Raw genomic sequence first — 56850 nt, 5'->3', positions numbered from 1 at the left:
ACCATGCGACCGAGCAGCGCGCCTCGAATACGCGACGGGAATGGGGTTGGTGCTCCGCGAGTGAACCTCGGCGCATATTCGCGTGATCCGGGGTATCTTTGGGTCATCACGAACCTTTACCAGACATGCTATCCGCCGCGGCCGGTTGCAGGAAGCGGTCGAACCAGGCCACCATGCGTTCAAAGACGTCGCGCAGGTTGGCGGGCGACTGGTGCAGGCTGTGTCCTTCGCCGCCATAGCGGACCAGTTCGGCCGTCCGCCCGCGTGCGTAAGGCCTTGGAAGAACAGCTCAGACTGTGTCGGCGCGCCGCGGATGTCGAATCCGCCGTGGAGCAGCAGCAGCGGCGTCTCTACCTTGTTCACGAAGCTGAGCGGCGAGTTGTGTTGGTAGCCGGCCGGGTCTGCCCAGGGTGGAGCGTGGAGGCCAAACTGCCCGACGATGCCCGTGTTTGCACTCTTCTCATGCTCGATGTCCGGGTAGCCACGCGCGGTGGGGTCAAACTGGCCATTCATCGACACCAACTCGCTGATCCCAGCGATCGCCACTCCCGCGCGGAAGCGCTTCGTCTGCGCCAGCAGGCCCATGACGCTGTATCCGCCATAGCTTTGGCCGAATACGCCCACGCGCTCCGGATCGGCGATGCCCAGCGCGACCACCTTGTCTCTCGGCTCAGCACGTCAGTGATCGACAGCAGTCGCCCGCCCGAGCTGTCGGGTACCGGTGCGGCACCTGCCAACGTCAGTAACGAGGTTAAGCCGAACGCCAGGACACGAGGAAATCCTCGGGTTGTCCAGGATTGGGAGTGATCGACCATAGCCCGATCTTCAAGGATCTCGGCCGTAGTTTCAAACAGTCCGCACGTTCTGCATCGGATAGGAACGTCGTTTCGCCCAATCTCCTCATCAGAGGCAGCGTAGTGGAGGCTGAGACTTTATTAAGTGCATGAATGAATGTCGGTTGTCGGGGAGGCGCCGACGCCCCTTGAGCGTCCGCGACTGGGCCCACCTGCCGCCGGCCGTGGTCAGCAACAGGTGGACGCCTTGCGTATCGTGTCAGCCGCCGGCGATCCGCGTCGCGGTCTCACGGTAGCTGTGTAGCGGACGGCCCAGCAGCGAGGTCAGGCGTTCGACATCGCCGGCCTGGGGGATCATGCCGTCGCTGACGTACCGCTGGGCCATCAGCCGCATCTCGTACGCGGTCCATTTGGGCATGAAGGTCGCCATGTTGGCCTCGAAGCCGCTCGGATCGTCGCCGCCATAGACGATCGACCGACCGAGCACCTCCGACCAAATGGCCGCCACCCCCTCGCCGGTCAGCGTGTCCGGCCCGACGATGTTGATCGTCTCGATCGGCAGTGCGGCTTCGGCGGTATCGCGGCGCATCAGCTCGATCGCGGCCACCTCGGCGATGTCGCGGGCGTCGACCATCGCGAGGCCCTTGTTACCGATCGGCATGGGGTACACGCCGTGGTTGAGGATCACGTCCTTCACCATGACCTCGTTGTCGATGAAGTAGGTCGGTCGCAGGATGGTGGCGCCAAAGCCCATCGCCTCCAGCATCCGCTCGGCCCCATGCTTCACGGCGAAGTGGGGCACATTGACCGCGCGATCGGCGTCGAAGACCGACAGGTAGACCACGCGGTCGATCCCCGCCTCGCGCGCCAGATTGAGTGTGACGATCGCCTGGGTGAACTCGTCGCCCGTGACGGCATTGAGGAGGAACAGCGTGCGCACGCCGGCGAGTGCGGACCGGACGGCATCGATGTCGAGCAACTCGCCCTGCGCAACCTCGACACTCGCAGGAAAGAACGCCTTGGCGGGACCGCGGGTGAGCACGCGCACGGCGGCGCCGCGCCGGACGAGTTGGTCGACGACGTGGCGCCCGACACGGCCGGTGGCGCCGATCACAAGAATGGTCATGGCATTTGCTCCTTCGTTAGGTCTTGCTGACGAAGCGAAGATGCGTGATCCATAGTCGTGCAAATAGACGCGCAATCTGGACGCGGTGTCTCACTGGTGGAACGCATGGACCTGCTAGCGCTCGCGGATTTCACGCTGGTCGCTCGCCACGGCGGCTTCGGCAAGGCGGGGCGCGCGGCCCGGCGGCCGAAGGCTACCTTGTCGCGCCGCGTGTCCGAGCTCGAAGCAGCGCTCGACCTGCGCCTCTTCGAGCGGGGGCGACGCGACCTTAAACTGACGGAGGAAGGCCGTGCGCTTTTCGAGCGCGCCGGCGCGCTACTGAGCGAGCTGGAAGAGACCGCCGCGGCAATCGCGTCTGGCGGAGGGCGGGTGCGGGGACGGCTGCGGATCAGCGTGCCGCTGCTGTTCGGACAAGTCGCGATGGGGCGGCTCGCGGCCGAGTTCGTGCGGCAGCATCCGGAGGTGCGGCTGGAGGTCACGACCGACGATCGGACGGTGGACATGATTGAGGAGGGCTATGATCTCGTGATCCGCGTCGATCCCGCAGCCGACGAAGCGCTGATCGGTCGCCCGTTCCTGCATGACCGGCTGGTGGTGGTGGCGGCGCCGGACCTGCCGCGGCGAACCGACGAGACCGTGCCGGTCGTAATCCGCGATGGCGATGCGGCGGAGGCCTGGACGCTGAGCACATCAAGCGGCCCGGCGGCGTTCAAGGTCAGCCCGATCATGCGCCTGTCGTCGATGGTGATGGTTCGCGACGCGGTTCGCGCCGGGGGCGGGGCAGCGCGCCTTCCGCTGTCGCTCGTCGGCCGTGACATCGCCGATGGTCGGCTCGCGCGCTGGGGTGACGTGGCGGGCTCCGACATCGCGCTATGGGCCCTTTATCCGAGCCGAAGGCTGCTCAACGCAAGGGTCGCGGCGTTCCTCGAGTTCCTGCGTCAGTCATTCCCAACGGGAGTACCGGAAGAGCTTGCAGCCTATGTCGAACCATGAAGGCTCCCTCGGTGAAACCAAGGCCTTGCTCGCGTAGATCAACGAGGGGCGAATGTCGGATTGTCGAACATAGACCGCTATGTCGTTTCATGGATCGACACCGAAATTCTTCTGTGCAGGCATCCTCCCGTCAAGCGACGATTACGCTTCGACCGAGGCCGGCCCCTTCAAGCCTGGCGGTGGTGCAACCTCGACGTCAGGGTCGCGTCCCTGCCGGCGATCGAGCGAACGCATGATCGGGGTGACTGTCAGACCGTGGAGCAGGATCGAAAAAAGCACCACTAGGCCAGCAAGTCCCCACAGGCGCTCGGCATCGGCAAACTCCATGTGATTGATGCCGTAAGCGAGATAATAGATGGTGCCCACGCCGCGAATGCCGAAAAAGGACAGCGTGAGCTTCTCGCCACGGTCTGCCCGATATCCAATCAACCCGATCCACCCGGCAATGGGGCGAACCACGAACAGGATCACAAGCGCCACAAGGGCTTCGATCCAGGTCACAGGCACGAGCAAGCCGCTGACCAGCGCCCCGCCGAAAAGGATCAGCAGCACCATCATCACGATCCGCTCCACCTGCTCGGTCAGGGCGTGCATTTCGAGTTGGAAGTCGTGGTCGCGGTGGCAGTGGCGGAAGGTGAGTGCCGTCACGAACACAGCCAGGAACCCGTAGACATGGACGATCTCGGTGACGCCATAGGACACGAGCGTGGCGGACAGGGCGATCAGTCCGTCGCCCGTCTTCGCGAGCTTGGTTTCTGCTGGGACATGGAAGGTCAGCCAGCCGAACAGTCGACCCACCAGCCAGCCTCCGAAGATGCCGCCTCCGATCTCCCATGCCACACGATAGCCCAGCCATTCTGCGAGCCAGGGTTCACCGGTCGCCGCACTGGCAGCAAGCATGATCGCCAGGTGCACGAATGGGAACGCTGCGCCGTCATTCAGCCCCGCTTCGGAGGTCAATCCAAAGCGGACTTCGTCCTCTTCGCCTGTCTTCGGCGGCCCCACCTGCACATCCGAAGCAAGCACCGGGTCAGTCGGCGCCAGACTCGCAGCCAGTAGCAGCGCAACAGCAAGCGGTAGGCCCAACGCCCAGCTCGCCAGCCCAGTGATCGCCAGGATTGACAGCGGCATGGTGATGGCGATGAGACGCCAAGTGACGCTCCAGCTTCGCCAGCCGACAACGCGGTCGATCTTCAGCCCAGCGCCCATCAGCGCGATGATCACCACGAATTCGCTGAAGCGCTCGGTGACCTCCGGATAGCGAACTGGCAGAGGCCTGAGCGACACCTGAGGCAGAAGAAAAATCAAGGCCCCGAGAACGATGCAGACGATCGGCAGGGACAGCGGCAGGCGCTTCAGCGCCAGCGGAAGCCAAGCGACCAGCGCAATCAGGAGTCCGGCTCCGGTCAGAAGCAGGATATACGGGTCGGGCGCCAGACTGTCATGCATGGTCCCTAAACCATTGAAACACCGGATCGCTCAAAGGCCCGTTACTCTGGCCCTCCCTGTGTCCGCAGCAATGGAAGAACATGGCTCACTTCGACTGTGATTGGGGCCAGCGAACCCCTTGAGCTGATGAGCAAGCGGCCGATGCGGAGAGAGGGAAGTTCAGCGTGAGTGTCCGGACCTGGATTATCGCTGACGCTCCGACCCCGCCTTGATGTGGGCCGTCATCCCGCTGACCAGTGCGTCGAAGACCAGCCGCATGCGCCTTGTCGAGCGCAGGTCCTCATGCATGGCGATCCAGACGGACATACGGGCCTGAAAGTCTTCCGGCAGGACCGAGACCAGGGCCGGGTCACGGTGAGCTATTGGATCCTGCATCACACCGATCCCGCAGCCAGCGCGAATGAGCGCGAGCTGGGCCAACTGGTTGTCGGTGCGCAGCGCAAAACAGGGCAGGTCGGGCCAAGCTGCCTCGATCGACCGGATCGATGCCGCATCCTGGTCGAAGCCGATAATCGCGTGCCGCTCCAAGTCAGCGGCGCTGCCGATCGATCCCGCGCGGGAGAGATAATCGCGGTGTGCGTAGAAGCCGAGGCGGATGCGGCCCACTGACTTGATCAGCAGCGCCTGCTGCCTCGGCTCGGTCATCCGAATCGCAAGATCGGCGTCGCGTCGCAGGAGGTCGGACGAGGCGTTGGTGAGTAGCAGCTCGATTATCAGGCCGGGATGCTGCGCGCGTAGGGCGGCGAGGATAGGCGGCAGCACCTCGGCGCCGATGACCTCGCTCACACTGATCCGGACAACGCCGGTCATCGCATCGGCGGGAGCGGATGCCGTTCGCACGAGCGCTGCGGCGGCGGCAGCCATTGCCTCGGATTCCGACGCGAGCGCCAGCGCGGTCTCGGTCGGCTGTAGCCCGCGCGCCGAGCGCGTGAATAGCGCGCCGGCGCCAAGCGCCGCCTCAAGTTCCGCGATATGTCGCCCGGCGGTCGGCTGGGTCAGACCGAGCATGCGCGCCGCACCCGAAAGGCTACCCGCGCGCATGACGGCGCCAAAGGTGCGCCACAACTCCCATCCGGGCCCGCTGTCCATACGATTCTGTATAGCTGCTCTGCGTATTGTCGCAATTTCAGTTGGTCTGGATGGGGTGCATCTCTGCCTCCGCAACGAGGAGGCGACGATGAACAAGGACACGAACACGGCGCTGGTAATCGGCGCGACCGGCGGCATCGGCGGGGAGTTGGCGCGGGCGTTGCTCGCCCGTGGCTGGGCCGTCAGAGCTCTCCATCGCGACCCGTCGCGGGCCCGGGTGAGCAACCCGGCGCTAGAATGGGTGAAGGGCGACGCCATGGACAAGGCGTCCGTCACCGCCGCTGCCGAACGCATGTCGGTGATCGTGCACGGCGCCAACCCACCCGGCTATCGCAACTGGGGAGGGCTGGTACTGCCAATGCTCGACAGCACGATCGCAGCGGCAACCGCGACCGGCGCGCGCGTGCTGCTGCCAGGCACGGTCTACAATTACGGGCCGGCTGCGGGTGAATTTGTAGACGAGGATGCCCCGCAGAACCCGGTAACTCGAAAGGGCGCGATCCGCGTGGAGATGGAGCGTCGCCTGCGCGAAGCGAGCCGCAAAGATGCCAAGGCGCTGGTTGTCCGCGCGGGCGACTTCTTCGGTCCGCGCAGCGGGAATAGCTGGCTGGCGCAGGGCATGGTGCCGACGCTTGGGCCCGTGAAGCGCGTGTTCAATCCCGCGCGCGCGGGTACCGGCCATGCGTGGGCCTATCTGCCCGACCTCGCCGAGACGATGGTGCGCCTACTCGAACGTCGCGACGCGCTGCCGGCTTTCGACAGCTTCCAGTTTGGCGGCACATGGGTGGACGACAATCGAGCGTTTGCCGAGTCGATCCGCCAGGCGGCAGGCAAGCCAAACGCGCCGATTTATCCGTTTCCCTGGCCGGTTGTGCAAGCGATGGCGCCGTTCCACGAAACTGCACGCGAGATGCGCGAGATGATCTATCTCTGGCGAACGCCGCTCCGGCTGAAAGACGACAAGCTGCGCCGCTTCCTTGGCGAGGTGCCGGCAACGCCGCTCGTCGAAGCGCTGCGGACAACGCTGCAGGGTTTGGAACGGCTGTAGAGGTCCAACTTTGCATCCTCGCCAGCTGGATGTGGCCCTCAAAGACAGAGCTGCATCACGGCGAGTCGCGTCCGCTTTAAACTGACAGCTCCGCCACTCCTCGAGGAATATGGGTCACTTATCTCGGCCTGTTATTGGCGTTGAACCGCAAGCCGGATGCGGATGCCAGGCGTTCAATTGAGCGTCGCGATCTGACAGCATCGATAGCTGCCCGCTCCTGATTCATCGCCTGTCGGCCGAACACAAGTCGTCAGCGTTGTTGAAGCTTGAACGCCTGGCTTTGGCCGACACGCCGCCCCGACGCAGTATATGGTCTTGAATTGTGTTTCATGCGCGCTCGAGGGTGGATGCTCGTTCACCCATGCCGTTCGATCCGACCGGATTGGCTCGTCTGCACCGCCGCCCATCGCGATCTTACTGGAAAGGCTTCATCTCCAAGCTTCCACGGCCCGCACACCGAAGATGCTTTCGTGCGGCAGATCGAAGATGAAATATGGATTGGGCCGGGGCGGATTTCCTGCCGCGTCGAGCCGCGCGCGCTGTTGCGATGTCAGCACGATGTCCAGTGATCCTGCGTTCTCCTGTACCTGCTCCGGGCGACTTGCGCCCATGAGAACCGAGGACACGCCCGGTCGGCCCGTTACCCAGGACAGTGCCACCTGTGCCATCGGCCGGCCCACCTCGCCGGCGACCTCGCGCAGTTCATCGACGATGCGGAAGTTCGCCTCAGTGAACAGCATGCCACCATAAGGATTGTCGCCGTTGAGGCGGCCGTCACTGCCGCCGATGTGCTCGCCCGCCTTGTTCGGGACGCTGCCCGCTGGCCCCGCCTCGGCAAGTTTTTCGCGCCCGTACTTGCCCGTCAGCATCCCGAAGCCGAGCGGGCTCCATGCGACCAGTCCAAGGCCGAGCGCTCGGCCCGCGGGCACCACGTCGAGCTCGACCCCGCGGTCGATGAGCGAGTAGCTGTATTGGAGGCCGATGGGTTCGGGCAAACCATGCGCGCGTGCCAGGGTCGCGATCTGTGCGGCATACCAGGCCGGCGCGTTGGAAAAGCCATAATAGAGGATATCGCCACGTCGCACGGCGTCGGTCAGCGCGCGCAGCACTTCCTCAGGCGGGGTCGTGCGATCCCAGACATGCGTCCAGTACAGGTCGATATGACTGCTGCCGAGCCGCCGGAGCGATCCTTCCAGTCCATCACGGATGTTGCGCGCCGAATTGCCGCCTGCCAGGGGATTGCCCGCACCGCGGGCAAAGCCGGATTTGGTGGCGATCACCATCCGATCGCGGCCGCCGCTCTCGCGCAGGAAGCGACCAATCATCGCCTCGCTCTCGCCACCCGAATAGACGTCGGCGGTATCGATGAAATTGCCGCCGGTATCCGCATAGGCATCGAAGATGGCGCGCGACCCCGCCTCGTCTGCGCCCCAGCGCCCCGCGCCGAACGTCATCGTGCCGAGCGCGAGCGGGCTCACCGTCAGGCCCGAGCGACCCAGCGTGCGATAGTCGGTCATATTCATGGCTCGTCACTCCTGTTTCGGGGACCGGGATAGCGCAGGGCCGATCGCCGGATTAGCCGTTGCGGGCCGCAAGGGCTTGTGAGCATGGTGCAACAATGCGGCGCGGCGACCTTGATGATCTTGCAGCGTTCGCCAGCGTCGCCCGGCATCGCAGCTTCACGCGCGCCGCCGCCGAGCTCGGCCTTTCGCCTTCGGCGCTCAGCCACGGGATGAAGGCGCTGGAGGCGCGGCTGGGCGTCCGGTTGCTTGCGCGTACCACCCGGTCCGTGGCGCCGACCGAAGCAGGAAAGCAACTTCTCCGATCGCTCGATCCCGCTCTGGCGCAGGTGATGGGGGGGCTTGCATCGCTCGCCGACTGGCGGGGTGCGCCGTCGGGCACGGTCCGGCTGGCGACGTTCGGCTATGCGGCGCGCACCATCCTGGCACCTCGGCTCCCGAAGTTCCTTCTCGACCATCCCGACGTGTCGGTCGAAGTGATCGTCGAAGACCGGCTGATCGACCTGGTGGCGGGCGGGTTCGATGCAGGCATTCGATTGGGCGAGGCGGTCGAGCGCGACATGGTGACCGTGCCGGTCGGTCCGGATCTGCGCACCGTCGTAGTCGGCACGCCCGGCTATTTCGCGCGCCACGCGGTGCCGGAGACGCCCGCGGCGCTCGACGCCCATGTCTGCGTCAACTACCGCCTGCTTGGCGGTGGTGGACTGTTGCCTTGGGAGTTTGAGGAAGGCGGACGGGAAATCCGGCTCAAGGTGCCGGGACAGCTCATCGTCAACGACGAAGTGCTGGCGGCAGCTGCAGTGCGCGCGGGGGCCGGCCTCGGCTATATGATGGAGCATGACGTTGCCGACGAAATCTCGGACGGGCGGCTTGTTCAGGTCCTTGCTGACTATTGCCCGGTCTATCCCGGGTGCCGCCTCTATTACCCCGACCGCCGCGTCACCCCAGCATTGCGGGCGTTGATCGATGCATTTCGCCGATGACACGATCTTCGCTGTTCGCGCTATCTTTACAGGCACCAAGCGCTGCGGCGATCCCGCCACGAGTTGATCAGATGCGACGAGCATCGCTGCCGTCCGCGCATCCGCATCGAGATTGTCTTCCTCAAGGATTGGCGCTGCGTCGCTAACCGATGCGGTCGCAATCCGATCGCCTTCCTTCCCAGCCGTCACGCTCGCCGCAACCGGCATCATCTGGCTCTGCACAACGAGTTTTGGCCCGAGTCGGCCGGGCTCGGGAGTTGCGGGGCATCAGCCACGGTCAGCTGCTGCCTCGTTCGTCTGACGGCGCCGGTGAGCCTCAAGCCTGATCGCAGCGTTTCGGTCGCTGCCGGCGGCTCGTTCGCCTGCAGCCGGCAACACGCCAAGGCCGGCCAGCAGCGCCGCATGGCCATCGGCTTCGAATCTGGCGGCGATCGAGCGAAAGGCGCCGATCGCAGCGGGTCCGGGCGGGACGGCACGCCCCTCGCGCTGAAGCGTCACATTATGCGCTTCGAAGGCGTCGGTTAGATACAGAGCCTGTTCGTCGGGGGTCTCCATGCCCGCCAGGATCGCCAGTATCACCAGCTGGTGCTCCTGCGGCGCCGCCTTGCCACCGCCCAGCACCGGTGAAGCCAGCACCTGAATGTCGGCCGAGGCCAATGCTTGCTGGCACAAGTGAAGGTTGAGCGCGTTGCAACGCTTGCGAAGCAAGGGCGTCGCCGCGCGGGCCGGCTGGGCGATGCCCAAACCCGTCAGCATCATCAGCGCGCTCAGCAGCTCGCGGATGTCGAAGCGCGAGAGCGATGGCGCTTTCCCGATCTCCGCCACCGTCTTGGCGCGATAGCTGTCCTCGGCCAGGAAGGCGACGACGGGGCGATAGATGCGCTCATCCAGGGTCAGCTCGCCCTGGGGCGTGGGATGCCGATAGCCGATCGTCGCTTCGGGCAGGACGAGGGCGAAGGCGGTTTCCTGCCAGCTGCGCTGCGCATCGACACTGCCAAGCGGGCGCGCGCCCCTGACGAAGATATCCATGCGGAACTTCTGGTTGACCAGAAAGTCGCGCACGCTTTCGCGCATCACCGGATGGGCAATGGAACCGAGCATCTGCGCCTCGCTAGGCCGGAGCGCATAATCGGGGAGATGGTCGAGCAGGCGGGCCGAGGCGGCGTAGGTCAGCTTCGCCGTACCGAGCGCATTACTGACGTCCGAGAAATAATCGACCTGCCAGTGAGCGTTGAAATATTCATGTGCCAGATAATGTCGGTTGCTGCCCGACAGCTGCGCCAGCCAGGGTTCGGCACCCGGATTCTCCACGAAATAGCGCCCTCCGGCGGCGGCCAACTCGCGTGCGAAGGTGATCGCCTTGTCGATCCGCGTCGGCATGTCGGTCGACCGGGTCGCAGCAAACTCGACATGCCGCGCCATCAGGTGGCGCAGCGGCATAGGCCCTGCCCAGCCGGGCTGGCAGTTGTAGCTGACAAAAACGATGCCGCCCGGCTTCAGCCGGCGGTCGATGATGTCGAGGATGGCAGCGCGGTTCGCGGCCGAGATCCAGCTCCAGACACCGTGCAGGACGATGATGTCGAACGCGGGCAGATCGCTACGCGCCGTAAAACTGGCGAAGCTGTCGTCGGATAGCGCCGCATCCGCTTCCGAGATCGCGGCAAGCGTTCGCGCGTGAAGCGCATGGGCGGGGTTGAAATCGATCCCCCAGAAGCGGCCCGGCGCGGCGGCCGCGTGCATGTTGATCGACACCCCCTGACCGAAACCCAGCTCCAGATAGGTGCAGTCGTCGATAGCCGGGGGCTGGACGTTCGCCGCCAGACAGGCGAGCCGAAGCATCGCCGGATTGAGCTCGCGATAATAGCCATAGGTATAGTCCAGATCGGTGACATAGCCGTCCGACCACCCGGCGTGCGTGGGTCCGCTAATCAAAATACGCTCCAGTCCTGATGGTGATCGCGCTGGGATCGTCGAGCGGGCGCCGTTCTCAGGCCATCGGGCCGAGGTTGCTGGCGCCCGGCCCCTTCAGGAAGGGCAGGCTGTTCGTCGGCCGGCCGGTCAACGCCAGCAGTGCGTTGGCGACCGCGGGCGCGATCGGCGGCACGCCGGGTTCGCCTACGCCCGTCGGCGGGGCGGTCGATGGCAGAATATAAGTCTCGACCGCGGGCATCTCGTTCAGCCGCAGCATCGGCTGGGTATCGAAATTGGTCTGCTGCACGATCCCTTTGTCCAGCGTCGTCGCGCCGTAGAGCGCGGCGGACAGGCCGAAGCCGATCCCGCCCTCGATTTGCGCCGCTATCTGGTCGGGCGAGACGGCGATGCCACAATCGACGATGGCGACCACGCGGCGCACGATCGGGCGGTTTCCGTCCAGTCGCACCTCTGCCATCTGGCCGACGACGCTGCCCATCGCCTCGTGCACGGCAAGACCGCGCGCAAAACCGACATCGACCGCACATCCCCAGTCGGCCCGGCGGCACAACTCGTCCAGCACCTTCAGGTGCCGCGCCGCGCGCGCTTTGCGATAGAGCGTCCGGCGATAGGCTGCCGGATCCTGCCCGGCGCGGCGTGCGAGCTGATCGATCAGATGCTCCATCATCATCGCGGTGTACGAGTGGCCGACCGATCGCCAGAACGACACCGGTACGGGAAAGCGCGGGCTGTAGAGCTTGCCGTCGACGCTCGTCGCGCTGGCCAGATAGGGCGAGTTGCCCATCCCCTCGACCGCCTGTTCGTTGGACCCGAACGGAAGGAGCGGCTGGCACACGCTGCGCAGGCGCCAGCGTGCCGGCAGGCCGTCGGCGCCGACCTGCACCGCGATCCGGTGATGCGACATCGGCCGATAATAGCCGCCGGTCATCTCGTCCTCGCGTGTCCACATCAGCTTGACCGGGCGTCTGGCGGTGTGCCGGGCGATGCGCACCGCCTCGATCACATAGTCCGATGCCGCGAGGCCGCGGCGCCCGAACGATCCGCCGGCGGGCACCACCTCGACATCCACCTTGCCGGGGATCGTCAGCGCGACGCGCGCGGCCTGGACCTGGTCTACGGTCGGCAGATGGGCGCCCGACGTGATCGCGACGTTCCAGCCATCGACCGACGCCACGCAATCGAGCGGCTCCATCGGCGCATGGACCAGATACGGAAAGTCGAAGGTGAATTCGGCGACGTCGCCGGTCAGCGGCGCGTCGGCATCCTGGCCCTTCGTCGCGAAGTCGCTGGGGGACAGGTCGGTGCGACCGGCGGCGATGTCGTGATAGTCGCGCACGATCTGCGCGGTCGAGCGCATCTCGGCCGCGCGATCGTCCCACTCGATGCGCAGCGCGTCGCGGCCCCGCCGCGCGGCCCAGCTCGTCTCCGCCACCACGGCCACGCCGGTGTCGATCGCGAAAGCGTCGACCACGCCCTTCACCTTGAGCGCATCGGTGGAGTCGAACCGGGCCAGCCGCCCGCCGAAGCGGGGGCTGTGCGCGACCATCGCGACCAGCATGCCCGGCTTGGCCACATCCTGCGTATAGATGGGGGCGCCGGTGATCTTGGGCGCCACATCCTTGCGCCGGACGCGATCGGTGCCGATCAGGCGATAGTCGTTCGCCTGCTTGAGCGCGGGCGATTGCGGCGGCGTGCGCCGGGCGGCGTCTGCCAGCAGCTCGGCGAACGGCGCGCTGCGGCGCGAGGCGGGGTGGGCGACGACGCCGTCGCGTACGGTGATCTGCGCGCGCGGGACCTGCCAGCGCAGCGCCGCCGCCTCCACGAACATCGCCCGTGCGGCAGCACCTGCGATCCGCATCGGTTCCCAGTTCGACGCTATCGAGCGCGAGCCGGCGGTGATCTGCGGCCCGTAAGCGCGAAAATTGCTGTGCGCATCGACCACGCGCACCCGATCCCAGTTGGCATCGAGTTCCTCTGCGATCAGCGCGGCCAACCCCGCATGGATGCCCTGGCCCAGTTCCTGCTGACGGTTGACCACCGTCACCCAGCCGTCGGGGGCGATGCGGATGAACGAGCCAAAGGCGCTGGGTTCGGGATCGGTGCCGCCCCCGCTCAGCAGCGCGCCGCCGACCGCCATCGGGTGGGTGACGCCGTAGCCGACGAGCAGCGCGCCGCCGGCCAACGCGCCGCCCAGGATCATGCGCCGGCGCGTCAGCGCAAGGCGCGCGGTGCGGGGAGCTTCGATCATGCGCATCTCCATTCGTCGGGGTGGATCAGGCGGGGCATTGCGCGCCGGTCGACAACCAGGCGTCGATGAGCGCGCCGAACTGTGCTTGGGTACCGGGCGCGGGCGTCCGCTCGCCGCCGGGATGCCAGGCCCAGCCGACCAGGTCGTCCGTGGCCATGTGATCGAGCAGTTCGGCGCGCGTCATGTGCGAGCGGGCCGGGTCGATAAGCTGGCGGCAAATGTCACCCAGCGACTGGCCCTGCCAGGCCATTTCGGACGGGGCGAGTTGCCACCCTGGGTTGCCGGGCACGCCGGCCGCCTCGACGTTGCGATCGTGGTGACACGTGGCGCAGGGCAGCACCGCCTCTCCCGCGCCGCGCGAGACCCATGGCATGTGCGGGCGCATCGCATCGGTCTGGGTCGGCCGATCGGTGCGCGGGTGACAGTTCAGGCAGCGCGGGTGCTGGATGACGCGCCCCGCCTCGCGAAACAAAGCGATTGAGCGGGCGCGCGGATCGGCGATCGCCATGAACGAGGCGGGGGAGCGCAACGCTGTGCGCGGAGCCGCAGCGGGCGCTCCGACGGCAAGCGCGGTCGGCTGGGGCAAGCTGCGCGGGCGCAGCAAGACCGCCAGTGCGAGCAGCAGCGCCGCGCCGACGATCGCTATCAGGGACAGGCAGCCGATCCGAGGCCGGCGCCGGCGACGCGTGCTCATGCCGGGGTCGATCCTGCGCGCGCGGCATCGTGAATCGCGGCGCGGATGCGGTTGTACGTGGCGCAACGACACAAATTGCCGCTCATCGCCAGGTCGATGTCGGCATCGCTGGGTATGGGGATCGTGCGCAACAGCGCGACCGCGCTCATCACCTGCCCCGACTGGCAGAAGCCGCATTGCGGCACATCGCGCGCGGTCCAAGCGGCGCGGACCGCTTCCACCTCGGGCCCGGCCACTCCCTCGATCGTGGTGATCGCCGCGCTCTCCACCACGCCGACGGGCAGCGTGCAGGACCGCACCGGCTGGCCATCGACATGAACGGTGCACGCGCCGCACTGCGCAATTCCGCAGCCATATCGCGTGCCCCTTAGCCCCAGCGTGTCGCGCAGGACCCACAGCAGCGGCGTCTCCGCATCGTCATCGACCCGCCGGGTCCGTCCGTTGACACTCAGGTCGATGGGCATGGCAATATCCCTGGTTGCTGCGGGCGACGGCGATGGTGTCAGTCGGTGGCCGGGCGGTGAACGCCCGATCCTTCGGAAGACTTGCCCAATGCTCGCAGTCCCGGGCGCTAGAGCGGCGCGGCAAGCCGCCCGATCAGATAAGGCACCGACCCCACCACCACAGACAGCGCGGCGCGAGCTGCCGCATGTGCGCGCACATCGCGCCGGTGAAGCAGTGCGCGGGCGTCGCCCGGTTCCTCGACCAGCATCATCGCGACCCCGGCCGCCCCCGCGCCGCCCAAATAGGCGGCAAAGCCGACGCTGCTGCTGCCCAGCAGTAACGCGGGCACCGCAGCGGCCAGCAGGTTGGCAGTCCACAGGTCGGGCAGCCCGGCATTCACGCCGCAACCCGCGATGCGGTGGGCTCGAGCCGTCGCCGCAAGCGGTAGACCGTCGCCGGCGGCAGATTCCGCCACGTCCGACCACGACGATCCGCGACGAGGCTGAGCCGGTCGAGGATCACGTCGGGAACCGAGCATCGCCGACCATAGGTAAACAGATACATTGCAGCCCCCGGCGCCATCCGGGCAAACACGGCGAGCAGGATCGCTTCGAGCGCCTCCGCGCGCAGGTTGAGCAGCCCGAGGCCGCAGACCGCCGCTGCAAATGGCGGGGCGAGGTCGCCGGCCGGGATCGCCGCCGCGTCGCAGGCCAGCACGGTGGCACCCGGATAGCGTATGGCAAGCCGCCGGGCGAGGCAGGCGTCGCGCTCGACCAGCACCAGGTCGGCCTCCCGCAAGCCGCGCGCCAGCAGCGCCGGAACGAAGGCGCCTGTCCCGCTGCCCAGTTCGAGCACCGGTGCAGAGCCCTCGCCGATGTCGCGCGTGATGAGCTCGGCGAGCGCCTGACCCGATGGCGCTATCGACGCCATCCCCGCCGGGTCCCGAAGCCACCGGCCGAAGAATATCAGACCGTCCGTCAGCTTCCGTCCGAAGGCGCCGAACTGGCAAACGCCTGGCGCGAGAGACTGGATCGCCATGTCAGCCCTTTCCACGCGATACAGGCACATCGGGAAAAGCGAGGCGCAGATCCTCGATGGTCCAGCCTGCGAGAAGCACGGCTGTGAGCAAGTCGTGTCGGATCGCCGACGCACCCCGAGCCAGCGAAGCGCTGATCGCGCGCACCACCTCGAGCTGCGGATCGGCGAGCGGCCGGCGTGACCGCGTCCCGGCGAGCCACGCAATGAGCGACACGCGCTGCATGGCGGGCAAGATTTTCGGCGGCTCGCCCGGCATCCGCCCGATGGCGATGGCGATGGCGATGGCGGCAGCGATCAGGGGGCGGGGCAGGACGATCATGATCGTTCCTTCAGAAGCGATGGGAGAGGGTGTGGCCGCCCAGCGGTTGCCCGCGTCCGTCACCGGGTTGTCCGCCGTGTCGCCGACCAGATCGTTGGCGCTCAGCCACCCGATCACCCCCGGTTGTGTGGGGGGCGACGCTGGAGCGGTGCGATACCGCTTGCGTTGGAAATCGAGCCTATTCGATGCAGGCCGACCTATTCGGCGGCGTCACTCGTAGAAAGCGGCGCCGCGCGGTCGCTCAAAAATATACTAGGTACGCTCTTGATCTCTTCCGCTTCCCACTCGCTTTGCGGCCGAAAAAATCGGTCTTGCGATGAAAGTGAGGTGTTATCAAATAATGGAGACAATAGAAAGAAGCTCGGATAAACGAATATCAGTCGCCACGGAGCAATTTTTCCGCCCATAGTGTTTCTTGGAATCTGCATTTCGCCGATTCTTTGTTCGCTTGACGGCGACAGATTGTCTGTCATATCTTCAACACCTGGCTTGTTCTGGCATGCTCAAGCTAGAAGGATCGGTTGATGATCAGAATGCCGAATACCGCGGAAATCTTGCCCTTTCCTCCAAGGCATTTGGAAGGCCGCGGGGCGACGCCGCTGGCGCTGATGGGCGCGGTCATGGAGTTGATCGAGGCGCGGGGCGGTGGGCAGGGGCGGTTCGAGACCGGGATGACGGGCGTGAACCTTGTCCGGTCGTTTCAGACGATCATGCCCATCCCCAACATGTACCGTCCGTCGCTGTGCGTGGTGCTGAAGGGCGCAAAGGAGATTCTGTTCGGCGAGACGTCGTTGCACTACACCGAGATGGAGTGCCTGGTGGTCAGCGTCGAAGTTCCCGCGATCGGCCGCATGGTCGGCGCGACGCCCGAGGACCCGTATTTGGGCATCACAATCGAATTCGACACCGCGATCCTGCGCGAGGTGCTTCAGCAGCTGCCGACCCCGCCCATGCCCGGGGTGCAGTCGAGCGCCTGCGTTTTCGTTGGCAAGGTCGACGAGCCGCTGGCCGAATGCCTGGTCCGCCTCGTCCGCCTGATGAGCAACGTCGCTGCAGTCCCGGTGCTGTACCCGACGATCATGCGCGAGCTCTACTATTGGCTCCTCACGGGTCCATATGGCGGTGAACTGGCCAAGCTGGCGGTGCCGGACACCCACGCCGAACGGGTTGCCCGCGCGATCACCTATGTCCGCGATAATTACAGCCAGCCGCTGCGCGTCGAGCAGCTGGCCGAGATCGCGCGGATGAGCCCGTCGTCGTTCCATGCACATTTCAAGACGATGACGTCGATGACGCCGGTCCAGTATCAGAAACAGCTGCGGCTGCTGGAAGCGCGGCGGCTGATGCTGTCCGATGCGGCCAACGTGTCAGAGGCGGCCTATCAGGTGGGTTATGAAAGCGCGTCCCAGTTCAGCCGCGAATATACGCGATCGTTCGGCGTAGCGCCAAAGCGCGACGTCATGAACTTCAAGGCGTTGCTGGCGCAGGCCGTGCCGCGCTGAGGCTCCGCTTTGATAGGATCGGGCAAGGAAGTTCCCGGTTCCGGCATGGTGCTCCGACGCCCGTCGCGTAGCTTTGTCGAACAGGCCGAACAGGCTTTTTCGACGAAGGAGACGCTATCATGGCACGCTGGACAACGGCCGACATGCCCGATCTTGCCGGCCGCGTCGCCGTGGTCACGGGCACCGGCGGGATCGGCTTGGAGGATGCGCTGGCGCTCGCCCGCGCAGGGGCCACCACGATCGTCGCCGGTCGCAACCCGGCCAAGGGCGCACAGGCCGTCGATCGCATCCTGCGCGCGGCCGGCGGCGCAAAGGTAGGTTTCGAACTGCTCGACCTTGCCGATCTCGGCTCGGTCGCTGCCGGGGCGGAGCGGCTGGCTCAGCGGCTCGGCAGGATCGACATCCTCATCAACAATGCCGCGGTGATGGTCCCGCCGGCGCGGCAGGTGACGGCGGACGGTTTCGAGCTTCAGTTCGCGACGAACTATCTTGGCCATTTCGCGCTGACGGGGCATTTGCTGCCGCTGTTGCGCGCCACCCCCGGAGCGCGCGTGGTGTCGCTGTCGAGCGTGGCGGCGCCGCGCGGCGCGATCCGGCTCGACGATCTCCAGTTCGAGCGCGGGTATCAACCGATGCCGGCCTATGCCCAATCGAAGCTCGCCTGCCTGATGTTCGCCCTCGAGTTTCAGCGCCGCAGTGACGCGATGGCGTGGGGCGTCACCAGCATCGCCGCGCATCCCGGCGTGTCGCGGACCGACCTGATCCACAACGGCGCCGGCCGGCGCAGCCTGCCCGGCATGGTGCGTTCGGTGCTGCCATTTCTGTTCCAGCCGGCCGCGCAGGGTGCTTTGCCGACCCTTTTTGCCGCGACCGCGCCTGGCGCACGGGGCGGCGCCTATTACGGACCGGACGGGATGGGCGGCCTGCGCGGCTATCCCACGCTGTCGGCGGTGCCGCCCCGAGCGCTCGACGAAGAGATCGCTGCGCGGCTTTGGGAGGCGTCCGAGCGGCTGTGCGGGGTTCGGTTCGGCGCCGCCGCGGCGCAGCCCGAAACCAGTGCCGCGGCCTGACCGGCGGCGCACGCCACCTTATCTTTCGAGGAAGGACGAACCATGCCCCTGATGACCACGGCCCTGATAATGCTCTCTGCCGCGCCTGCGCCGGCGGCTATCCTGCCCGCTGCCGCTCAGGCGGGGGCGCCCCCCTCGATTGCCGGGGTGTGGGAGGCGGAGGATGGGCGGATGAAGATCGAGATGTTCGAGGCCGGTGGCAGCTATTCCGGTCGCCTGCTCTGGGGCCGGCGCGCGGTCGAGGCAGACGGCCGGACGTTCAAGCGCGACGTGCACAACCCCGATCCCACACTGCGCGGCCGCTCGCTGGAGCGGATCACGATCCTTCAGAACCTGAAATGGGATGCGAAGGATGCGCGATGGGAGGGCGGCAGCCTGTATGACGGGACGTCGGGTCGGTCGCTTTCGGCGCATATGCGGCTGGTTCAGGGCAAGCTGGAGATGCGCGGCTATATGGGGTCGCCGATGCTGGGGCGGACGCTCGTCTTCCGGCGGGTGCCGGGCTGAGCGGAGCGGACCGGTCGTTGGGGGATGTGCGAATGCCGAGTGACGATCCGTCCACTGTGACTCCATCGACCGCCGCGCCGTTCCTTCGGGGGCGGCGGGCGGCGCTGCTGCTGGGGTCGCTGTTCCTGGTCAGCGTGTTCGCGCAGGTCGATCGCATTCTGCCCTTCATCCTGGCCGAGGCGATCAAGGCCGAACTGGCCCTGAGCGACACGCAGATCGGGCTGGTGACGGGGCTTGCGTTCGCCGCTTGCTATGCGCTGTTGTCCTTGCCGATGGCGCGACTGTGCGACCACGGGTCGCCGCGCCTTGTCCTCTTGGCGTGCACGCTGACGTGGAGCGTCATGACCGCGTTGGGCGGGTTGGCGACGGGATTCGCCAGTCTCGCCGCGTCCCGCTTCGGCGTCGCGCTTGGCGAGGCGGGGGCGGTGCCGTCGAGCCATTCGATCATCGCGCGCCGGATTGGCCCCACGCGCCGGGGAATCGCGCTCGGCATCTTCTCGACCGGCATTCCGATCGGCACGATGGTGGGCTTCGGCCTGGGTGGGGCGATCGGCGAGCAATATGGCTGGCGGGCGGCGCTTGTCGCAGCGGGTCTGTTCGGCGCGGTCGTCGGCATCCTGGCGGCGATCGCGGCAGGGCCGACGCCGCCGATCCGCCGCGCGGCAAGCGATGCCTCGTTCTGGCAGGAGAGCCGCGCACTGCTTGCCATCCCGGCCTTTCGTGCGCTGCTGGTCGTCGCGGTCTGCATCGGCTTCGCGGCGACCCCCTTCTATGCGTTCGCTGCGACCTTCCTGATCCGCGCGCATGGGTTCAGCACCACGCAGGCCGGGGTCGCCTTTGGGCTGTCACAGGGGCTGCTCGGCGCGATCGGCACGCTGGCCGGCGGGCGCCGGTTCGATGCTTCCGTGCGCGCGGGCCGCGCCGCGCTGCTGCGCGCGCCGATGATCGCCTTCGCCGTCGCCGGCCTGTGCACGGCGGCGGCGCTGTTTGTCGCTGACGCCCGGCTGTGCGTGGCATTGATGATGCCGGCGATGTTCGCCTTCGCATTCATGCTCCCCTTTGCCTTCGGTGCCGCGCATCGCGTCGCCGGCGTCGGGCGCGAGGGAATGGCGTCGAGCCTGGCCATGATTGCCTCGGGGCTGGTCGGACCGGCGCTCGGGCCGTTGATCGTCGGCGTCTTAAGCGACGGCGCGGCGGCGGCGGCGGCGGGGGCACGGAACGGCCTGGCCTTTGGCTTGCTTGTCGTGCCCGCCGCCTGTGCTGCGACGGTGATCGCGTGCCGGATCGCAAATCGGCGCATGGCCACCGCGCCGCCGCGATCGATCCTTGACGATGGGCCTCCGGACCTCGTCACAGCCTCTACGCTCCGTGCTGGATAGCGGCGACCCGGAAAGCACCGATCCCGCCCATCAGAGCGCTGCTGCGCAGTCTTTCGGATGATGCCAGCGACCTTGCGGCGCCAGCATCTCGACTGACAAAGCCATTAGGTGGCCTATCAGCGCCGCAAACGTCCGTCTGGCGCGACCTTCTCGGTTCGCCCCGCCTTTGCCGACGCATAAATCGCTTCGATCAGTCGCAGGTCGCGCAGGCCCATTTCGCCGGGTGTCCTTATCGGGGTGCCCTCGCGGATTGCGCTTGCAAGGTGATCGAGCTGGCGCGCGAACTGCACGGTCGGGTCGCCGGGGTTGAACTCGGCACCGTTCGGCCCCTCGATGCGCATTTTCTGGCCGGCATAGCTGGTCGCCGGATCCATGATCAGGCTGCCGCCGGTGCCGCGGACGAGGGCGATATTCCCCCCGGCCGAGTCATAAGAGGTCACCAGCTGCGCAACCGCGCCCGACGGAAACTGCAGCTGTGCGGAGACATGTGCGAAAATCTCAGCAAAGCGGGGATCGCCCGTCGGCCGGAAGGTGGTGGCGCTGATGCTCTCGGGCATTTCGCCGGTCAGATAGAGGGCCGATTGCAGGCCGTAGAGACCATAATCCTCCAGCGGGCCGCCGCCCGCCAGCGCGCGATTGACGCGCCAATTCTGGCTCGGGCTGGTCGGTCCCATGCGATAGGACTGTTCGGTCCTGACGAGCCGGATATCGCCGACCGCCTTTTGCCGCATGAGTTTCATGGCTTCGAGATTGTACGGCTCGAAATGCGATCGATAGGCGATCATCAGCTTGCGATCGGCACGGCGTGCGGCGGCGATCATCCGCTCACATTCCACGCTAGAGATCGCCATCGGTTTTTCGCAGAGGACATGCTTGCCAGCTGCGAACGCGCGGATCGTCCATTCGGCGTGCAGGCCGGTCGGCAAAACGATATAGACCGCATCGACGCGGTCGTCCGCGGCAATCCGCGCAAAATCCTCGTAAGAATAGCGAGCGTCTTCCGGGACGCCATAGGCGTCGCCGACCTGACGCAGCTTGTCGGGATTGCCCGAGACCAGCGCGGCGACATGGGCGCGCTCCGCCTGATCGATGCGTGGCATCATCTGATTGAGGGCGTAGCCGCCGAGACCGACGATCGCGAAGCCGATGCTGTCCGCACGCCGTCGCCGCGGTGGACTGCTTGGGAGCTTCACGCCCTCCGGCAACGGCCGGCCCTCTGTCCGGGCGTCGCCTGCCTGTGCAAAGGACGCCGCCAGTGTCGCCGGCGCTGCGAGCGATGCAGCCGCCAGTCCACCGACCTCGATAAACCCTCGGCGGGGCATCATGTGATCGATCATCAGTGCTCTCCGGTTTCGATCTTCGGCCCCGGGCGAACCATAGCGCAAATTTCAGTTGTTTACAGTCGGTCTAAGCTCGGTGGGGAGAGGGGCGTTACGCCAGATCGAAGGCCGGCTGCTCTCGCATTTCCGGCAGGGTCGCGGTCCTTCTCTCGGCACCGATCGATCGGCCGCGCTGCGGGCGATGATTGATATGGCGGCGTCGGTGGACGCCGTCCCTTCGATGCGAGGCGTTGCCGCGTGGCTGTTGACCACCAGCGATGTCCAAGCATCCGCGAGGACTTCCTTCGAAGAATGCCAACTCGCCCTTCGCCAAGATCACCTCTTGGGCTAGCCGTGTAGCACGTCCTGCCACTCGGGATGACGGTCGATCTGCGCCTTTGCAAAGGGACAAAGTGGAATGATCGCCACCCCCTCGCGCCTTGCGTCCTCGACGGCCCGGCGGACGAGCTGCTCGCCGACCTTGCGTCCGCGCAGCGCCGTGGGCACCTCGGTGTGATCGATGATGATGAGCGAAGGGCTGGCCCGGCTATAGGTCATCTCGGCTTCGACCGCGTCGACCGACATCCAGTAGCGACCCTTCGTCTCGCCGTCCTCGCGCTCCACCGTGCCTGTCGCCGGTTGGTCGGCCGGTGCCTCGACATGCGGGTCTGCCGGACGCACCTGGCGCGGCCGGCCCACCGCGCACTCCAGCAGGTCGCGGTCCCATCCGCCCAGATCGGCCGTTGCGTCATAGGTCGAAGTGAGGAACGCAAGCAGCGTCGCGTCGGGATCGCCGGCCGCTTGGACGGCCTCATAGGGCAGGACGAATTCTCCCAATTGCTCGTGCCAGAAGGCGGCATCGGGCTCGACCGGCGCGGCACGAAAGCCGGCGGGCGACGGATAGGCATAGGCATAAAAGGCGGGGTAATCGATGCCCCCGCCGCCCGGCCAGAAGCCCACCGATGCGACCTCTCGGTCATAGGCTTCCTGCGCCACGTCGTTCGGCAGCGCGGGAATGTTGCCGGGGTGGAGCGGCGCGCGTCGCCCCGAAAAGCGGGTCACCGCGAGGTCGAGCGCGCCCCAGAAAAGGTGGACGGGACTCGACTTGCCCAGAAATGCGGTGCGGAAGCGGTTGAACACCCGGTCGGTCGCGACCAGCGCCTGGTGGAAACGCTGCACGGCCTCGCGGTCGTAAGGACGATCGCGATGGTCCTCGGGGAAGGGCAGAGGGTGCGGGACCTCATTGGGCGTGTCGTGGAAGCTGGGCGTGCCGCCGAGATCCGAGATGAGCTTCACAAACGCGCCATGAAAGGCCGCGACGGTCGTCGGCCCGAGCGCGAACGAGGCCCGGCTGCCATCGCCGTTGGTGCCCACCACCTCATGCTTTCGCAGGTCGAACAGCAGTTCGATGCCGGGACCGTCGGGGATCGGCGAGGAGGCCAGTCCGATGGGCGTGACGTAGAAGGTCGCGTTCCAGGAATGGTTCAGCCAAGGGCTGTGCGCCAGGCGGTATTTGCCGGCGACCTGCAGATATAGGTGCAGCGCGGAGCAGGTGTCCCGCCAGCCGAGGTAATCGAGCTGCGGCCAGTTGATCGTCATGGCGAATTCTCCACTCTGCTTCTCTCGCGCGGTGCCGCGCCGACTCGCGCTGACAACGAGATATACCCGTCCCGGCCGTTCACCGTCAGGTCGAAGCGGCCCAAGCCCATAGGCTGCACGCGAATCACCGTTAGCCGCTTCCATGTGACGAAATTCCATCAGATGTGTGACGCTCGCTGCCGAGCACCGCGCCGCGGAGGATCATCAGCCGCGCCCCGGCATCGCCGGCTGCAACCATGGTCCTGACGCGCGGCCGGAAGACCATCGGCCGGTCGCCTTCATTGCGTCGACGACCTGGAGTCTTCCGAGGTGTTGATGGAGGTGCGGCCAATTGCCTCCAGTCGAAAACACCTCGGTGACATGACGGCGCGATGCGAAAGTCGCGGCACCGGCCCCGATCTTTCCGCGCATCCTGCCTTCAATCTGCCGACGCTTTCGCCTGTTCACGATGAAGCGAGTGGTTTGTTTACCTGGCGCAAGCGGGGCGATTCGTTCTCTCGTTCGGCGTCCGGCGGTGCCGGTTCGGCACATGATCGGCCACCGGCAACATACGCTCGGCACGGCCTATTTGCCGTGGCAAGGGTTCGTTGGCATGGTGCGCGCAATCGGGAGAGCGATGCGACCATCGGCGATCTTCAGGGCGTTTACGGGCACCTATCTGCTGCTGCGTTTTCGATCGGGCCGTGAGCACGTGGTCGAGATCGTCGAGCGCCCCGCCCGTACCCTGCCGTCGGCCGAGTTCAAAAAGCTTCAACAGGCCTGCCGTACGGTCGTCGCCGCGTGCCTGGACGGGCGCCAGCTCGACTACGGCCTTTTCGCACCCGACGGGTCGGCGTGGGAGCGCAGTGTCGTCACGCTCGTCCGCCGGGCCGCGGACGGTTGTCCGATCGCCTTCAACGCGATGCCGCTCCTTTCCGTCCGGCGCGGCGGATTGCCGGACGAGGTGCTGCACCTTGGCCTGGTGATGGTCGATCCGGCCGAGCGGAGCGGGGGACTGTCGTGGATCCTCTATGGGCTCACCTGCTTCGCGCTGTTTGTCCGCCGCGGTCTGCGACCGCTTTGGATCAGCAGCGTGACGCAGGTGCCCGCCGTGGTCGGCATGGTCGCCGAGATTTTCGACGACGTCTATCCCGCCCAGGCCGGCACGCGGGCAAGCTTCGCGCACCAGCACCTCGCGCACCAGATCATGCAGGGACAGCGGGCGGCGTTCGGCGTCGGAGCGGATGCCGGGTTCGACCCGGTCATGCAGGTGATCACCAACGCCTATACCGGCGGTTCGGACAATCTGAAGAAGAGCTTTGCGGTGGCCGCGAAACACCGCGACGATCGTTACAACCGCTTTTGCGCCGAAACGCTCGATTACGAGCGAGGCGACGATGTGCTTCAGATCGGTCGGCTGGATGTCGGCACCGCTCGCCGTTTTCTGGCGAGAAGTGTGCCGCGCAGCGCCGTGCCGCAGCTGGCCGTGCAGGGGATCGTCCTCGCCGTTCAGGCGGTCGTGGCGCCGCTGGTGCAATGGCTTTCCGCCGACAAGCCGCTGGGCAGATTGAGGGCCGCGCGATGACCGGGTTCGACTATGACGAGATGACGACGCGCAATCGCGGGTTTGTGACCGCCGAGGAGCAAGACCGCCTGCGCGCGGCGCATGTGCTGATACCCGGCGTCGGCGGCATGGGCGGCGCGGCGTTCATGGCGCTGGTGCGCGCCGGCGTCGGGCGGTTCACGATCGCCGACATCGACACCTTCGAAGTGTCGAACCTCAACCGGCAGCTGTTCGCGACGTTGGACACGGTGGGCGCGGACAAGGCGGCGGCGGCCCGCGCGGGTGCGCTTCGTATCAACCCGGAAGCCGAGATCGAACTGCTCGGCGCGGCGTGGACGGGGGAGCTCGAACGGCTGATCCCCGCGTGCGACGTGATAGTCAACGGCATGGACGACGCGGCCGCGGGCGTTCACCTATACCGCCGGGCGGAGGCGCATGGCCGCACCGTGATCGACGCCTATGCGTCACCGCTTCCCTCGGTCACGGTGGTGAAGCCGGACGCGCCGCGGCCGGAGGCTCGCCTCGGCTATCCGACGGTCGGCGTCGAGTGGACGGTGGTGACCGCGGCGATGCGGACCGAATGCCTCCAACGCGAGATCGAATATGTGCTGACCCACAGCAGCAGCCACGCGCATGTCGATCTGGACATCGCGGCCGAGGTCGCCGCGGGCAAGCGGTCGCGCTTCTCCTTCGCCACGATGGTGACGATGGCGGGGACGATGATGGCCGAGGAGGCGATCCGCGTGATCCTGGGCCGCGGGGGCGGGACCGATCACCGCGGCTATTTCTTCAACCCGCACAAGGTTCGCATCGAGCGCCCGCTCGCTGCCCCGATCGCGGCAGTGCGCTGCTTTGCGGTGCGGCGCTTCATGCAGAAGATGATGGCGTGATCGACAGCCTCATCACCGCGATCGCGCTCGCCGCGCTGGCGTTCGCCTGGCGCGCGGCGGGCGAGGCGGCGTCGCGTTCGCCGGTGGCAGCTCGCCTGCGCGCGCTCTATGCCCTCACCGGCCTGCTGCTGGCGTTGCGGCTCGCCGTGTTCGCCACCGGATCGCTCCCGTTGATCGTCGCGCTGATGATCGCCGCGGCGTGGTTGCCGCTCGCCGGGCTTCGCCTCGCCGAACAGCTCTGCCGGCGCCATGCGCCGCGCGCGGTCAAGCTGCTGGGGCTGGGGGGCGGGATCACCTTCACCGCCCTTGCGCTGACGCTCGGCGTGGCGTGGAGCGAGGGCGCGGCGGTGGCGCTCGCCGCTTATCAGTCGGTCATGCTCGCGCTGACGATCGGGATGCTGGCGCGTGAGCGGGGCGACCTGCGGTCAGCCGAGCGGCGGACGCTTGACACCTTCCTGCTTGCGCTGGTGCTGACGATCCCGCTCGCCCTCACCGACTTTCACGCGATCTTCCCCGACCTGCCGGTTCGGGGCGGCGCAGTGGCGGTATTGGTGATCGTGCTCGGTTCGTCGCGTCTGGTCGACGATCGCGGGACGCCGGGCGGGCTGCTCGCCGACCTTGCGGTGAATGCCGGGGCGGCCGCCCTGATGACGCTCGTCGGTTGGATCGGCGTCGCTGCGCTCGATGCCGCTGCCGCGGTCCGGCTGGCGGCGGGCGGCTTTGCGGTCGGCGCGCTCTTGCTCCTCATCGAGCGGACGCAGGGCCGCGGCCCGCAGGGCGCCGGGCTGGTCGCCGCCCTAGCCCGAACCCCCGGGGCCGGATTGACCGCGATCCTGTCGGCGCATCCGCTGCTCGAAGGGGGACAGTTGATCGACGGCGAGGCGCTTGCCGCCTATCCGCCTGCCAGCCTCGAGCCGCTGCTGGCCCACCGTGTCGTCGACGCAGATCTGGACGACGAGGCGGGCGACGCCGCGCGCGACCTGTTGCAGGCCGCGCAGGCGACCCATCTGATCCGCGTGTCGCGTAGCCCGCCGCAGTTCCTCGCGATCGCGGCCGGCGGGCTGGCGGGTGCCGAGCTCGACGACGAGATCGCAGTGGCGGCACGCTTGATCGAGGCGGCGGCATGACGGTCGAGCTTCGTTCCGGCGACGTCGATGCGTTCTTCGCTGCCCCTTTCAACGCCTATGCCCCCGATGTCGGCTATGTCTCGCCGCTCAAGGGCGACGTCCGGCGCATGCTCGACGCGCGCGCGAACCCGCTCTGGACGGCGGGGAACCCGTTCGCTTTCTGGACAGCACACCGGGCCGGCCGACCTGTCGGTCGGATCATCGCCCATGTGCATCGCCAATCGAACAGCGCCCATGGCACCGCCCGCGCGCAGTTCGGCTTCTTCGACTGCGCCGACGATGCGGATGCCGCCGCGGTGTTGCTCGGCGCTGCCGAGCGGTTCGCGCGGGAGCAAGGTCAGGCGGACCTCGTCGGCAACTTCAACCTGACCGCCATGCAGCAGTGCGGTGTCATGACCGGTGGATACGGTGCGCGCGCCTATACCGACATGGTCGTCAACGCCGCGCATGTCCCCCGGCTGCTTGAGGCGAACGGCTTCGCACGTTTCTTTCCCATGCGTACCTTCGAGCTCGACCTTGCTGCGGCGCGGACCGAGGGATTGCGCACGCTCGAGCCCGGCGAGGGATTCAGCTTCGCGCCGGTCGCAAAGGCGAGCTTCGCCGAGCGGATGGAGGAAGCGCGCATTGTCCTCAACGACGGCTTCGCCGACAATCCGATGTTCGTGCCGCTGACGGCGGCGGAGTTCCGCTTTCAGGCGGGCGAGATGATGTCGATCCTCGACCCGCGTCTCTCGTCCGTGCTGCTCAAGGACGGGCAGCCGGTCGGGACGGTGATCTGCATTCCCGATCTCAACGGCCTGCTCGCGGCGACCGGCTCCCGGATCGGCTTGACGACGCCATTCCATTATCTGCGATACCGGCTCGGACGGCAGCGGGCGGTCATCATCTTCTATTCGGTCGCTCGGGCGATGCACGGTCAGGGAGTGATGGGCGGCATGCTCGCCCGCACGGTCACCTCGCTCCGCGACGCCGGCTACCGCCAGCTCGGGATCACCTGGATCGCCGACGTCAACGCGGCGAGCCTGCGGCAGATGGAGAAGCTCGGCGCCCGGCCGCTTCACCATCTGCACCTGTTCAGAAAGGAGCTGGCGTGAGCGCGATCGACCGCATCGCCCTCGTCGCCGAGGCAGCGCTGGCGCCGAGCGTGCACAATGTGCAGCCGGCACGATGGCGGCTGGTCGGCGACGACGGGATCTCGCTATTCGAGGGCCTGCGATCTCGACTGGCGACGGGCGACCCGCGCGGCAACGATGCCGCAATCAGTCTGGGTGCCGCGGCAGAGGGGATGCGGCTGGCGGCCGGCCGGCGCGGTCTGGCGCTTGTGCCGACCGCGACGCCCGCCGACGAGCCGGACTTGCGCGGCGTCGCCGGATGGCGCTTGGTGGACGATGGCGAGCCCGATCCGCTTGTCGGCGTCGTCGAGGCGCGACAGTCGTGGCGCGCCGCGTTCGCGAAGCCGACGGCCGCAGATCGCCGGGCGGCCGAGGCGCTGGTTGCCGACGATGCCGCGGTGGTCACCGATCCCGCGATACTGAAGCAACTGGCCGGGCGATATGACGCGGCGAGCTACCGCTTCATGCGCGACGATGCATTCCGTGCCGAGCTGCGCGGCTGGATGCGCCTGGACCGCCGCCATCCTCGCTGGGCAGTTGACGGGCTCAATGCCGACGCGATGGCGATGAGCGGGATCGAGGCGCGCGGCGCAGCGCTGGTGCTGGGGCCCGCGTTCAGGCTGCTCGCGCGCATCGGGCTCGCGCGGCCGCTCCTGGCCGAGGGCGCCAAGGTGGCGCGCGGGGCGGGGCTCGTCGTGTTCCACCGGCCGCGCAACGAAGCGCCGTTCGACAGCGGCGCCCGCTTCTACCGCTTGTGGCTGCGGATCGAGGCAGCGGGTTTCGGCGCCGCAGTGCTCGCCGCGCTTGCCGACGATCCCGGCGCCGCGGCCGAGATCGCGCGCGCGGCGGGCATCGGTGCGGATCGCCGGGTGGTCAGCGCATTCCGGATCGGCCGCCGCCCGCCCGGCGAGCAGCCGCCCCGCGCGCGCCGGCCGATCGAGGAAGTGCTCGTCTAGAGCAGCTTCATGAACTCGATCAGGGCCCGCTTGTCGGGATCCGGCAGGTCCATGCCAAAAAGGTGCCCGCCATTGCCGCGTCCGGGCCGGCGCGCGTCCAGCAACACCGGTTGCGCAAAGGGGCGATAGCCCGGGGGATAGGCGCCGCGATCCGTCAGCCGCAGGCCGACTTTGTCGAAGTCGAGCGCGTGGCCCCCTGTTTGGAAGCGGGAGGGCCGCGTCTGCGGCCAAAGCAGCGCCGCCAGCGTCGGCACCGATCCGTTGTGCAGATAGGGTGCCGAGGCCCAAAGTCCCGCGAGCGGCGGCGCGGCGTAACCGGGGCCGAGTGTCACGCGAATCCGCGAGGCATAGGCACTTCGACCAACCGCCGCGACCAGTCCCGGGTCGAAGGCCGCGGCGCGTAGCGGATCGGTGCCGACCGGTCCGACCCAGTTGGGAAACCGGACCAGCCGCGCGCGCCGTCCGTCCAGGCGATAGTCGCCGTGACACGCGGCGCAACGGCCGGCGTAGATCGCGGCACCGGCTCGCGCGGACGCCGGATCGACGGCGCCGGGAAACGGCGCGGGGCGGTACGCCTTCAGGAAGTCGACGACTGCATCCGCGTCCCCAAGCGCATCAATGGCCGCATCGGGATGGACGCCCATGCTGGGCACCGTGAAGAAGGTGGTGATCGCGCCCAGCGCCGAGAGGTGCGCAGGCGTCAGGTCGGCTTCGGTCATGGCGTGCGCCCCACCGCCCGGAACACCGTATGCACCGTCGGCAAGCAGGCGCGTCCGCCAGACCCGCTCGCCCAGCTCCGGGATGGATACCGTTCCGACATCGCCGCTGCCGCCGCCAATCAGTGGCAGGCCGAGCGCCGCCTTGAGCGCAGCGACACCGTTGGTGCTGCCGGGCGTGCCGTTCGGGAAGGGCAGCGGGCGGTCGCGCCCTTGCAGGTCGGCCAGTCGTTGCCTGACGAGCGGCAGCACGAGGAGGCGCAGGCTCGCCCGCTCGCGCCAGCTCATCTCGGGGAACAGCGCGGCTGCGGCGGGGAGCAGGCGATCGCTGTCGGCGTGTCGGCGCAGCGCCGCGAACACCGCCATTGTATACGCTTCGAGGTCGAGCGACGTGTTCGGCATGCCGAGCACCGCCCGGCTCGGGTCCGGACTGCCATCGGCGTGATAGCCGATGCCGGCGTGGCACGCAGCGCAGCCGAGATTGGCGACGCGCACGACGCTCCCACCCACCGGCGCGACGTCGCCTGTCGTCAGGCCGAGCGCCATGCCGCCCGGCCGCGCGCCGACGCCCGCCGGTCGGTTGATGACGGTGGCTCGGGTAAGAAAGCCGAACCGTTCGAGTACCCGCGACAGCGTCGCCTTGTCGACCCGCGCCGCCGGGTCGCGCGCCTGCTCTTCGAGGACGAGGGCGGCGGCTACCACGCGCCAGGGCAGGGCGTTCCGCTCCAGCGCGGCCATGCTGATGCCGCCAAAGCCTGCGCCCTCAAAAGCGGCTGCGCCTGCCGCCACCGTGCCGGCGCCAGGTGCGACGGGCGGCCGGGTCATGGCTTCGCCGACCGGTCGCGCACCGGCCCAGAGTGCGGCGCCCGCCAGCAGCACCGCCGAACCGCCGAGCGCGAGCCGCTTGAGCGACCGGCCCGTCATGTCAGCCGACGAACGCGCTGTTGAACGACGCGGCAAGGCGGTCGCGGCCGGCGGGCCATGGCGTGAACCACGGGAGCAGGCTGTGATCGACTCTCATCCTTCGTCTCCCGCTCGCGCCGGCCGTTCGCTCAGTCGCGCACACAACCTTGTAGCATCGTCGTGCCCGCAAGTGCGGTCACGCGATCGCAGGTGAGGTTGATGCGGCTGCCTTTCGCCGCGTCCCCGATTTCCGAGGCGTCGGAGACATTGGCGATGACGTAGTTGAAGGGTTTACTTCCCTCGAGCGACAGCGACGGCGTGCCGCCGAGCGTAACGGCGGCGACGGTGCCGCTGACGGTGACGGATCCGTCATAGCGTGCGCGCGCGCCGCTTGGATCGGCCTTGAACGCAGCGTCGAGGCTGGGGACGGTAGTGCGGGTCGGGTCATCGGCGGCGTCCGCGGCTTCGGCGACTTCCGTCCGGGTGTCGTCGGATGGCGCCTCGGTGCGGCTGCGTCCGGTTTCGGCGATCGGTCGGGCACCGTCGCGCTGGACCAGCAGCATATAGCCGATGACGAACAGCGCGACGACGATCATCACCGGCAGGATCAGCCTCGCGCCGCCGCGGCCTCCGCGGCTGCGCGCCGCTGGCGGCGGTGGCGCCGGGTGGCTTACCGGCTGTGGCGCGGCGCCGACCGGTGCGGCGGCCGCGGCAGATACACCCGCAGGCTTGCCGCAGGACGGGCAGAAGCGGGCGCCGGCGGGCAGTTCGGTGCCGCAATCAGTGCAAAAGGCCATGACGTTGCTCCGCTGGAAGAGGGTCAGGGGATGAATGGCAGGCTTTCGAGCACGCTCTCGCCCGTCCGGCGAACGCACAGGCGGTCGATCGCCCAGGCGGCAGCGGCGAACCCGACGAGCGCACCGACGATCGCGGCATTCTCGTTTAAGGGCTCGAGCAGGCGATAGAGCAGCAGCGCGCCCGCGATCCCGGCGACCATCTCGGCGACGAAATAGCCAAAAAGGACGAGGCCGGATGCCTTGCGTGCCGGCGTGGCACGGGGTTCGGTGCGGAGCACCCGCTGCGGGGTCAGGGTAGAAACATCGACAGGTGCGGTGCCGAGCTCGCGCTCCGGCGCCCGCATCGACCAGGCGAGCGACTTGTACAGCGCGACGCCGATGCCGATGAGCAGCGCGCCCATCAGCACCATGCCGCCCGCCTCGCCGCCCGCCGGGAACCAGTGCGCGGTCACCATCGCTGCGGCGATGATCGACAGCATCAGCCCGGCGACATGGAACAGGAAGCTCCACCCGCCGCGACGGACGTATCGGGCATGGTCGCTTTCCGAGACGCGGATCGGTGGTCCCTTGGCATTGAAGCGATAGATGTAGCCGTCCGGCGTCTTCTGGAACTGCTTGTCCATAAAGGCGCCGAAGAGGTCGATCATACCCATGACGATCTCTCCCGATCGGCGGTCAGCGCGCCAGCGCTGCCGCAATGCTCTCGCGGACCCGAGCCAGCGCGGCCGCTTCCGCGTCGCGCTGGCCCATTGCCGCCCATGACCCATCGGCGTCGAAGGTGCAGTGCCCGTGGACGGTTGCCACCAACGATCGCGCGAGCGTGCCGACCGCCTCGTCCGGCACCCGGCCGAGCGCCGCCGCGACCTCGCCGACGACGATGCCGGTCAGCTCTCCGCGCACCGCGGCCTGATCGGCGGGGATCGCGTCGGCTGCGACGCGGTGCTCGTAGATTGCCGACCAGCGCAGCGGATTGGCGCGGGCGAAGGCGAAATAGGCGCGCACCAGCGCGGCGATCCGATCGCTTTCCGCATCGGCCAGTCGCGCCCGCAGCGCCTCCGCCCAGATTGCGAAGGTCTGCGTATTGATGGCCATCACCAGCCCGTCCACGTTGCCGAAGACATTGTGAACGGTGCCGATGGTGTAGCCGACGCGCTTGGCGACTTCGCGTGCGGAAAAGCCCGCGAGGCCGGTTTCCGCCATCAGCGCCTCGCCGGCCTGAAGGATCAGCGCGTGCAGCTCTTCGCGGCTGTGATCGGATCGCCGGCCCATCGCTTATCCCGCGCGCCGGAACAGCGTGCCGCTGCGCGGCGTGGCACGATTCGACGGCTTGAGCGCCTGCAGCGTGGTGGTGATGCCGCGCGGACCCCGCGTCAGGGTGAACAGCGTCTGGCCGCGGCGATAGCCGTCATCGAACATGTTGTCGGGACCATAGCCATAGAATTTGACGATCGCGGATCCGCGCTGCGGGGTAATGGTGCACAAGATCCGCTTGTTGGTCTGCAATCCCTGACCCTCCAGGCGGCACCCGGTCGATCCCGCATTGGGGCCGACCTGAAGCCGATAGGTGATGAAGGCAGCGATGCTGTCCCCAGGATCGGTTCCGCCGCGGCGGCCGACATCCTCCTCCCAGACATAGCGGCCGTGCCAGCCCGCGACCTGCGCGGCGGCGGCGGTGGGCAGGGACGCGGCAGCAGTCGCGGCCGCAATGGTGAGGGCAACCGATCTTGCGCCAAGGAAGGTCGTGTTCACGATGCTTCTCCTTGTGGGGTGCGGGGATAGTACGGCAGTGCAACGTTTGAAACGACGCTGCGCTTCACGAGGTCGCGAGCGACATTCGACCGGTCAGCGGCGTGACGGCGAAATTGGCACCGCCTCGGCGCGAGGGCCACATCGCGATCTGGAAGCGCTGCTTCGCTGCACAGGCGTTGACGGTCCACACCTCGAAGTGGCCACCGAGCGTCAGGGCGGGGCGAGTCGGCTGACGCGGCACATAGCTGCGCGGCATCACGTCCATATGCGCCGAATGCAGAAAGCGACAGCCGCCGGTCCGGCTCGAATATTCTGCGATCTGTCGGAGCACGTCGACCTTGAGCTGCGCGCTCGCGAGGCTCCGGCCGGTGATCTTTAGCGGGTAGGCGGCGGCCGGCTGGCTACCGGTGACGGTCGCGGCGGCAAGCGCGGCGGCGGCGATCAGGTGCTTGGCGTTCATCGTCCTTCTCCTTGCGACCCTAACAGCAGGGCGGCGAAACCATGTCGGCCTCAGGCAGAGGAAATAAACACTGCTCAATTAATAGAAAATGAACGGTGCTCATTTTCGTGGGGGGTCACTCAATTGGCGAAGGCGGATCGGTGGGGCGCGCAGGCGCCTCTCTTGCTAGCGCAGAGCGCGACAGCGTCGTTCATGCTGGTGGCTAGTCGATCAACGTGCTCGCGCCCGTCGCGGGCGGCGTCACGCGGTTCGCTACCGCGTGCGTTCAATCCGAGGCAGCAACAGGAAGAACCCAGCGGCCGAAATCGCCAGGGCGGCCGAAAGCAGTGCCATCGGCGTCAGATTGCTGCCCGTCGCGTCGCGCACCGCCGGCACCGCGTTCTGCGCGACGAAGCCGCCAAGATTGCCGATCGAGTTGATCGCGGCCAGCCCCGCGGCGGCATGTGCTCCGGTCAGCAGGCGCTGCGGCACGCTCCAGAACATGGGTTGCCCCGCGAACACCGCCGCGGCCGCCAGGCACAGGCATGCGAACTTTACCGCCGCGCCGGGCAACACGACGCTCCCGATCAGTGCCGCCGCCGCCACCAGCATCGGCGCGACGATATGCCACCGGTTTGCGCCGTGTCGGGCGGCATGCCGCGGCACCGCCCACAAGGCGAACGCGACGCACATCCACGGCACGATGTTGAGCAGGCCGTTCTGCAAATCCGATGCCCCGAAACCGCGCACGATCGTCGGCAGCCAGTAGCTGAGGCCGTACGCGCCGAGCGGCATGGCGAAATAGAGCGCCGCCAGCCGGAGCACGTCGGGATCGATCATCGCGCGCCACGCCGATCCGTCCGCCACCTGCTTGGGCTCGGCCGCGAGGGTGTCGGCCAGCCACGCCTTTTCCGTCGCACTCAGGAACCGAGCGTCGGCCGGCCGGCTGGGCAGGGCGAGCAGCACCACCGGCGTCATCAGCACCGCGGGGATGCCCGTCGCGACGAAGATCCACTGCCAGCCGGCGAGGCCCCAGAGCCCGCCCATCTCCAGCAGCGCGCCGCCGATCAGCGACCCGACTGCGTTGGCGACCGCACTCGCGATCATGAACCATCCGACCATCCGTGCACGCCGTGCCTGCGGATACCAGAGCGTCAGGACGTACAGGACGCCCGGAAAGAACCCCGCCTCGGCCGCACCCAGAAGGAAGCGCAGCACGTAGAACATGGTCGCATCGCGCGTGAAGCCGAGCGCGACGGTGATCAGGCCCCAGGTGCCCAGGATGCGCGCGAACCACACTCGCGCCCCGACCCGCGCGAGAATGACGTTCGACGGGGCCTCGAACAGGAAATAGCCGAGGAAGAACAGGCTGGCGCCCAGCCCATAGGCCGCCTCAGACAGACCGAGTGCATCGACCATCTCGAGCTTGGCATAGGAGACGTTCTGGCGGTCGATATAGGCCAAAAGGTACAGGACGAAGAGCAGCGGCATCAGCCGCCGGCTGATCCGCCGCAGCGTTTGCTCGCCCATGTCCGCGGCGGTCGAACCGTCGGTCGGGGATCGCCCATCGCGCATGTCCGCTCCTCCATTTTGAGGTGCCTATGCCCGCGAAGCAGCGATCCGGCCAGAAAAAGTGGTCGCGCCTCACAACTTGTCCGCCCGCAACGCCGGCGCGTCTGCCCTGCGCGGCCAACGACTGCACCCATCGATTAACGGCGGCTCTGGGCTTCCAAGGATGCGCAGCGGACGGGAAGGAGCGCGAAGGCCGGATCCGCGCCCGCATCAGCTGTTCATGGTCGAAGCGGGCATATCGCGCGCCGGCGCGCCGAACCTGGCCCGGTCGCCCTGCTCGCTCGGTCGCGACGGCGGGCGGCGATGCTGTCGGGCTCGGCGGCCGTCACGCCCGCGAGGACGGCATCGCACTCGTCAAGCCCGAAGGAGATGGACACCGCGCGACCCGAGCGTCCCCGAGGCGCCCGAACGCTGGTCGTCGCCGACCTCGCCGGCTGCGACGGACAGCGCGCTCAACGTCCGCATTCCTTGCGATCCGGATTGCGACGGCAGCGGTCACGCCTCGCGCGCTCGGCCATGATCTGTCCGTTGCGCGCGAGCTCGGATGCCGTGCGCGCCTCTTCGAGTGACCGGAGCCGCTTGTCGTCCCGCCGGCGCTGCTGCGCGAGCATGCAGTCGCTATAGGCGGGCGAGCCGCGACGTGCGCCGAACTGGTCGCAGGTTCCGCTGTCGTTCAGGAAATTGACCTGCCGTTGCTCGGCGCCCGACATGCATGCCGAGAGAGACACTCCCAGCAGCGCGGCGACGATGGGCGCCGATCGGATTTTCATTGAACGTTGACGCATGAACTCGGTCCTTCTGATCCGCTGAAAAACAGCACCGACATCCGTGGCGCCGACGGTGCCCCTCGCAAGAAGCAGCCGAAGATTGCGCGAACATGATCCTCGATAGAAACCGGCCCCGGCGATGCCGCACGAAGCTGCCTTAGGTGGTTTGGCGAGCGGTGCCCTCGCGTCGGGCGTGGGTTCCGCGGCGGGGCGATACGATCATCGGTAACCAGGTCGGCTACGGCATGGACGGGCGGCAGGATCCGGTCAGAGGCTCGCCAGCCGGATCAGCGCCCCGCCCGCCGCCCCGGTGGCGACTTCGACACGACCGTCATGCGCGATCGCGACTTGCCGTACGAGGTGAAGGCCGATTCCGGACCCGTCGGGCTTGGTCGTGAAGAAGGGTAGGAGGACATCCTGGCGCAGCGCTTCGGCGATGCCGGGACCATCGTCCTCGACCTCAATCAAGAGGCCCTCCGTGGTCGTTGTCATCCTCAGCCAGACGCGACGTCGGCCGGGCATGTCGCTTGCCTGGGCGGCGTTACGCAGCAGGTTGAGCAGCGCCTGCGCCAGCAGATCGGGGTCGGCGTCGATCGTCAGCGCCCCGTCGATCGCGCATTCTAGCCGGTGTTCGACCCATTCGACCGCGAACAGCCGGGCGAGCTCGTCGGCGAACGCGCGCGCCGCGAAGCGGCGGCGGCGCGCTACGAACGGGCGGGCGACTTCGCGATAGCTGTCGATGAAGCGCCGGGTCGATTCATCCTCCGGCTGCTCGTCTGGCGGTTCAGCCGGGGCGGTGCTGGTTGCCAACCTGATCGCCTGGTGGCTGATGCGCGACTGGCTCAACGGCTTCGACCAGCGCATCGCGCTGACGCCGGTGCCGTTCCTGCTGGCCGGCGGCCTCGCGCTCGGCATCGCGGTGGCGACCGTCGCCGGCCATGCCTGGCGCGTCGCGCGGACGAGCCCGGTCAAGGCGCTGCGGTACGAATGAGGGGCGGTCGGCAAGGCCCGCCGCGCCAACCGCCTTTGCGCTACCCCTCGGCGACGATCGCGCGGAGGTCGGCGGCGAGGCGCATCGGATCGAACGGCTTGACGATCACGCCCCGCGCGCCCGCCGCGAGATAGCCCTCGATATCCGATGCCTGCGCGCGCGCGGTCATCAGGATGACGGGGACGGTGGCGGCCCGATCGCCACGACCGGCCATCCGCTGCATCAGCTCGATGCCGCCCATGCCCGGCATCATCACGTCGAAGACGAAGGCATCGAACGCAGTCGGATCGGCATCGACCAGCGTCAGCGCCTGCTGCGCCGATGCAGCATCGACGACGTGCAGCGACGGATCGAGCCGCAGTGACAGCGTCGCGATCTGGCGCACGTCGTCGTCGTCGTCGACATAAAGGATGCGAAGCGGGTCGGACATTCAGCTCTCCGGCGTTCGGCCATCGGCGATCGCGCGCACGATCGAGCGCAGATCGGGCAGGGTGGTGCGGGACTTGGTGACGACGGCGGCGGCGCGATCGACCAGCGCCTGCGACACCGCCTGCGCCGAGTGGACGACGACGGGAATGGGACAGCCATCTGCGTCGATCAGGTGGGGCAGCAGCTCGATGCCGTTGCCGTCGGGTAGGGCGAGGTCGAGGATGACGATATCGGGGGTCCGCTCCTTGAGCAGGCGGCGTGCGGTGGCCAGGTCGGGCGCCGTCAGCAGCTCTCCCTCGCCCGCCATCGCTGCGGCCATGACAGTGCCCAGATCGCGGTCGTCCTCGACATTGAGGATGACGGGGCCGCCGGCCCGCTGTCGGCGCGTCCGGCTTTCATGCAGCGCCGACCGCACCGCCGCCTCGTCGATCGGCTTGGCGAACCAGCCGACAACGTCGAACGGCAGCGCCGCCTCGCACTGGGCCAGCGCTTGCGAGACGATCGCGCGCGGCACCTCGCCGAGGTCCGGATCGCGCTCGAGCCACGTCCGCAGGTCAGCGTGCCGCTCGGCCGCCAGATCGAGGTCGAACAGGAACAGCGCCGGTGGCGTCGCCGATCGTGCGGCCGCCTCGACCGCCGCGATCGTAGAGACGGGTTCGAGCACGGCGCCGTCCGCCTCGACCATCGCGGCGATGCGCGCGATCGTCTTGGCATCCTCAGACAGCAGCATGATGCGGTCCCGGGCCACGCGGCGCACCCGGTCAAGCGCGATGACGAAGCTTGCGCCGCCGCCGGGCGCTTCCTCGTACCAGACCGACCCATCGTGCCCGCCGACGATTTCGCGCACGATCGCGAGACCGAGGCCGGTGCCGCCCCCCTGGTCGGAGGGCGCCTGTGCGAAGCGGTCGAAGATGCGGTCGCGAAACTCCATCGGCACGCCCGCACCCTCGTCGGAGATGGCGAGCAACGCGCGGCCGTCCTGCGACCGGGTGGCGATAGTGATTCGCGAACCGTCGGGAGTATGGCGGATCGCGTTGGAGAGGAGGTTGCCCGCCGCCTGGATCAGCCGCTGCCGGTCGCCACTGACGGTGAGCGGTCCGTCGTCCGCCTCCACTGCGATGCGGATGCCGCGCGCCTCGGCGGCGGCGCGATAGCTTTCGGCGGTGTCGGCCGCGACCTCGGCAAGGTCGATCTCGGCCATCTCGAGCTGCATCGCACCCGAGCTCAGCTTGTCGAGATCGAGAATGTCGTTGGTCAGCCGGATGAGCCGCCGCGCATTGTTCTCCGCGATCGCGACCAGATTGTGGGCCGGGCCGGGCAGTTCGCCGGCAGAGCCCGCGCGCAACAGGCCGAGCGCGCCGATGACCGAGGTTAGCGGGGTGCGCAGCTCGTGGCTGACGGTCGCGATGAAGTCGCTCTTCATCCGCTCGACGGCTTGACGCTCGGACACGTCGCGCAGCGAGGCGACGACGTGGAGGCCGTCGGGCAGCGGCATCAGGCCGAGCGAGACGTCGACGGGCACCTCGCGGCCGTCGCTGGCGCGCGCGGTCCGGTCGACGCGCATCGGCGCGGCGATGCCATCCTCGCGAACGCCGACGCGTTCGTGGAACGTGCCCTCGCCGGGGGCGATGTCGAGGATGCAGGCGACGTCCCGCCGCTCGAGCTCGCCCGGCCGATAGCCGAGCAGGCGGAAGGCGGCGGCATTGGCCTGTTCGATCGAACCGCTGGGGTTGAAAATGACGATCGCGTCGCTGGTGCTGTCGAGGATCGCGCGGTGCCGCGTCGAGGCGTCCTGAGCGGCGACCGCCGCCGCCCAGCGCTGCGCACGCAGCCGCCATAGCACGGCGAGGCCGAGCACGAGCGCGACAGTAATGATCGCGACCAATGCCCAGGCACGGCGCTGGACCGATCGGCTGCGCGCCTCGAACCGATCGCCCGCTTCCTTCGTCTGTCGATCGCTGCGGTCGATCTGGGCCTGCATCAGCCGCTCGATCCGGCCCATCAGCGCCAGACCCTCGCCATCGGCGATGCGCGTCGCGGCGCGGTCCCATCGCCCGGCCGAACCCAGCGACAGCACCTGATCCATCTCCGCGAACTTGGCCGCGACCACCTCTTCGACCGCCGCGTCGCCGGTCAGCGTCCGATAGCGCGCAAGGCGCGCCTCGGCGATGCGCTGCGCCGGTCGATAGGGTGCGAGGAAGCGCGGATTCCGCGTCAGGACGTAGCCGCGCTGCGCGGTTTCGGCCTGGCGCAGCGCGGCGCGAAGTTCGAGCGCGGTCTTCGTCACCTCGGCGCTGGTTCTGGCAACGCGGCGCGCCTCCTGGACCCGCGAATATTCGCCGCCGAGGAACAATGCGAAGACGACGAGGATCGCCGGCACGAGGATCGCCAGCGCCACGAACTGCACCGGCGACGGGGGGCGAAGGGTTGCGCCCCCTGTCATCGGCTCGCCTGCCGGTGCGGATCGCACGGAGGCGTCCGGTGGACGGAGATTATCGACGGTGTTGCGGGCACGGCACCTCCCGCCTGGCCAAACGGCCATTGTCGACAGCGACCCGGCCGCTCACGCTCACTTGCCCCCTTCGCGCATTCATCGGTACTCCTCTGACAAATAACCTACCTGTCGTGCCTTGATGAAGATCATATGTTACGCCGAAAAGCGCGCGCGTTCCGGCGCCTCGCCGCTCGATCCGCGGCCGCTTGTCGTGGCGATCGCCGATCGTGATCGTGCCCGCCGGCGGATTGTCAGCGCGATCGTGCGCGGCCTCCATGCCCGTGTGACCCGGCACGCCGACGACGCGGGTGCCGTCGTCGTCCTGCGTGCGCCCGATGCCAAGACCCGTTCGAGCGGGGTGCCGATCCTGACCTATGGCGCGCCGGCCGCGCGAAGCTGGCGTCCCGAGCTTCCCATGCCCGACGACGTCACCGCGTTCGGTGCGGCGCTGGCGCCGTGGCTCGATCGCGGGGAAGCGCTCAACGGCACGGTCAAGCAGTTCGGCGACGCGGCGATCGGACCGATGGCCGCCCGGCTGGCCGAGGAGCTCGAACGCTTTCTCGTCGCCCCGGCACTTGATCCGTTCGAGGCGCACCGGCTGGGGGGCTTTGCCGGGACGCTCGGGTTTCGCCGGCTCGCGCATTGTGCCGAGCGCCTGTCGCAGGATCCTGCCGCGTTTACAGCCGCGGCACGGCGCGAGGCCGGCTGGGCGATTGCCGCCCTGAACGACTATCTGCGCCGCCGCGCGGATCGATCGGCGGCGGACTGAACGGCGGCGCTGTCCATGACGGGCGGCGTCGCCTTCGCCTGTGCCCTCAGCACGAGTTCGGCGGCAAGCAGCGCCTGGCGCTGGTCCTGCGCAACCGCGGTTCGCTCGACGACATCGCTGACGAACTGCGGGCCGAAGGGCAGGGGGACGCGGCTGCAATCCTCATGGCGTGACCCCTTGGCGTCGGTGATGAAGAGGTGGTCGCCGCCAGGCCGCCCGGCCACGTCGATATATTTGCGCAGTTCGATGAAGCCTTGCGTGCCGAGGATGAACAGCCGTCCATCGCCCCAGGTCGACAGCCCGTCGGGCGTGAACCAGTCGACACGGACATAGCCGGTGCCGCCGTCGCCCCTCAGCGTCATGTCGCCAAAATCCTGGAAGCGCGGATGCTGGGGCGTGCCGACATTGCCCGCCTGTGCCGAAACCACCTCGGCGCGGGTCGAGCCGGTATAGAACAGGAACTGGTCGGCCTGATGGCTGCCGATATCGGTCAGGATGCCGCCATATCGCGCGGTGTCCCAGAACCAGTCGGGGCGGCTCGCCGGGCTCATCCGGTGCGGCGCGAGGTTGACGGTCTGCACGACCTTCCCGATCGCGCCGGCCTTCACCAGTTCGCCCGCGCGCACCGCGGCGCGCACCTCGTAGCGTTCGGAATAGAGGATCGCGAACTTCCGCCGCGTCTCGGTGATGGTGCGGCGGACGGCGGCGAGCTGGGCGAGGCTGGTGATGCCGGGCTTGTCCGACAGGAAGTCCTTGCCGGCCCGCATCACCCGGATGCCGAGCGGCGCGCGCAGGTCGGGGATCGCGGCGCTTGCGACGAGCTGGATATCGCGCGCCTCGAGCACCTCGGCCTCGCTGCGCGCAAGGCGGACGTCGCCATAGCGGTCGAGGAATGCCGCGCGCTGCTTGGCATCCGGCGCATGCACCATCGCCAGCGTGCCGCCGCCGCGGATCAGCGCGTCGGTCATTGCATAGATGTGCGGATGGTCGAGGCCGATCACCGCGAAGCGGATGCGGTCGCGCGCCGACGGGTCGGGACCGCGCGGCGGGCCGCGCTCGGGCGCGGCATTGCCCTGCGCCGTGGACTGGGCATGTGCACCGCTCATCGCCATTGCAGCGCTGCTGATGCCCAATCCTGCCAGCAATGCGCGCCGATCGACCTGCTGCATGATACCCCTCCGAAAAGATGTCTTACCGATTTTAATATTGGCCTGTCATATCCGCTATGATAGCAGATCGTAAAGCGGCGAAGACGCTGTACGAGAGCGGGGGCAGTTGGCGTGTGGATGACGCAGGCGATGCGATGGTTCGGGGCATCCGACCCGGTATCGCTTCGGGATATTCGGCAATCGGGCGCGACCGATATCGTGAGCGCGCTCCACGATCTGCCCAATGGCGCAGTCTGGCCGGCCGAGACGATCGCAGCCTATCGCGACCGGATCGAGGCGGCTGGCCTTCGCTGGCGCGTCGTCGAAAGCGTGCCCGTCCATGATGATATCAAGACCGGCACGGGCGATCCCGCTCGCTTTCTCGACGCCTATTGCCGGACGCTGACGAACCTTGCCGCGGCGGGCATCGACGTCGTCACCTACAACTTCATGCCCGTGCTCGACTGGACGCGCACCGACCTTGGCTGGGAACTGCCCGACGGCGCGAGGGCGCTGCGGTTCGAGCATGAGATGGCGGCGCTCTACGACTGCTTCATCCTCCGCCGGCCGGGGGCGGAAGCGGACTATGCGCCCGACCTGCTCGAGCGCGCGGCGCGGCGGCATGCGGCGATGGACGAGGGCGCGTGCGCCGCGCTCGAGGCGACGATCATCGCCGGCCTGCCGGGCAGCGAGGAGGGCTTCACCCGCAACGGCTTCCGCGAGGCGCTGGCGCGCTATGCCGAGCTCGGCGCCGACGCGCTGCGTGCCAACCTGATCGCCTTCTTGGAGGCGGTCTGCCCGCATGCCGAATCGCTCGGCATCCGCCTGGTCGTCCATCCCGACGACCCGCCCTTTCCGCTGTTCGGCCTGCCGCGCGTCGTCAGTACCGAGGCCGATGTGACCCAACTGTTCGAGGCCGTGCCGAGCGCCGCCAACGGACTTTGCTTCTGCTCGGGCTCGTTCGGCGCACGCGCGGACAACGACCTGCCCGGCATGGTCGAGCGGCTTGGCAGCCGGATCGGCTTCCTTCACCTCCGCTCGGTCCGTCGAGAGGGCGGGGGCACGTTCCACGAGGCTGCGCATCTGGAGGGCGACGCCGAGATGCCGCGCATCGTCGCCGCGGTCCATGACCTGCAAATGCGCGAGGGTCGCTCGATCCCGATGCGGCCCGACCACGGCCACCAGATGCTCGACGACCTCAACAAGCGCACGCTGCCGGGCTATTCACTGCTCGGGCGGATGCGGGGCCTTGCCGAACTGCGCGGTCTCGAACGCGGCATCGCCCACGCCCGCGCCAACTGACAGAAGCGGGAACGCCCGCGACGAGGGAGAGAAGAGCGTGACACCCAACGGACCGACACGGCCCGCCAGCAATGTGCGCTGGATCATCTGCGCGCTGCTCTTCTTCGCGACGACGATCAACTATATCGACCGCCAGATCATCGGCATCCTGAAACCCACGCTTCAGGCCGAACTGGGCTGGAGCGAGGTCGACTACGGCAACATCGTCTTCTGGTTCCAGGCCGCCTACGGGATCGGCCTGCTTGCGTGCGGGCCGATCATCGACCGGATCGGCTCGAAGCTCGGCTATGCCGGCGCGATCGCGATCTGGAGCCTGGCGGCGATGGTCCATGCGCTCGCCCGCACGCCGGGCGGCTTTGCGGCGGCGCGGTTCGCGCTGGGGCTGGGCGAGGCGGCGAACTTTCCTGCGGCGATCAAGTCGGTCGCCGAGTGGTTTCCAAAGAAGGAGCGCGCGCTTGCTGCGGGCATCCTCAACGCCGGGGCCAATGTCGGCGCGATCGCGACGCCGATTATCGTTCCCGTCCTTGCGATCCAGCTGGGATGGGAGGCGGCCTTCATCATCACCGGTCTGCTCGGCTTCGTCTGGCTGGTCGCGTGGCTCGCCTTCTATCGCAAGCCCGCTGAGCATCCGCGCGTCTCGCCCTCCGAGCTCGCCTTTATCAATTCGGACGTCGCCCCGGCGGAGGACGCGCCGAAGATCCCCTGGTCCGCGCTGTTCCGCCGCCGCGGCACCTGGGCGTTCATCGCGGGCAAGTTCCTGACCGATCCGGTCTGGTATCTGTTCCTGTTCTGGTTGCCCGACTTCTTCGCCAAGCGCCACGGCCTCGACCTCAAGACGTTTGGCCCCCCGCTGATCGCCGTTTATCTGCTCGCCGACGTGGGGAGCATCGGCGGCGGCTGGCTGTCCTCGGCACTCATCAAGCGGGGGATGAGCGTCAATGCCGGGCGCAAGGCGGCGCTGCTTGTCTGCGCGCTCTGCGTCCTGCCGATCTTCTTTGCCAGCAGCGTGTCGGGGCTGTGGACCGCGGTTGCGATCATCGGCCTTGCCGCCGCGGCGCATCAGGGCTGGTCGTCGAACCTCTACACGATGGTCAGCGACACCTTCCCACGCTCTTCGGTCGCGTCGGTGATGGGGATCGGCGGCGCGGCGGGGGCGGTCGGCGGCATGCTCATGTCCACATATGTCGGGCAGGTGCTCGAGACGGTGGGCAGCTACGCGCCGGTGTTCGTCTGGGCGGGGAGCGCGTATCTCGTGGCGCTGGCGATCATCCACCTGCTGGTGCCGCGGCTGGAGGTGAAGGCAGGGGCGTGACCCTACTTCCCGCTCGTCCCGAGCGAAGTCGAGGGAGCTTGCCGAGCGAAGCCGAGGCACCCTGCCGCCTTCTCGCTGCGCTCGAATAAGTCCCTCGACTTCGCTCGGGACAAACGGGGGGAGGCTAGACGCTCACCAGATCCCGCGGCCACTCCAGCGCCCGCCCGCTGTCCATCGCCTGTTCCCCGAGCAACGACGCGACGCTGGCATAATACGCCTCTTTCAGCAGCCCCGGCAGCTCGCGCCCCTTGCGCACCGCCTCGCCGAACCCCTCGAACTGGAGCATCGTCTCGTCATACTCGCCCCAGCCGAGCGGACTGCCCGGCGTACGGACAGGGAGTTCGGGAAACCAGGTCGCGCCGCCGATCGGCACTGCGCGCTTCTTGCCCTCGGCGACGTCGCACTGCATCTGCGCGAGAGCGGGGACGGCGGCCGGGTCCTCCGAATAGATGCGGCCGAGCTCGGGCTCGATCGTCCCCTTGCTCCCCTGGATCTGCTCCTCGCAGCCATAGCGGGCGTTGTTGAGCAGCGACGTGTAGATCGTCTTCCGCCCGCCCGGATAGTCGAAGACCAGCGCGACATGGTCATAGACCTCTCGCCCGTCCTTCCAGAAGCAGATGCTGCCCGACCCCATTACCCGTGTCGGCAGCGCGTCCATGAACCAGTTGGCGACCTGAAGCTGGTGCGTCGCGAGCTCGGTCATCAGCCCGGCGGAGCGATCGCGATAGAGGCGCCAGTTGATTTGCCGGTCGGTGGCGTCCGCCGCCACCGGGCGGCGCCAGCTCTTGTTGCGGTGCCAGCTGGCGCGCACCTGCGTGATCGTGCCGATCTCCCCCGCTGCGGCGCGCTTGCGAGCATTGAGATAGGTCGGGTGGAACATGCGCTGGTGGCCGATCTGGAGCACCTTTCGGGCGGCGCGGGCGCGGGACACCATCCCGCCGCAATCGGCGATCGTGCGCGCCATCGCCTTCTCGCACCAGACGTGCAGCCCGGCATCGAGCGCCATGAAGGTCTGGCTGGCATGCAGATCGAGCGGCGTCGCGATCACCACCGCATCGATGCCCCTCGCATCAAGCATCGCGCGATAGTCGGCGAAGCTCGGCGTTCCTGCGGGCACCAGCGCCCGGCCGCGCGCCAGATGCGGGGCATAGCTGTCGCAGATCGCCGCAACGGTGCAATTCTTTGTCTTGAGGATGTTCTGGATCAGCGCCCGACCGCGATCGCCGGTACCGACGACGCCCAGTCTCACCCGGTCGCCGCGCTGAATGCCTGCCGCCGCCGCACTCGCCCAGGGAGCTGCCGCCGCCATGCCGACGCCGGTCGAGGCGGCGAGCACGCGGTCGAGAAAGCCGCGGCGGGTCAGGTCGAAGTCACGCTCGTTCATACAACATCCTCTCGCGCCGCGGTCGTTGCCGCGGCATGATGATAAAGGCCGCGACCGCCGGGGCTCGCCGCGATCAGCGCCGCCGCCTCGTCCGCATCGGCGACGATCAGCGCGGTGCTGATCGCCTCGGCCAGCGCGCCGTTCGTCTCGACCGCCACCGCGGTCCGGGCATCCGTCACGGCACACCCGTCGCGTGGGCGGACCGTGGCGGCGCGGTTCGGTGCGAGCATCCCCGCTCCGGCCGTGGCCGAGATCGACAGCGCGGCGTCCTCGACCTCGATCACCGTCAGCGTCGCCCCAACCTCGACCGGATCGGGTATCGCGAGCGGCCAGCCCCCGCCGAGCGGGTGCGACCCGATCACCGCGATCGAGCTTTCCCCCGCCGACAGGAGTGCGCTCGCCGCCCCGCCGGCGCGCAGGATATCGGCCGCGCGATCAAGCGCATAGCCCTTGCCGAACCCGCCAAAGTCTAACGCCGCCGGCACCCTGGCCTCGATCCGCGCAGCCACAAGGTCGATCGACAGCGCGGGCCAGCGTCCCGGCACGCCGACGGCGGCGGTCGGGTCGAACAGGCCGCCGGTTGCCGCGACCGCGTGGGCCGCGCGTCCCAGCGCATCGAGCAGGATCGGATCGTCGATGGCGGCGGTCCCGCCATCCGCCAGCACCTCGTTGAGCGCCGTCGTGGGCGAGGGGCGGTGGATCGTCAGCGCATCGTCCACCGCCTCGATCGCGCGCCGCGCGGCGGTAAGGCAGTCGGCATCCACCGCGCCGAAGACATGCAGCTCGACGCGCGTTCCCATCGCGGCGAACCGCTCGATGCGCGTCTCGGTCAGGCGTTCAGCCCCCAGCCGGGCGCATAGTCGACTGCCCAGAGCTTCATCGCCGCCGCGCTCGCCGGGCGGCCCGTGCGCGGATCGACCTTGAGGTCGGCATCGGTGCGATAGGCCATGTTGCCGAGGTGGCAAAGCGTCGTGCTGATATGCCCTTCCGCGATCGGCGAGTTGAGCGCCCGCGATTTGCCGCGGATCACGTCGATGAAGTTCTGCGCGTGATAGACGTCAAGCGCGCCCTCGCCGACGGTGCCCGTGGTCTCGGATTCGGTCGGCGCCTTGACCTCGCGGATCAGCTTGCCGTCGAGACCGTAATGCTCGAACCCGTTGCGGTCGACGATCGCCGATCCCTTGGTCCCGAGCAGCAGCACGCCGCGCCCGCGCCCGAAGGTCTGGATGCCGTTGCAGCTCTGCCCGTTCCAGCGGATCGTCCGCCCGCCCTCATAGTCGAGCGCAAGGGCGAGCGAATCGTACATCTCCCAGTCGTCGCCCTTCCAGAAGTTGCGCGCGCCCTTCGCCGACACGGCCGTCGGGTAGGTGACGCCCATCAGCCAGCGGGCGATGTCGAGCTCGTGCATCGCATTGTTGCAGATCTCGCCCGTCCCGTATTTCCAGAACCAGTGCCAGTTATAATGGACGAGGTTGTCGCGGTAGGCTCCGCGCGGGCGCGGCCCCTGCCACAGCTCCCAGTCGAGATTGGCGGGGGGTGCCGTGACCTTGCCCTTGCCGATCGACTTGCGGTTGTTGGCGTACCAGGTCTGCGCCTCGTAAACGTCGCCCAGCGTGCCGTCGCGGACGAGTTCGAGGAGCTGACGCGTCTCGATGCTCGACCGCTGCTGATTGCCGACCTGAAGAACGCGGCCGGTGCGCTGCTGCGCGGCGATCAGCGCCTCGCCCTCGGCGGGCGCGATGCCGATCGGCTTCTCGAGATAGACGTGCGCGCCGGCCCGCATCGCATCGACGCCGATCTTGGCATGCGAATGATCGGGCGTCGCGACGGTAACGATATCGACGTCCTTGCGGGCGAGCAGCCGGCGATAGTCGCGCTCGAGCGCCGGTCGCCGATTGCCCTTCCCGGCGAAGGCGTCGGCGCGCTTGGCGAGCACGTCCGAATCGACATCGACCAAATGGGTGATCTCGCACCCCGGCACCTTGGTGAAGGCGCTCATATGCGCCTGACCGCGGCCGTTGATGCCGACCACCGCGACGCGGAGGCGATCGTTCGCACCCTGGATGCGTGCATAGCTTCTGGCGGTCATCGCCAGCCCGGCGGTTGCGCCCGCGCCCTTCAGGATCGTTCGGCGGTCCATCCCTCGTCCCCTCAAAATTCGCGCAGCTTGATCGAACGGAAATCGACGCGGTCGCCATGATCCTGGAGGAGGATCGGACCCGTCGCCCATTCGCCGAAGCGCGGCCATTCGGCGTATTTGCTGATCGCGACGAGCCGCCGGAACTCGGGCGATCCGCGCTCGTACTCGACCACCTTGAAGCCGTTGAGCCAATGCTCGACATGATTGCCGCGCACGACCAGCAGCGCGCGATTCCATTCGCCGGGCGGATTGATGCGCTTGCCCGGGCTGTCGGGATCCGACAGGTTGCGCGCGGTGATGAGGTCGTAGAGCGAGCCGAGCGTGCGGTTGCCGTCGCGCCCCATCTTCGCATCGGGATGCCGCGCATCGTCGAGCAGCTGATATTCGAGCCCGATCGCCGATCCCTCGCCCTTGAGCAGATTGGGATCGACGAAATACTTGATCCCGCTGTTGGCGCCGGGAGTCAGGCGGAAGTCGACCGACAGCTCGAAATCGGAATAGTCGCGCGTGGTGATGATGTCGCCGCCATTGGTCGACTCGCCGCCGCCCGAGGGTTCGACCGACAGGATGCCGTCCTTGATCGCCCAGCCCTTGGTGGGGAAGGTAGCCCCCTTGGCGCTGCGCCAGCCATTGGTGGTGCGCCCGTCCCAGAGCAGCTTCCACCCTGCGCGCTGTTCGCCGGGGCTCAGGCGGTTGTTGAGCCAGCCCTGCTGCTCGAGCTTTGTTTCGGGCAGGACGTAGCGCCCCGGGCGATCGGTGATGACGCGAATCTTGCGGAACCGGACCTCGGGCTGCTTCGCGGCAACCTCGTCCGATACCGAATGGACCTGCAGCGCGATGAAGCCGCGCGCGTCGGTGTCGTCGACCAGGTCGGCAGCGGGCACGCCATTGATCCAGGTGCGGATACGGTTGCCGATCGCCTCCACCCGATAGCGATTCCAGTCGCCGGACCTGAATGCCGCGCGCGCCGCCGGATTGCGGCCGAGCGTGTAGAGCCATTGCCGCCGCTGCTCGTCATAGAGGCCGCCGCTCCACCCGCGCTTCGACGGGTCGATCTCCGCCTGATAGCCGTGGACAACGCCGTTCCGGTAATCGGCGCGGCGCTGGCCGCGGATCATCATGCCCGAATTTAGGATGGGATCGGTCTTCGCCTCGAACTCGACGATGAAGTCGCCATATTGCTGGTTCGAGACGAGCCAGCTGTTGGGCGTGTTCGCTGCCGCGCGCCCGACCAGCTCGCCATTCTCGACACGGTAGGGGGCGTTGCCGCCCGCGATCGTCCAGCCGGCGAGGCCCGCGCGAGGCGTGATGTCGCGCCACGGCGCCTGGGCGGCGGCGGGTGCGGCGATCGCGCACGCGGCGACGGCGGAAACAAGGGCCACTCGCATCGACAATCCCCTCGACAAGCCGGCCTTCAGGCGGGCCGGTTTGCCGCGTTCTAGAATGTGGCTAGACCACAAGCAAGTGTGCTGTCAGACATTTTGATGAAGGTCGGGCTGCTGCACTTGACGGTGCCGCTCCGGCAGCGGAGGACGATCGTCGATCCAATGACGAGGACATGATGCAGACTGGGGAACAGGGCGGCAAGCTCTATCGCGGGATCGTCGAGGCGATCCGCGCCGACATTGCCAGCGGCATCTACGTCCCGGGATCGCGCCTGCCTGCCGAGCGCGACCTGACCGAACGGTTCGGCGTCAGCCGACCGACGATCCGCGAGGCAATGATTGCGCTCGAGATGCTCGGCCTGGTCGAGGCGCGCAAGGGATCGGGGGTGTTCGTGCTCGATTCGAGCGTCGCCGCGGCGGCGGGCGAGGCGGAGCTGGACATCGGTGCGTTCGAGATCATCGAGGCGCGGCGCCTGCTCGAGGGCGAGGTGGCGGCGGTCGCCGCGACCGAGATCGACGAGGCGCATCTAGCGGAATTGCGCGTATTGATGGCCCAGATGGACGATGACGATGCTGCTGCCGCCGAGGCCGCCGACCGCCGCTTTCACATCTGCATCGCCGAGGCGACGGGCAATGCCGTCATCATCGCCGCAGTGACCGATTTCTGGGACATGCGCTTCCGTTCGCCGCTCGCGCGCGAGGTGCTGCGCAAGGCGGGAAGCCTCGGCACGCAAAGCCGACTTGACGAGCATGGCCGCATCCTGCGCGCGCTCGAGGCGCGCTCGCCCGTCGAGGCGCGCGCGGCGATGCGTGACCATCTCAACCGCGTCATCACCCATTTGCTCGACGTCACCGAAACCGAAGCGGTCGAGCGCGCGCGTGCCGAAACCGCGCAGCGCCGGCGAGCCCTGGCCCGCCGAGCCGTGTAGAAAGCGATCGCACCGATCTGACAAAGTTGTAAGATCATATTGTCAGGCAGCATTGCCGGGCGTATGAGGGTTCCTGTCGGGCACGGCGTCGTCAGCATGTCGGCCCGGATCAAGTCGGTTCGCCTTCGCGAACCGCGATCGGGAGGGGACATGAGCGTGTCACTGCATCTGAAGCGCAGCATCCGTGCATCCACCAGCCTCGCGGCGCTGCTGATCGCGCTGCCGGCGGCGGCGCAGACGGCGCCAGCCGCCCCGCAGGAGGGCGAGAGCGCCGAGGATATCGTCGTCACCGGCTTTCGCGCGTCGCTGAACGAAGCGCTGATCCAGAAGCGCGAGGAGACCGCGGCGATCGACAGCATCGTCGCCGAGGATATCGGCAAGTTCCCCGATTCGAACCTTGCCGAATCGATGCAGCGCATCCCGGGCGTCGCCTTGTCGCGCGGCGACGGCGGCGAGGGGCGCAACATCTCGGTCCGCGGCCTCGGCGCGCAGTTCACGCGTGTGCGCATCAACGGGATGGAGGGTGTCAGCCAAGTGAGCGGCACCGACATCCGCGGCGGCGTCGCCAGCGGCCGATCGTTCGATTTCGTGACGTTCCCGACCGAGATTTTCTCGTCGCTCGCCGTCCGCAAGACGACCTCGGCCGATGTCGAGGAAGGGTCGCTGGGCGCCACGGTCGACCTGCGTGCGCCCAAGCCGTTCGATTCGAAGAAGGACTTCAACTTCTCGGCGACCGCGCGCGGCATCTACAACGATATCGCGAAACAGGTCGATCCGCGGCTGTCGGCGCTCGTCTCGAAGCAGTTCGCCGACAGCTTTGGCATCCTCGGCAGCATTGCCTATTCGCGGCGGCACATCGACGAATACGCCTATTCGGCGGTCGATCTGGTGCCCACCTATGCCTTTGGTCAGGCGCAGCCCGCCGGCACGCCGAATGCCGGCGTCGTGTTCCCGTTCTGCACGCCGGTCGGCTATGTCTATAACGGCGCGCCGACGACCAGCCCGGTCCCGGGCTTTACCAACAGCGGTAACTCGGTCGGAGCCGACGCGAACAATTGCTCGACCAACAATCCGCGCACCGGGACGGCCGCGGCCTATGATTATATCATGAGCCGCACCGGGGTGTCGGGGCGGCCGGGCGGCGGCGTCTTTCTCCCGCGCCTCCCCCGGCCGGTCAAGTCGAGCCAGGAGCAGGAGCGCCTCGCCGGCACGCTGACGGTGCAGTGGAAGCCGAGCGACAACACCGACATCTCGATCGACGGCCTCTATTCTCGCTTCAAGGTTGATCGCATCGACACCTATTTCGACGCACGCTCGTTCGGCCGCGCCGCCTCGAACCAGGGCCAGCCGATGACCTCGGTGCGCGAGATCGAGGTCGATGAGAACGGCTCGCTCGTCTACGGCCTGTTCGACGGTGTGGACCTGCGTTCCGAGATGCAGGACGAGGCGTTCACGTCGGAGTTCAGGCAGGCCAACTTCAATCTCGACCACCGCTTTTCCGACAGCTTCCGCATGTTCGGCCTGGCGGGCATCAGCGAATCGCGGCTCGACGTCGACCGGCTGCAGGTGGCGATCGATTCGAACGACACGCGGAACTTCTCGATCGACTTCCGCGACAATCCCGACATCCCGGCGATCGGCTATGGCATCGATCCGACCAATCCTGCGAGCTTCCTCTACGGCCCGCCCGTCTCGAACGGCGCCCAGCGCGGGCAGCTGTCGAACTTCATCCGCCGCAATACGATCGTCAGCAAGACGTTCGAGCTCAATGGCGAGTGGGAAGCCGACCAAGGCTTCACCGTCCAGCTCGGAGGCCAGTACCGCACCAACGAATATACCGCGCGCGAGCGTCAGTTGCAGACCAACACGCCGCTGGCACTTCCCGCCGGCGTGACGATCGCCGACTTCGCCTTCGTGACCGAGGGCGTGGGCAACAACCTCAACGGCCAGCTTCAGGATTTCGTGTCGATCGATCCCGACAAGTTCCGCAATGCGGTCGGCCTCGACAGCTACGGCTATTGCAACCTCGAATGCGCCAAGGGTGCCTATGGCGGCGTCAAGGAGACGTACAAGTCGGGCTATCTGATGGTGAAGTTCAACACCGCCGACGTCCTGCCCTTCGCGCTGCGCGGCGATGCGGGCGTCCGCTATGTCCGCACCGAGCTCGAAACCTATGGCGCGATCCCGGCGGCGGCGCCCGCCGGTTCGCCCTTCCCGTCGCGCTATATCGTGTCGGAAGTCGATCGCAGCTATGAGGACTGGCTGCCGTCGCTCAACCTCGCGCTCGACGTCACCTCGGATCTCGTCGCGCGCTTCTCGGCCGCGCGGGTGATGTCGCGGCCGGCCTATGGCCAGCTCATCCCCAGCGGATCGGCGAACATCAACATCCAGACGGCGTCGATCACCAACCCGTTCCTCGACCCGATCCGCGCCAACACGCTCGACGCCTCGCTCGAATGGTATTTCGCGCCGGGATCGCTGATCTCGATCGCCTATTTCTACAAGGACATCGAGACGTTCATCCAGTCGACGCGCGACCTCGTGCCGTTCCGCGACCTCGGTCTGCCGCTGTCGCTGCTCGAGAACACCGGCACCGGCGTCACGCCCGACAATCTGTTCACCGTCACCCGCAACAACAACACACCGGGCGGGCCGCTGAGCGGGATCGAGGTCAACGCGCAGGTGCCGTTCCGCTTCCTGCCGGGCTTCCTCAGCAATTTCGGCGTGCTGGCGAACTTCACGCGTGTGCGTTCGACGATCAACTACATCATCTCGCCGACGCTTTCGACGACCGCCTCGCTGACCGGCCTGTCGCCCGAAACGGCGAGCGGGACGCTCTATTACGAGGATGCAAAGTTCAGCATCCGCTCGACGGTCAATTATCGCTCGTCCTTCCTGACGAGCGTGCCCGGCGGGGGCTCGGTCGATGCCGACTCGCTGTCGAACTCAAGCTCGATCTTCGTCGATGCCTCGGCCTCGTACAACCTCACCGACAATATCAAGCTGATCGCCGAGGCGTCGAACATCACCAACGAGACCAACCGGCTCACCGCCGATTCGGTGCGGCAGGATCCGCTCTATACCGCCTATTTCGGGCGCACCTTCGCGCTGGCGGTGAACTTCACCTTCTGAACCGCGCACGGGCGCCTGCCGATCGTCGGCAGGCGTCGCTGCGGCGCGCATTCATGCGCCGATCAGAAGCGGAAGGCGGTGCCCACATAGACCGCCTGGCTGTCGCGACGGGTATCGGTCAGCTGCGGCAGGCGTAGCCGTTCCTCGTCGGTGCGATAGCGAACGCCAGCGGTCACGTCGAAGTTGCGCGTGAGGGAGTAGGACGTACCGAGATCGACCGAATAGCTCGGCGTGTCGGCGACCATGCGCGGCTCGCTGCCCGCGGGCTTGTCGGCACGCGCCTGAACCCGGCCGCTCAGCCGCTTGCCGGTATAGCTGACGCCGAGATCGACCGATTCGCGGCTGCCGGGCAGCGCGCCAAGATCGACGCGCGATACGTCGCCCGACAGGGCGAAGCGCTTCCAGCCCACCGACATGCCGAGGTTATAAGCGATCGGCTGCATGCTGGCGGCCGCCGCGGTGGGGATCGTCACGCTGGCGGTGCGCAGCGCCTCGCCCCCACGGGCGGTCCGGGCGCGGACCGCGACGGTCACGTCCTGCCGCTTGCTCTGCTGCTCCGACGGCGTGAAGCGAAAGCCGGTGGCCGACAGCCCGCTGCGCGACAGCGCCGCGGCAAGGCGCGGGTCGGCGGCGGCTGGGGTGAAGGATCCGATGCCCGACCGGGCGGCGGCGGGCGCCTTTCGCGCAAGACGCAGCTCGTCGGGGCGCGGCGCGCCGGCGGCGGGCACGAGCGCCAGCGCAGTGGTGGCGACCACCCCTGCACCCAGCCCGATCATGGCCACCCGCAACCTCACGCGAATCCCCTCTGTTCCTGTCTTGCCAGTACCATGTTCCGGGCCCGCCGTTCCACCGGTTGCGGCGATTTAGACTGAGTGTTGCACGGCGTCCACAATCGGCCCTCGCGCCGCGCTGCTTGCGGCCTCCACGCGAGCGCCTATAGAGAGCCGGTACAAGCTTATCTCGAGGACTTCGCCGATGTCGCGCCGCCTGGCCCTAGCCCTTCCGCTCGTGTTCGCGCTCGCTGCCTGCGGCGGCAAGGGTGATCGCCCGCGCGACCTCGCCGCCAGCCAGATCACGACGATCGGCGTCAACAGCTACCTCTGGCGCGCCAGCCTCGAGACGCTGAGCTTCATGCCGCTCCTCCAGACCGATTCGAACGGCGGGGTGATTGTGACCGACTGGTATGTGAACCCCAACACGCCCGGCGAGCGGATGAAGGTCACCGTGACGATCCTCGACCAGGACCTGCGTGCCGATGCCCTGCGCGTCGCGGCGCTGCGCGAGGTCAATACCAACGGCCAGTGGGTCGCGGCGCCCGTGCAGGCCGCGACGGTCCAGAAGCTCGAGGACATCATCCTGACCCGCGCCCGCGACATGCGCCGCGGCGCGGTGGTCGGCTGATTTGAGAGTCCAGTCGGCGCCGGTCGCGCGCCGGCTTTCGACGGAGTTGAGAAGATGAGCCAGCGTTTCAACGCGCTGAAGGCCGATGCCCATTGGCAGGCCGTGTGGGACGAGCGCGCGACCTTCGCCGCCGACGATTCGAGCCCCAAGCCCAAGAGCTATGTGCTGGAGATGTTCCCCTATCCGTCGGGGAAGATCCACATGGGGCACGTCCGCAACTATACGATGGGCGACGTGCTCGCGCGGTTCAGGCGGATGCAGGGCATGGAAGTGCTCCACCCCATGGGCTGGGACGCGTTCGGCATGCCGGCCGAGAATGCGGCGATGGAGCGCAAGGTGCATCCCGGCGCCTGGACCTATGACAACATCGCCGCGATGAAGGCGCAGTTGAAGCGCCTGGGCTTCGCGCTCGACTGGACGCGCGAGTTCGCGACCTGCGACCCCGATTACTACGGGCACGAGCAGGCGCTGTTCCTCGACCTCTACGCCGCAGGCCTCGTCTATCGCCGCGAATCGTCGGTGAACTGGGATCCGGTCGACATGACGGTGCTCGCCAACGAGCAGGTCATCGACGGCCGCGGCTGGCGATCGGGCGCGCTGGTCGAGAAGCGCAAGCTCAACCAGTGGTTCCTCAAGATCACCCAGTTCGCCGACGAGCTGCTCGATGGCCTCGGCGCCCTCGAGCACTGGCCCGACAAGGTGCGGCTGATGCAGGAGAACTGGATCGGCAAGTCGGTCGGCCTGCAGTTTCGCTTCCGTCCGGTCGCTCCGTTCGACACCGAGATCGAGGTCTACTCGACGCGGCCCGACACGATCTTCGGCGCGAGCTTCGTCGCGGTCGCCGCCGATCATCCGGTTGCGCAGGCCTTGGGGGCGACGAGCGCCGAAGCCGCCGCCTTCATCGAAAAGTGCAAGCAGGGCGGGACGACCGCGGCCGAGCTGGAGACGGCGGAGAAGCTGGGCTTCGATACCGGCTGGCGCGTCGCGCATCCGTTCGATGCGGGGCGGGAGCTGCCCGTCTACATCGCCAATTTCGTGCTGATGGACTATGGCACCGGCGCGGTGATGGGCGTGCCGGCGCACGACCAGCGCGACCTCGATTTCGCGCGCAAGTACGGCCTGCCCGTGCCGCGCGTCGTTGCCGAGGGCGACAAGGTCGACCCGTTGTTCGAGGGCGACGAGGCCTATACCGGTCCCGGCGCGCTGGTGAACTCCGCCTTCCTCGACGGGATGGACGTGGAGGCCGCCAAGGCCGCAGTGATTGCTCGCGCCGAGGGCGAGGGCTGGGGCCGCGGGACCACCGTCTGGCGACTGCGCGACTGGGGCGTCAGCCGGCAGCGTTACTGGGGCACGCCGATCCCGATCATCCATTGCGAGGCGTGCGGCGCCGTCCCGGTCCCGCACGACCAGCTGCCGGTGAAGCTGCCCGAGGACGTCAGCTTCGACGTGCCCGGCAATCCGCTCGACCGGCATCCGACCTGGCGGCATGTCGATTGCCCGTCCTGCGGAGCGCCTGCTCGTCGAGAAACGGACACGCTCGACACCTTCGTCGATTCGAGCTGGTATTTCATCCGCTTCGCCAGCCAGCCCGGCGACAAGCCCTTCGACCGCGCGGTCGCCGAGCAGTGGCTGCCCGTCCAGCAGTATATCGGCGGGGTCGAGCATGCGATCCTCCACCTGCTCTACGCCCGCTTCTGGACCCGCGCTCTCTCTCATATCGGCCTGATCGACGTGAAGGAACCGTTCGCCGGTCTCTTCACGCAGGGCATGGTGACGCATGAAGTTTATCAAGCAGAGATGCCCACCAAAATCATCGACGGGGTCGAACATCAGGCTATCAATCGAACCCAATTCGTCTCACCGGAAGAGATCGAGCGACGCGACGGCCGGGTCTATCTGAAGGGATCCGAACTCGAAGTGACTGTCGGCCGCGTCGAGAAGATGTCGAAGTCGAAGAAGAACACCGTCGATCCCGGCCCGATCGTCGACCAGTATGGCGCAGACGCCGTGCGCTGGTTCATGCTGTCCGACAGCCCGCCCGAGCGCGACCTGCAATGGTCGGAAGCGGGGATCGAGGGCGCATGGCGCTTCGTCCAGCGGCTGTGGCGGCTGTTCACCGCCGAGGCGGCGGGTGAGGGCGAGGACGTGGTGCTGCGCCGCAAGCTGCACAAGACGATCGCCGGCGTCGCCGAGGATGTTGAGGCGCTGGCCTTCAACAAGTCGGTGGCCAAGCTCTACGAACTCGTCGGCGCGATCGAGAAGGCGGCCCCGTCCGCCGACCGCATCGCCGCGATCCGCGCGCTTGCCCGCATCGTCGCGCCGATGTGCCCGCACATCGCCGAAGAGGCATGGGCAGCATGGGGAGAAGAAGGCCTGATCGCCGATGCGCCCTGGCCCGAGGTCGACCCCG

At 67.7% G+C, this 56850-nt stretch carries 52 protein-coding genes (2 of these 52 only partly in view); 20 read left to right on the top strand and 32 right to left on the bottom strand.

Annotated features, from left to right (window positions below; all coding sequences use genetic code 11):
* Both COC42_RS08575 and COC42_RS08570 read right to left on the bottom strand, forming a co-directional pair.
* Positions 1-657, bottom strand: partial view of an alpha/beta hydrolase family protein gene (locus tag COC42_RS08575; protein ID WP_096342713.1) — the 5' portion only. The gene continues 75 nt to the left of window position 1, outside the view; only the first 657 of its 732 coding nucleotides appear in the window; it begins with the start codon at positions 655-657; the stop codon falls past the left edge of the window.
* Positions 658-1053: 396 nt separating this feature from the next.
* Positions 1054-1920, bottom strand: a complete 867-nt coding sequence (locus COC42_RS08570; protein ID WP_096342712.1) for an SDR family oxidoreductase — start codon at positions 1918-1920, stop codon at positions 1054-1056.
* Between the two features lie 105 nt (positions 1921-2025).
* Here COC42_RS08570 and COC42_RS08565 point away from each other — a divergent pair, with 105 nt between their 5' ends.
* A complete protein-coding gene (locus COC42_RS08565) occupies positions 2026-2913 on the top strand; it encodes a LysR family transcriptional regulator (protein ID WP_096342711.1) in 888 nt (295 codons plus the stop codon).
* A gap of 141 nt (positions 2914-3054) precedes the next feature.
* Here the strand turns inward: COC42_RS08565 and COC42_RS08560 are convergent, their stop codons facing one another.
* On the bottom strand, positions 3055-4362 hold the full coding sequence (locus COC42_RS08560) for a cation:proton antiporter (protein ID WP_096342710.1): 1308 nt from the start codon (positions 4360-4362) through the stop codon (positions 3055-3057).
* A 183-nt stretch (positions 4363-4545) separates the two neighbouring features.
* Positions 4546-5451: a LysR family transcriptional regulator gene (locus tag COC42_RS08555; RefSeq protein WP_096342709.1), complete on the bottom strand. Its 906-nt coding sequence runs from the start codon at positions 5449-5451 to the stop codon at positions 4546-4548.
* 88 nt (positions 5452-5539) lie between these two features.
* Here COC42_RS08555 and COC42_RS08550 point away from each other — a divergent pair, with 88 nt between their 5' ends.
* Positions 5540-6499, top strand: coding sequence for an NAD-dependent epimerase/dehydratase family protein (locus COC42_RS08550; protein WP_096343193.1), 960 nt, complete (start codon positions 5540-5542; stop codon positions 6497-6499).
* A gap of 428 nt (positions 6500-6927) precedes the next feature.
* Here the strand turns inward: COC42_RS08550 and COC42_RS08545 are convergent, their stop codons facing one another.
* A complete protein-coding gene (locus tag COC42_RS08545) occupies positions 6928-8022 on the bottom strand; it encodes an aldo/keto reductase (protein ID WP_096342708.1) in 1095 nt (364 codons plus the stop codon).
* Positions 8023-8117: 95 nt separating this feature from the next.
* Here COC42_RS08545 and COC42_RS08540 point away from each other — a divergent pair, with 95 nt between their 5' ends.
* Positions 8118-9002, top strand: coding sequence for a LysR substrate-binding domain-containing protein (locus tag COC42_RS08540; protein ID WP_096342707.1), 885 nt, complete (start codon positions 8118-8120; stop codon positions 9000-9002).
* A gap of 267 nt (positions 9003-9269) precedes the next feature.
* Here the strand turns inward: COC42_RS08540 and COC42_RS08535 are convergent, their stop codons facing one another.
* The 8 genes from COC42_RS08535 to COC42_RS17425 form a co-directional block, all read right to left on the bottom strand.
* The gene (locus tag COC42_RS08535) at positions 9270-10934 is read right to left on the bottom strand and encodes a methyltransferase regulatory domain-containing protein (protein ID WP_096342706.1); all 1665 of its coding nucleotides are present in this window, start codon (positions 10932-10934) and stop codon (positions 9270-9272) included.
* Between the two features lie 55 nt (positions 10935-10989).
* Positions 10990-13182 carry a xanthine dehydrogenase family protein molybdopterin-binding subunit gene (locus tag COC42_RS08530; RefSeq protein ID WP_096343192.1) on the bottom strand — a complete coding sequence of 731 codons (2193 nt, stop codon included), beginning with the start codon at positions 13180-13182 and terminating at the stop codon, positions 10990-10992.
* Between the two features lie 25 nt (positions 13183-13207).
* Positions 13208-13876, bottom strand: a complete 669-nt coding sequence (locus COC42_RS08525; protein ID WP_096342705.1) for an Isoquinoline 1-oxidoreductase subunit — start codon at positions 13874-13876, stop codon at positions 13208-13210.
* Positions 13873-14340 (bottom strand): (2Fe-2S)-binding protein, encoded by a 468-nt coding sequence (locus tag COC42_RS08520; protein ID WP_096342704.1) that lies wholly within the window; start codon positions 14338-14340, stop codon positions 13873-13875. Before COC42_RS08520 ends, COC42_RS08525 begins: the two co-directional genes overlap by 4 nt.
* A gap of 107 nt (positions 14341-14447) precedes the next feature.
* Positions 14448-14720 carry a hypothetical protein gene (locus COC42_RS08515; RefSeq protein WP_096342703.1) on the bottom strand — a complete coding sequence of 91 codons (273 nt, stop codon included), beginning with the start codon at positions 14718-14720 and terminating at the stop codon, positions 14448-14450.
* Positions 14717-15388, bottom strand: a complete 672-nt coding sequence (locus tag COC42_RS08510; RefSeq protein WP_217991268.1) for a class I SAM-dependent methyltransferase — start codon at positions 15386-15388, stop codon at positions 14717-14719. Before COC42_RS08510 ends, COC42_RS08515 begins: the two co-directional genes overlap by 4 nt.
* Entirely contained in the window at positions 15360-15794 is a 435-nt protein-coding gene (locus tag COC42_RS08505) for a hypothetical protein (protein WP_096342702.1), read from the bottom strand. The genes COC42_RS08510 and COC42_RS08505 overlap by 29 nt, the downstream gene beginning before the upstream one ends.
* 80 nt (positions 15795-15874) lie before the next feature.
* Positions 15875-16150, bottom strand: coding sequence for a hypothetical protein (locus tag COC42_RS17425; RefSeq protein WP_141395815.1), 276 nt, complete (start codon positions 16148-16150; stop codon positions 15875-15877).
* A gap of 51 nt (positions 16151-16201) precedes the next feature.
* Between COC42_RS17425 and COC42_RS08500 the strand changes: the two genes are divergently transcribed.
* From COC42_RS08500 to COC42_RS08485, 4 genes are all read left to right on the top strand, one after another.
* Complete coding sequence (locus COC42_RS08500) at positions 16202-17179, top strand: AraC family transcriptional regulator (RefSeq protein WP_245843941.1); 978 nt, start codon at positions 16202-16204, stop codon at positions 17177-17179.
* Between the two features lie 119 nt (positions 17180-17298).
* On the top strand, positions 17299-18249 hold the full coding sequence (locus COC42_RS08495) for an SDR family oxidoreductase (RefSeq protein WP_096342701.1): 951 nt from the start codon (positions 17299-17301) through the stop codon (positions 18247-18249).
* Between the two features lie 42 nt (positions 18250-18291).
* Positions 18292-18756 (top strand): DUF2147 domain-containing protein, encoded by a 465-nt coding sequence (locus tag COC42_RS08490; protein WP_245843939.1) that lies wholly within the window; start codon positions 18292-18294, stop codon positions 18754-18756.
* A gap of 32 nt (positions 18757-18788) precedes the next feature.
* The gene (locus COC42_RS08485; RefSeq protein ID WP_096342700.1) at positions 18789-20135 is read left to right on the top strand and encodes an MFS transporter; all 1347 of its coding nucleotides are present in this window, start codon (positions 18789-18791) and stop codon (positions 20133-20135) included.
* Between the two features lie 116 nt (positions 20136-20251).
* Here the strand turns inward: COC42_RS08485 and COC42_RS08480 are convergent, their stop codons facing one another.
* Positions 20252-21472, bottom strand: coding sequence for a Gfo/Idh/MocA family protein (locus COC42_RS08480; protein WP_096342699.1), 1221 nt, complete (start codon positions 21470-21472; stop codon positions 20252-20254).
* 330 nt (positions 21473-21802) lie between these two features.
* Positions 21803-23053 (bottom strand): DUF5996 family protein, encoded by a 1251-nt coding sequence (locus COC42_RS17910; RefSeq protein WP_096342698.1) that lies wholly within the window; start codon positions 23051-23053, stop codon positions 21803-21805.
* A gap of 592 nt (positions 23054-23645) precedes the next feature.
* Here COC42_RS17910 and COC42_RS08470 point away from each other — a divergent pair.
* The 5 genes from COC42_RS08470 to COC42_RS08450 are packed head-to-tail and all read left to right on the top strand — an operon-like array spanning position 23646 to position 28681.
* Positions 23646-24617: a hypothetical protein gene (locus COC42_RS08470; RefSeq protein ID WP_217991267.1), complete on the top strand. Its 972-nt coding sequence runs from the start codon at positions 23646-23648 to the stop codon at positions 24615-24617.
* Positions 24614-25486: a HesA/MoeB/ThiF family protein gene (locus COC42_RS08465; protein WP_096342697.1), complete on the top strand. Its 873-nt coding sequence runs from the start codon at positions 24614-24616 to the stop codon at positions 25484-25486. Before COC42_RS08470 ends, COC42_RS08465 begins: the two co-directional genes overlap by 4 nt.
* Positions 25483-26613 carry a hypothetical protein gene (locus COC42_RS08460; RefSeq protein WP_096342696.1) on the top strand — a complete coding sequence of 377 codons (1131 nt, stop codon included), beginning with the start codon at positions 25483-25485 and terminating at the stop codon, positions 26611-26613. Before COC42_RS08465 ends, COC42_RS08460 begins: the two co-directional genes overlap by 4 nt.
* Entirely contained in the window at positions 26610-27707 is a 1098-nt protein-coding gene (locus COC42_RS08455; RefSeq protein ID WP_096342695.1) for a GNAT family N-acetyltransferase, read from the top strand. The genes COC42_RS08460 and COC42_RS08455 overlap by 4 nt, the downstream gene beginning before the upstream one ends.
* The gene (locus COC42_RS08450; protein WP_096342694.1) at positions 27704-28681 is read left to right on the top strand and encodes a hypothetical protein; all 978 of its coding nucleotides are present in this window, start codon (positions 27704-27706) and stop codon (positions 28679-28681) included. Before COC42_RS08455 ends, COC42_RS08450 begins: the two co-directional genes overlap by 4 nt.
* Here COC42_RS08450 and COC42_RS08445 read toward each other — a convergent pair.
* The 9 genes from COC42_RS08445 to COC42_RS18205 all read right to left on the bottom strand — a co-directional run bounded on the left by COC42_RS08445 (position 28678) and on the right by COC42_RS18205 (position 36434).
* Positions 28678-30321, bottom strand: a complete 1644-nt coding sequence (locus tag COC42_RS08445) for a c-type cytochrome (protein WP_096342693.1) — start codon at positions 30319-30321, stop codon at positions 28678-28680. The genes COC42_RS08450 and COC42_RS08445 overlap by 4 nt on opposite strands.
* Before the next feature lie 128 nt (positions 30322-30449).
* A complete protein-coding gene (locus tag COC42_RS17420) occupies positions 30450-31097 on the bottom strand; it encodes a zinc ribbon domain-containing protein (RefSeq protein ID WP_141395814.1) in 648 nt (215 codons plus the stop codon).
* Between the two features lie 23 nt (positions 31098-31120).
* A complete protein-coding gene (locus tag COC42_RS08435) occupies positions 31121-31750 on the bottom strand; it encodes a hypothetical protein (RefSeq protein ID WP_096342692.1) in 630 nt (209 codons plus the stop codon).
* Positions 31751-31772: 22 nt separating this feature from the next.
* Positions 31773-32366, bottom strand: coding sequence for a TetR/AcrR family transcriptional regulator (locus COC42_RS08430; RefSeq protein WP_096342691.1), 594 nt, complete (start codon positions 32364-32366; stop codon positions 31773-31775).
* A gap of 3 nt (positions 32367-32369) precedes the next feature.
* Positions 32370-32846: a DUF5991 domain-containing protein gene (locus COC42_RS08425; protein WP_096342690.1), complete on the bottom strand. Its 477-nt coding sequence runs from the start codon at positions 32844-32846 to the stop codon at positions 32370-32372.
* Between the two features lie 64 nt (positions 32847-32910).
* On the bottom strand, positions 32911-33306 hold the full coding sequence (locus tag COC42_RS08420) for a hypothetical protein (RefSeq protein ID WP_096342689.1): 396 nt from the start codon (positions 33304-33306) through the stop codon (positions 32911-32913).
* Positions 33307-33558: 252 nt separating this feature from the next.
* Complete coding sequence (locus tag COC42_RS08415; protein ID WP_096342688.1) at positions 33559-34860, bottom strand: MFS transporter; 1302 nt, start codon at positions 34858-34860, stop codon at positions 33559-33561.
* A gap of 449 nt (positions 34861-35309) precedes the next feature.
* Positions 35310-35567 (bottom strand): hypothetical protein, encoded by a 258-nt coding sequence (locus tag COC42_RS08410; protein WP_217991266.1) that lies wholly within the window; start codon positions 35565-35567, stop codon positions 35310-35312.
* Between the two features lie 324 nt (positions 35568-35891).
* Positions 35892-36434, bottom strand: coding sequence for an ATP-binding protein (locus COC42_RS18205; RefSeq protein ID WP_425442830.1), 543 nt, complete (start codon positions 36432-36434; stop codon positions 35892-35894).
* On the opposite strand from COC42_RS18205, the gene COC42_RS08400 reads away from it, so the two are divergent.
* Positions 36421-36615 (top strand): ABC transporter permease, encoded by a 195-nt coding sequence (locus COC42_RS08400; RefSeq protein WP_425442828.1) that lies wholly within the window; start codon positions 36421-36423, stop codon positions 36613-36615. The genes COC42_RS18205 and COC42_RS08400 overlap by 14 nt on opposite strands.
* A gap of 40 nt (positions 36616-36655) precedes the next feature.
* Here the strand turns inward: COC42_RS08400 and COC42_RS08395 are convergent, their stop codons facing one another.
* Both COC42_RS08395 and COC42_RS08390 read right to left on the bottom strand, forming a co-directional pair.
* A complete protein-coding gene (locus COC42_RS08395) occupies positions 36656-37045 on the bottom strand; it encodes a response regulator (RefSeq protein WP_096342686.1) in 390 nt (129 codons plus the stop codon).
* Positions 37046-39487, bottom strand: a complete 2442-nt coding sequence (locus tag COC42_RS08390) for an ATP-binding protein (protein ID WP_176484594.1) — start codon at positions 39485-39487, stop codon at positions 37046-37048.
* Between the two features lie 190 nt (positions 39488-39677).
* Between COC42_RS08390 and COC42_RS08385 the strand changes: the two genes are divergently transcribed.
* Entirely contained in the window at positions 39678-40307 is a 630-nt protein-coding gene (locus COC42_RS08385; RefSeq protein WP_141395813.1) for a hypothetical protein, read from the top strand.
* On the opposite strand, the gene COC42_RS08380 is transcribed toward COC42_RS08385, so the two are convergent.
* Entirely contained in the window at positions 40268-41476 is a 1209-nt protein-coding gene (locus COC42_RS08380; RefSeq protein WP_096342683.1) for a Gfo/Idh/MocA family protein, read from the bottom strand. The genes COC42_RS08385 and COC42_RS08380 overlap by 40 nt on opposite strands.
* A 117-nt stretch (positions 41477-41593) precedes the next feature.
* Between COC42_RS08380 and uxuA the strand changes: the two genes are divergently transcribed.
* Both uxuA and COC42_RS08370 read left to right on the top strand, forming a co-directional pair.
* A complete protein-coding gene (uxuA, locus tag COC42_RS08375) occupies positions 41594-42757 on the top strand; it encodes a mannonate dehydratase (RefSeq protein WP_096342682.1) in 1164 nt (387 codons plus the stop codon).
* Positions 42758-42794: 37 nt separating this feature from the next.
* Positions 42795-44069: an MFS transporter gene (locus COC42_RS08370; RefSeq protein ID WP_096343186.1), complete on the top strand. Its 1275-nt coding sequence runs from the start codon at positions 42795-42797 to the stop codon at positions 44067-44069.
* 124 nt (positions 44070-44193) lie between these two features.
* On the opposite strand, the gene COC42_RS08365 is transcribed toward COC42_RS08370, so the two are convergent.
* Genes COC42_RS08365 through COC42_RS08350 form a run of 4 tightly spaced genes read right to left on the bottom strand, consistent with a single transcriptional unit; the run spans position 44194 to position 48981 of the window.
* Positions 44194-45453 carry a Gfo/Idh/MocA family protein gene (locus tag COC42_RS08365; RefSeq protein ID WP_096342681.1) on the bottom strand — a complete coding sequence of 420 codons (1260 nt, stop codon included), beginning with the start codon at positions 45451-45453 and terminating at the stop codon, positions 44194-44196.
* Entirely contained in the window at positions 45450-46253 is an 804-nt protein-coding gene (locus COC42_RS08360; protein WP_096342680.1) for an FAD:protein FMN transferase, read from the bottom strand. Before COC42_RS08360 ends, COC42_RS08365 begins: the two co-directional genes overlap by 4 nt.
* Before the next feature lie 29 nt (positions 46254-46282).
* Complete coding sequence (locus COC42_RS08355) at positions 46283-47593, bottom strand: Gfo/Idh/MocA family protein (RefSeq protein ID WP_096342679.1); 1311 nt, start codon at positions 47591-47593, stop codon at positions 46283-46285.
* Positions 47594-47604: 11 nt separating this feature from the next.
* A complete protein-coding gene (locus tag COC42_RS08350) occupies positions 47605-48981 on the bottom strand; it encodes a 3-keto-disaccharide hydrolase (protein ID WP_096342678.1) in 1377 nt (458 codons plus the stop codon).
* 170 nt (positions 48982-49151) lie between these two features.
* On the opposite strand from COC42_RS08350, the gene COC42_RS08345 reads away from it, so the two are divergent.
* Together COC42_RS08345 and COC42_RS08340 are read left to right on the top strand one after the other, a co-directional pair.
* Positions 49152-49907: a FadR/GntR family transcriptional regulator gene (locus tag COC42_RS08345; RefSeq protein WP_245843937.1), complete on the top strand. Its 756-nt coding sequence runs from the start codon at positions 49152-49154 to the stop codon at positions 49905-49907.
* Positions 49908-50057: 150 nt separating this feature from the next.
* The gene (locus COC42_RS08340) at positions 50058-53039 is read left to right on the top strand and encodes a TonB-dependent receptor (protein WP_096342677.1); all 2982 of its coding nucleotides are present in this window, start codon (positions 50058-50060) and stop codon (positions 53037-53039) included.
* Positions 53040-53101: 62 nt separating this feature from the next.
* On the opposite strand, the gene COC42_RS08335 is transcribed toward COC42_RS08340, so the two are convergent.
* Positions 53102-53833 carry a hypothetical protein gene (locus COC42_RS08335; protein ID WP_245843935.1) on the bottom strand — a complete coding sequence of 244 codons (732 nt, stop codon included), beginning with the start codon at positions 53831-53833 and terminating at the stop codon, positions 53102-53104.
* A 181-nt stretch (positions 53834-54014) separates the two neighbouring features.
* Between COC42_RS08335 and COC42_RS08330 the strand changes: the two genes are divergently transcribed.
* Together COC42_RS08330 and leuS are read left to right on the top strand one after the other, a co-directional pair.
* On the top strand, positions 54015-54440 hold the full coding sequence (locus COC42_RS08330) for a DUF3576 domain-containing protein (protein ID WP_096342675.1): 426 nt from the start codon (positions 54015-54017) through the stop codon (positions 54438-54440).
* 54 nt (positions 54441-54494) lie between these two features.
* Positions 54495-56850 carry the 5' portion of a leucine--tRNA ligase gene (leuS, locus tag COC42_RS08325; protein ID WP_096342674.1) on the top strand. It continues 203 nt past the right edge of the window, so 2356 of the gene's 2559 nt are visible here — the first part of the coding sequence; it begins with the start codon at positions 54495-54497; its stop codon lies off the right edge, out of view.

The organism is Sphingomonas spermidinifaciens (assembly GCF_002351485.1).
Lineage (GTDB): Bacteria > Pseudomonadota > Alphaproteobacteria > Sphingomonadales > Sphingomonadaceae > Sphingomonas > Sphingomonas spermidinifaciens.
The sequence above is the reverse complement of the archived record's forward strand: the minus strand, read 5'-3'. Positions and strand labels throughout refer to the sequence as shown.

What these genes read in the sequence shown, in the direction of transcription:
- COC42_RS08470 (WP_217991267.1), top strand. Translation starts at nt 23,646, where the DNA reads ATGGTGCGCGCAATCGGGAGAGCGATGCGACCATCGGCGATCTTCAGG.
- COC42_RS08560 (WP_096342710.1), bottom strand. Translation starts at nt 4,362, where the DNA reads ATGCATGACAGTCTGGCGCCCGACCCGTATATCCTGCTTCTGACCGGA.
- COC42_RS08510 (WP_217991268.1), bottom strand. Translation starts at nt 15,388, where the DNA reads ATGTGCCTGTATCGCGTGGAAAGGGCTGACATGGCGATCCAGTCTCTC.
- COC42_RS08380 (WP_096342683.1), bottom strand. Translation starts at nt 41,476, where the DNA reads ATGCAGCAGGTCGATCGGCGCGCATTGCTGGCAGGATTGGGCATCAGC.
- COC42_RS17910 (WP_096342698.1), bottom strand. Translation starts at nt 23,053, where the DNA reads ATGACGATCAACTGGCCGCAGCTCGATTACCTCGGCTGGCGGGACACC.
- COC42_RS08385 (WP_141395813.1), top strand. Translation starts at nt 39,678, where the DNA reads ATGAAGATCATATGTTACGCCGAAAAGCGCGCGCGTTCCGGCGCCTCG.
- COC42_RS08525 (WP_096342705.1), bottom strand. Translation starts at nt 13,876, where the DNA reads ATGAGCACGCGTCGCCGGCGCCGGCCTCGGATCGGCTGCCTGTCCCTG.
- COC42_RS08390 (WP_176484594.1), bottom strand. Translation starts at nt 39,487, where the DNA reads ATGACAGGGGGCGCAACCCTTCGCCCCCCGTCGCCGGTGCAGTTCGTG.
- COC42_RS08495 (WP_096342701.1), top strand. Translation starts at nt 17,299, where the DNA reads ATGGCACGCTGGACAACGGCCGACATGCCCGATCTTGCCGGCCGCGTC.
- COC42_RS08550 (WP_096343193.1), top strand. Translation starts at nt 5,540, where the DNA reads ATGAACAAGGACACGAACACGGCGCTGGTAATCGGCGCGACCGGCGGC.
- COC42_RS08465 (WP_096342697.1), top strand. Translation starts at nt 24,614, where the DNA reads ATGACCGGGTTCGACTATGACGAGATGACGACGCGCAATCGCGGGTTT.
- COC42_RS08395 (WP_096342686.1), bottom strand. Translation starts at nt 37,045, where the DNA reads ATGTCCGACCCGCTTCGCATCCTTTATGTCGACGACGACGACGACGTG.
- COC42_RS08570 (WP_096342712.1), bottom strand. Translation starts at nt 1,920, where the DNA reads ATGACCATTCTTGTGATCGGCGCCACCGGCCGTGTCGGGCGCCACGTC.
- COC42_RS08545 (WP_096342708.1), bottom strand. Translation starts at nt 8,022, where the DNA reads ATGAATATGACCGACTATCGCACGCTGGGTCGCTCGGGCCTGACGGTG.
- COC42_RS08360 (WP_096342680.1), bottom strand. Translation starts at nt 46,253, where the DNA reads ATGGGAACGCGCGTCGAGCTGCATGTCTTCGGCGCGGTGGATGCCGAC.
- COC42_RS08500 (WP_245843941.1), top strand. Translation starts at nt 16,202, where the DNA reads ATGATCAGAATGCCGAATACCGCGGAAATCTTGCCCTTTCCTCCAAGG.
- COC42_RS08530 (WP_096343192.1), bottom strand. Translation starts at nt 13,182, where the DNA reads ATGATCGAAGCTCCCCGCACCGCGCGCCTTGCGCTGACGCGCCGGCGC.
- COC42_RS08490 (WP_245843939.1), top strand. Translation starts at nt 18,292, where the DNA reads ATGCCCCTGATGACCACGGCCCTGATAATGCTCTCTGCCGCGCCTGCG.
- COC42_RS08330 (WP_096342675.1), top strand. Translation starts at nt 54,015, where the DNA reads ATGTCGCGCCGCCTGGCCCTAGCCCTTCCGCTCGTGTTCGCGCTCGCT.
- COC42_RS17425 (WP_141395815.1), bottom strand. Translation starts at nt 16,150, where the DNA reads ATGACAGACAATCTGTCGCCGTCAAGCGAACAAAGAATCGGCGAAATG.
- COC42_RS08415 (WP_096342688.1), bottom strand. Translation starts at nt 34,860, where the DNA reads ATGCGCGATGGGCGATCCCCGACCGACGGTTCGACCGCCGCGGACATG.
- COC42_RS08345 (WP_245843937.1), top strand. Translation starts at nt 49,152, where the DNA reads ATGATGCAGACTGGGGAACAGGGCGGCAAGCTCTATCGCGGGATCGTC.
- COC42_RS08445 (WP_096342693.1), bottom strand. Translation starts at nt 30,321, where the DNA reads ATGACGGGCCGGTCGCTCAAGCGGCTCGCGCTCGGCGGTTCGGCGGTG.
- COC42_RS08365 (WP_096342681.1), bottom strand. Translation starts at nt 45,453, where the DNA reads ATGAACGAGCGTGACTTCGACCTGACCCGCCGCGGCTTTCTCGACCGC.
- COC42_RS08430 (WP_096342691.1), bottom strand. Translation starts at nt 32,366, where the DNA reads ATGGGCCGGCGATCCGATCACAGCCGCGAAGAGCTGCACGCGCTGATC.
- COC42_RS08435 (WP_096342692.1), bottom strand. Translation starts at nt 31,750, where the DNA reads ATGGGTATGATCGACCTCTTCGGCGCCTTTATGGACAAGCAGTTCCAG.
- COC42_RS08350 (WP_096342678.1), bottom strand. Translation starts at nt 48,981, where the DNA reads ATGCGAGTGGCCCTTGTTTCCGCCGTCGCCGCGTGCGCGATCGCCGCA.
- COC42_RS08555 (WP_096342709.1), bottom strand. Translation starts at nt 5,451, where the DNA reads ATGGACAGCGGGCCCGGATGGGAGTTGTGGCGCACCTTTGGCGCCGTC.
- COC42_RS08540 (WP_096342707.1), top strand. Translation starts at nt 8,118, where the DNA reads ATGCGGCGCGGCGACCTTGATGATCTTGCAGCGTTCGCCAGCGTCGCC.
- COC42_RS08355 (WP_096342679.1), bottom strand. Translation starts at nt 47,593, where the DNA reads ATGGACCGCCGAACGATCCTGAAGGGCGCGGGCGCAACCGCCGGGCTG.
- COC42_RS17420 (WP_141395814.1), bottom strand. Translation starts at nt 31,097, where the DNA reads ATGGCCTTTTGCACTGATTGCGGCACCGAACTGCCCGCCGGCGCCCGC.
- COC42_RS08410 (WP_217991266.1), bottom strand. Translation starts at nt 35,567, where the DNA reads ATGTCGGGCGCCGAGCAACGGCAGGTCAATTTCCTGAACGACAGCGGA.
- COC42_RS08565 (WP_096342711.1), top strand. Translation starts at nt 2,026, where the DNA reads ATGGACCTGCTAGCGCTCGCGGATTTCACGCTGGTCGCTCGCCACGGC.
- COC42_RS08520 (WP_096342704.1), bottom strand. Translation starts at nt 14,340, where the DNA reads ATGCCCATCGACCTGAGTGTCAACGGACGGACCCGGCGGGTCGATGAC.
- COC42_RS08480 (WP_096342699.1), bottom strand. Translation starts at nt 21,472, where the DNA reads ATGATCGATCACATGATGCCCCGCCGAGGGTTTATCGAGGTCGGTGGA.
- COC42_RS08420 (WP_096342689.1), bottom strand. Translation starts at nt 33,306, where the DNA reads ATGAACGCCAAGCACCTGATCGCCGCCGCCGCGCTTGCCGCCGCGACC.
- COC42_RS08485 (WP_096342700.1), top strand. Translation starts at nt 18,789, where the DNA reads ATGCCGAGTGACGATCCGTCCACTGTGACTCCATCGACCGCCGCGCCG.
- COC42_RS08340 (WP_096342677.1), top strand. Translation starts at nt 50,058, where the DNA reads ATGAGCGTGTCACTGCATCTGAAGCGCAGCATCCGTGCATCCACCAGC.
- uxuA (WP_096342682.1), top strand. Translation starts at nt 41,594, where the DNA reads ATGACGCAGGCGATGCGATGGTTCGGGGCATCCGACCCGGTATCGCTT.
- COC42_RS08455 (WP_096342695.1), top strand. Translation starts at nt 26,610, where the DNA reads ATGACGGTCGAGCTTCGTTCCGGCGACGTCGATGCGTTCTTCGCTGCC.